Source organism: Marinobacter sp. MBR-105 (assembly GCF_053628895.1).
In genome coordinates this window covers 56,881-114,551 of record NZ_JBRJHG010000010.1, presented here as the reverse complement: position 1 = coordinate 114,551, position 57,671 = coordinate 56,881, and the positions used below count along the sequence as shown (strand labels likewise).

Genomic DNA, 57,671 nt, shown 5'->3' with positions numbered 1-57,671 from the left:
TCACACCTCCGCCAGCAACCAGCTGGCCCTGATTCAGAGTCAGCGTACGTCGATTCATTTCATTAATCAGAGCAATATCGTGGGTTGCCACAAGTACCGTTACCCCAACCTGACTGAACTGGGTAAACAATCGCATGATGTCTGCAGACAATTCGGGATCCAGGTTACCGGTCGGCTCATCCGCCAGCAGTACGGGTGGTTTGTTTACCACCGCACGGGCAATACCGACCCGCTGCTGCTCACCCCCGGACAACTGCATGGGGTTCATCTTTTCCTTTTTCAGCAAACCAACCTTGTCCAGTGCCGCCCGCACGCGCCGGCCGGTATCTTCCGGCGAGGCCCCCATCACCTCCAATGGCATGGCCACGTTGTCGAACACCGTGCGGTCGAACAACAGCTGGTGATTCTGGAACACCACACCGATATGACGCCGGATGTAAGGAATCTGGCGGCGGGGCAGGCTATTCAGTTTCTGGCCGCCCACGATCACCTCACCCGCTGTCGGGCGCTCCATCACCATGATCAGTTTCAGAAGGGTACTCTTGCCCGCGCCGGAATGACCGGTCAGAAACGCCAGCTCACCACGATCCAGGTGAAAGTTCACAGCCCTGAGTGCGGTGTGATCACTGTCGTAGCGTTTGGTTACCTGGCGGAACTCGATCATCGGGGCAGCTACTCCGTATTTACGGCGTCAGTCTTCGAACAACGCATCCACAAAAGTTTCGGCATCGAAGCTGCGCAGGTCTTCGGCCTGTTCTCCCACCCCGATATAGCGGATTGGCAACTGCAGCTGACGGGCGATCGCAAACACAATACCGCCTTTGGCCGTGCCGTCCAGTTTCGTGAGCGTAATGCCGGAGACACCCACTGCCTGCTGGAATACCTGGGCCTGGCTCAGGGCATTCTGACCGGTGCCGGCATCCAGCACCAACATCACCTCATGAGGCGCAGATTCATCCAGCTTCTTCATCACCCGAACGACCTTGGACAACTCGTTCATCAGGTTGTCCTTGTTCTGCAGGCGACCGGCGGTGTCTGCAATCACCACATCCACACCCCGGGATTGAGCAGACTGGATGGCGTCGAAAATTACCGATGCACTGTCTGCGCCGGTATGCTGGGCCACCACCGGAACGTTGTTGCGCTCGCCCCAGACCTGCAATTGCTCAACCGCCGCCGCCCGGAAGGTGTCACCAGCGGCCAGCATGACCGACTTACCCTCGCTCTGGAATTTCTTGGTGAGCTTGCCGATGGTAGTGGTTTTGCCGACACCGTTCACGCCAACCATCAGGATAACGTATGGCTGTTTACCAGCATCGATCTCCAGCGGCCGGGTCACGTCCTTGAGAAGGCCATGCAACTCATCCCGTAGCGCCTTGCGCAGGGCTTCGCCATCTTTCAGCTGATTGCGTTCGAGTTTCTCGGTCAGGGCGTCGATGATCTCAGAGGTGGCGGTCACACCCACATCGGCCATCAGCAACGTGGTTTCGATTTCTTCCAGCAGATCTTCGTCAATCTTCTTGCCCACCGAGAACAGGTCGGCCAGACCACCGGTCAGGCTGGCCCGGGTTTTCCCCAGACCCTGCTTGATGCGTTCGAAGACACTGACTCGGGTTTCCGGTTCGCGCTCAACCTCAGGCTCCGCCGCCGGAACGGGTTCCGGCGCGGGAGCCGGCTCAACAGCCGGTTGAGCCGCTTCCGGCTCAGCGGCTTCTACCGCGGGTTCAGGCGGCACTTCAGTTTCGGCCTCCGGTTCCGCTGGCACAGGAGCCGGCCCCCTGGCCACCTCCGGCTTACGCTGAGGTACCGGCTTGGGCCGGGGCGCACGCTTGCGATTGCCGGCGATATCCAGCACAAAAAACAGAACAAGAAGGGCCAACAGGCCGACTGAAATCCACTCTGCCGTCATAATCTATCCATCTGTCTGAAAAAAGGGCGGGCACAGGCCGCAGGTTCGCGAAGAGGACACAAGAACCTCAGCTCGCCAAAATAAGTGGAGCATTCTAACAGACTGGCCGGCACAAGTGATGGGGCAGGATTAACCGGTCTCGTGGATTCCGGTACCATAGCCGCAAACATCAGCCATCCATGATTTCCCCGGAGCCTCGCCCCTATGGCACGACGTCCCCCAGCCCGCAAAAAACCCGTCGTCTCACCAGTCAAAGGCTCCGGAACCGGCGAACTGAGAATCATTGGCGGCGACTGGCGCAGCCGGAAACTGCGCTTTCCGGACGCCGGCGGCGTGCGGCCCAGCCCGGCCCGCACCCGGGAAACCCTGTTCAACTGGCTGAACTTCCACCTGGCAGGCAGCCGGTGCCTGGATCTGTTCGCCGGTTCCGGGGCTCTGGGACTGGAAGCACTGTCCCGTGGAGCAGCGCAGGCAACGCTGGTGGACCACACCCCCGCCCTGGCCAAAGCGCTCCGGGACAACCTCCGGCTGCTGGGAACCAACAAAGGGGATGTCGCCTGCCAGGATGTGGAACAGTTTCTGGCAAAGGGTGACGGCCGGGGCTACGACATCGTGTTTATGGACCCGCCATTCCGGCAAGGCTGGCTTGAACGGTTGATACCGCTGCTGGACACCCAGCAATGGGTGAAGCCGGGTGGCTGGATCTATGTCGAACACGAGAGTGAAAGAGCCTTGCCGGCGGTACCGGCCAGCTGGCACCTGCACCGACAGAAATCAGCAGGCCAGGTCAGCTACTGTCTTTTCCGGGTTGAACGCGGTGAGGAACCGGAAGCCCAGTAACGGGGGGCTTCCGGCGTATCCTACAGGCAGGCCTGTCTCAGGAAGCGGGGCGCAAGGAATACGCTCGCAGGTGCGCGGCAAACTCTTCCAGGTAACGAACACCACTGGCTTCGGCGTCACGACACCACTCCATCAACGCCTGCAGCTTGTCCTGGGGCTTAAGCCCGCGCTGGCGCCAGAGTGCCTGGAGTTCATGACTCTTCTCGTAGATCAGCCTGAGCACTTCGTTGCGCTCCAGCACCGTGTCGAGATGTTCTTTTTCCCGAGGCTTGATCAGGCTGATTTCGCGAGACAGCAATTGCTTGAGCTTGCGATAACGGGGACGAATTTCGTCGTCCATCAACGCTTTCTGCTGTCGCAGCACCGGCTCCATTACTCGCTTGCGATACTGGCGCATGATCACAAAGCGGTTATTGGCGATAGCCTGAACGGTTTCCACGTCCACCGCCTGCTTGCCCGGAACATAATGAGCAATAGGCCGGTAGCCTTTCGGCGTCGCCAGACCAAACAGCTGGAACAGACGAATGTAACCCCAACCGATGTCCACTTCGTACCAGCGACGAGACAGCTTGGCCGAATTCGGATAGGTGTGGTGATTGTTGTGCAGCTCTTCACCACCAATCAGGATACCCAGCGGCGAGATGTTGCGGGCGTTATCGGCGCATTCGAAATTCCGATAGCCCAGATAATGGCCGATACCATTGACCACGCCGGCAGCCCATACCGGAATCCACATCATCTGGACCGCCCAGATCCAGATACCGTGCACCCCGAACAGCGCCAGGTTGATCACCGCCATCAAGGCAATACCCAGGGTCTTGTACCGGCTGTAGAGGTTGCGCTCGACCCAGTCTTCCGGGGTGCGCTGGCCATAGCGCTCAAGGGTTTCAGGGGTGGCAGAAGCTGCGTATAACTCGGCGCCCTCAAACAGCACCTTGCGAATACCCAGCACCACCGGGCTGTGAGGATCTTCCTCGGTTTCGCACTTGGCATGGTGTTTACGGTGGATGGCCGTCCACTCTTTGGTGTTCTGGGCCGTGGTCAGCCAGAGCCAGAAGCGGAAAAAGTGCTTGAGGACGGGATGCAGATCCAGCGCGTTATGGGCCGAATGACGATGCAGATAAAGGGTAACGCTGACGATGGTGATGTGTGTCATCACCAGAGTGACCGCGATCAGCTGCCACACAGAAAGGTCCAGAAGACCGTTAAACCACATAGATAATCCTCGAAACTCGATTAACTTCGAAAGGCGATACTGCTGAGGGATGTCGCTGGCACTCGAAGGGGGTGATCGTTAGGCCCACTCTAGCGTACAGGTGTAAGCCTGGACAACCAGGTTTGGCGGCTTTTTTGTTACCGATTACACTGTTTCGTCTCAAAATCTGTCTGTTGGTGGAGGCTCTGTGCCGGAATTACCTGAAGTTGAAACCACCCGTCAGGGCATCGCGCCTCACTGCGAAGGCCAGACCATCCAGCGGGTAATTGTCCGCAACCCCAGCCTGCGCTGGCCGGTGCCGGCGGATCTGGCCGAGCACCTGGAGGGCAAGACCATCCGTGCCGTGGAGCGCAGGGCGAAATACCTGTTCCTGCACCTGGAGACTGGTTCCGTGATTGTCCATCTGGGCATGTCGGGCAGTCTCAGAGTGATCACCGACGACAGCCCCGCCATGACTCACGATCACGTCGAGCTTGTCCTCGGCAATCATCGCCGCCTGCGCTTCAATGACCCGCGACGCTTCGGCTGTTGGCTGTGGACTACCGACTGGAACCGGCATCCACTGATCAGCGCGCTCGGGCCGGAACCCTTATCCGAAGATTTCAACGGCGCCTGGCTTTTTCGCCTGTCCCGGCAGAAACAGACGCCGGTCAAATCCTTCATTATGGACAATCATGTGGTGGTGGGCGTGGGCAATATCTACGCCAACGAAGCCCTGTTCAAGGCCGGCATTCACCCGAAACGGAAAGCCGGCCGCATCAGCCTGGACCGCTATCACAAGCTGGCCGAGGCCATCCGGGAAACCCTCAGCGCCGCCATACTGATGGGCGGCACCACTCTGCGGGACTTCGTCAACAGCGACGGCAAACCGGGGTATTTCGCCCAGTCGCTACTGGTTTATGGCAAGGCGGGAGCGCCCTGCACCGAATGCAACACCCCGCTGAAAGAGATCCGCATGAACAACCGATCGACGGTTTACTGCCCCCGATGCCAGCGCTGAGATTCCGCAACGGCTCACACTTTTCAACGAAAAACCGTTTGAAATTGAGGCAATATGATTCATAGTTAATGGAGTGCTAGTACCCGGTCGCCGCACGCAGCGCGAACATGCTGGCTCGCAATACAGAGACAGGCGAGCCCTGACCAACCGGGCTGATACGTTCAGGAGAGAATGACATGACCCGCAAGATTTCCCGCACCCTGGTAGCCACCGTCGCAGCCTGCCTGCTGGCATTCTCATCGCTCGGCCATGCCCGTGCCGTGGACGAAAGCCCGTCTGCGCTGGCCATGACCGCCGATGCGGTGTTGCTGCGCCCGGCGCTGCTGGCCACAACCATTATTGGTAGTGCTGTGTACCTGGTATCCCTGCCATTCTCGGCGCTTGGCGGCAATGCCGGTGAAGCCGGTGAAGTGCTGGTGGTTGGCCCGGCTAAGGCCACCTTCGTGCGCTGCCTGGGCTGCACCCGCACCGGTCGCAAGTCAGAAACGGTGGAGCAGTCCGACAACTGATTTGGCTTACCGATCCGTAAAATCCCGGCTTGCCACTGGCCGGGATCTGAGGCAGCCTGAAGAAAATTCTTCAGGCTGTTTTGTTTATGGTGGACTGGTCAACCCTCGATACCGTGTTCCTCGATATGGACGGGACACTGCTGGATCTGCATTTCGACAACCACTTCTGGCTGGAGCACCTGCCCAGGCGCTATGCCGAACACTTTGACCTGCACCCAACCGAGGCCCGGGACTACCTGATTCCGATGATTATGGCCGAGCGGGGCTCACTGAACTGGTACTGCACCGATTACTGGAGCGAACGCCTTGCCCTGGACATAACCGGCCTTAAGGCAGAAGTTGGCGACCGCATTGGCTACCGCCCCCATGTAACCGACTTCCTGGCCGCACTGCGCCAGGCCGGACTGCGCTCGGTCATCGTCACCAACTGCCATCCGGATCCTCTGGCCCTGAAACTTCAACGGACCGGGCTGGATCAGCATGTTGATGGCATCGTCTCCAGCCACGAACTGGGCAAGCCCAAAGAGGACCCGGTGTTCTGGCAGGACCTTGCCAGCCGCTCCCCCTATCGCCACCAATCTACCCTGATGGTCGACGACAGTTTCCCGGTGCTTGAGAGTGCCCGGGCCGCCGGTATTGGCCAGTGCCTGGCGATTCTGGCGCCCGACAGCCAGCAGCCATCCAAAGACCACCACCCGGACATTCCCGGCATTCATCACTTCGATGAAGTGCTGCCTGCCTTGCGCTCACATACAGCAGTGCCATCCACCCCATGAGGGGGTTATAATGGATTATTGCGGCATGTGCCCGACAGGTGAGGAGATATGACGGCGGCGAACGCAGACGATCAGAAAGTCCGGCTCGATAAATGGCTGTGGGCAGCGCGATTCTATAAAACCCGCTCGCTCGCCAAAGAGGCGATTGAAGGCGGTAAGGTGCACTACAACAGCCAGCGCACCAAGCCCGGCAAGATCGTTGAGACCGGCGCCAAAGTGACCCTGCGCCTGGGCTGGCAGGAAAAGATCGTGATCGTCGACGACATCAGCGACCGACGCCGGGGCGCCCCTGAAGCCCAGAAGCTCTATCACGAAACCGACGACAGCGTGAAACGGCGGGAAGACTTGGCCTGGCAACGCAAGACCATGCAGGCTGCACAGCTGCCCCCGGCTCGAAGGCCGAGCAAGAAAGATCGCCGGGATATACAGCGCTTCCGGGAACAGAATGGTCTGTAACCATTGAATCCCACGTATCTGACAACCCGTATACAACCCCGTTTCAGTAACTCCCAGTAAATCGATACATCAGCTCCAGGAGACACCATGGCATCCCGCGACCAGTTCCAACGTTTTCTCTTTGAACACAGCCAGGTGCGGGGTGCCTGGGTACAGCTGGGCGAGAGTTTCAAGGAAATCACCGGCCAGGCCCCCTACCCGGATTCAGTCCGCGAGCTGCTGGGAGAATCCCTGGTAGCCAGCGTACTGATGAGCAGCACCCTGAAATTCAAAGGCACCCTCTCGCTGCAGGCAGCGGGTGAAGGTGCCCTCAGCACACTCATGGCCGAATGCAGCCATGACCGCCATATCCGTGGCCTGGCCCGCTTTGATGCCGATGCGGTCAGCGGCGAAACCCTGCACGAGTTGCTCGGACAAAGCCGCATGGCCATCACCATCACCCCGGAACAGGGCCAGCGCTACCAGGGCGTGGTGCCACGGGAATCAGAAACCCTGGCCGGCTGCCTGGAAGAGTACTTCGAGCGCTCCGAGCAGATCGCCACCAGCCTGTTCCTGTTCGCCAACGAGGATACCGCTGCCGGCCTGTTACTCCAGCGCCTGCCCGGCCATACCGATGACGACGATGACCTGTGGAACCGGGTGAACCACCTTGCCGCGACGATCGAAGCCGAGGAGCTACTCACCCTGGACAGTGAAGCGCTGCTGCACCGGCTGTTCCACGAGGAAACGGTGCGCCTGTTCGAGCCGGATCCGGTGGCCTTCCGCTGCAGCTGTTCCCGTGAGCGCACCCTGGCCGCGCTGGAAGCCATCGGCAAGGACGAGTGCTACAGCATCCTCGACGAACAGGGCAGCATCAACATGGACTGCCAGTTCTGTCACGCAAACTATCGCTTCAATAGAAATGATATTGATCACCTTTTCACCGGCCATACGTTACACTAAGCCGTCACTGAACTTGCTCGGAAGCCGCCTCTGGCGCGGCTTTCAGGGCAGTCGTTTTTTGTGGGCGTCTCTGGCATAATAGCGCGCCTGAATTGACCCGATTGTTCAGTTTTCCGTCAATTTTCGGGGGGACGGCCTGGGCAATCACGAAGACATCCCGAGGGCGAGGTCGAAGTGAGCAACACTTATAATGATCTGAGTACAGCACGACTGGTCGAGCTGGCATTAGCAAGGAACGAAGGCCAGCTGGCATCCAACGGTTCTCTGGTGGTCACCACCGGTGAGCGTACCGGCCGGTCTCCTATGGACCGCTTTATCGTCGAGGAGCCCAGCACCGCCGACGACATTCACTGGGGTCCGATCAACCGCCCGTTCGATGCTGAAAAGTTCGATGCCCTGTGGGATCGCGTTGAAGCCTACATCGCTGAAAAAGACCGCTTCGTCTCTCACGTTCACGTTGGTTCCGACCCGGAACACTACCTGCCGGTAAAAATGACCACGGAAACCGCGTGGCAGAACCTGTTCGGCCGCAACCTGTTCATTCGCCCGGATAGCTTCAATCCGGCCGACAAGCAGGAATGGCAGATCCTCAACGCCGCCAATTTCGAGTGTGTGCCAGAGCGTGATGGCACCAACTCCAACGGCTGCGTCATCATCAACTTCGCCAAGCGCAAGGTACTGCTGGCCGGCATGCACTACGCAGGCGAAATGAAGAAGGCCATGTTCTCGGTTCAGAACTTCCTGCTGCCCGAGAAAGACGTCCTGCCCATGCACTGTTCAGCCAACGTCAGTGAAACCGGTGAGACCTGCCTGTTCTTCGGTCTGTCCGGCACCGGCAAAACCACCCTGTCTGCAGATCCGCACCGGTTCCTGATCGGTGACGATGAGCACGGCTGGGGCCCGGGTACCGTATTCAATATTGAAGGCGGTTGCTACGCCAAGTGTATCGACCTGAGCCAGAAGAACGAACCGATCATCTGGGACGCCATCCGTTTCGGCGCCATCGTTGAGAACGTGATGATTGATCCGGAGACCCGCGAGCCGGATTACAACGACGTTTCACTGACCGAAAACTCCCGCTGCGCCTATCCGCTCGAGCACGTCGAAAAGCGCGTGATCGAGAACCGTGCCGGTGAGCCCTCGCACATCATCTTCCTGACCTGCGACATGACCGGCGTTCTGCCTCCGGTATCCATCCTGAGTCGTGAAGCTGCAGCTTACCACTTCCTGAGTGGCTACACCGCGCTGGTGGGCTCCACCGAAATGGGCTCATCCTCCAAGCTGAAGTCCACCTTCTCGACCTGCTTTGGTGCGCCGTTCTTCCCGCGCCCGGCCGGCGTCTATGCCGAGCTGCTGATGAAGCGTATCGACGAATTCGGCAGCAAGGTATTTCTGGTCAACACCGGCTGGACCGGTGGCCCCTACGGTGAAGGCAAGCGTTTCAGCATTCCGACCACCCGCGCCATCATTGCCGCCATCCAGAACGGTGATCTGGACGACGTGGAAACTGAGCACCTGGATGCCCTGAACCTGGACGTGCCCAAGCATGTTCCTGGCGTAGACACCGAGCTGCTGAACCCGCGCACCACCTGGGTCAGCCCGGACTACTACGACGGCAAGGCTCAGGAGCTGATTGCCCAGTTCGTGGAAAACTTCAAGAAATTCGACGTGGCCGACGCCATTGTTGAGGCGGGCCCGAAAGCCGGCTAAAGCCGCTTTCCCACTGCCATAAAAAAAGCGCCTTGCGAAAGCTCGGCGCTTTTTTTTGTGTCTTTGGTTTGAGAACACAGACCAGACAGGCCGCCGGGGCGGCCTCGGGCAGAGAAATCAGTTGGCGTAGAACAGCAACGGCACAAAGGCAACCAGTATCAGGGAAATACCCATGGCAATCAGTGGCATGATGATGCGTTCGTGGCGCTGGTAGAAGGTTCCACCTTCCTGCTGGGCCGCCAGCACCTCAGCCTCGCCCACCACCTGGCGGGTGAGCAGATGATTCAGGGCTACAGGCGGGCTCAGGTAGCCAAGCTCGAAGGCTACCAGCGTCACCATCCAGAAATGCACCGGGTGAATACCGCTGGAGTAGGCTATGGTCGCCACCGTTGCGGTTACCAGAATCACCGCCCCGAAGGCGTCCATGATCATCCCCAGAATCACCAGGATCACTACCATCAGCAGCATGGCAGACCAGGGACTGTCGAACGCCTGAGGGAAAGTTTCCATGATGTGGGAGCGCTCGATCACACCACCAATGCTCACCGACAGCCCCAGCAGCAACAAAAGGGCGCCAATCTCAGCGGTGGTATCGTTGGTGGCCCCACGAACGCTGCGCTCCAGCCCCTGGTGATTGATCTCACCGGACGCCCGGCCCCGGCCATTTTTCAGGCTGATATGCTCATATACCAGAATGGCCAGCATGATCACCGGCAGCAACCGGGGTGCCGAAAATTCGTCCATTTTCACATCCAGGGCAAACCGGTAGAACAGCACCACGGCAGCGATCACAATCACATAGGGAATCAGTGGCCGCAAAGCCTGAATGGACGCCGGAAAGGCATCGGCCGCCGGGGCCAGATCAAACTGGCTCTGCCGGTTCACCGTCAGGGCCACCATCGCAAACATGGTGGCGGTCAGCACGAATACCCAGATGCCCCAACCAAACAACTCATCGGTGGTCACTTCCCGGTTCAGGTAGGCAATCACCACCACCAGCAGACACGGCCGCAGCACCACGCCCAGGGAGCCAGACATGGCGGTGGCCGCCAGGGCCAGATGTCGGCGGGCGCCCGCCGCTCTGAGCTCACTGTAGATAACGGCACCGGCAGCAATCACAAAAATACCGGAAGCACCGGTGTAGGCGGTAGGCACCGCCGCCACCAGAACGGCCACCACCGCCAGCATCTCCGGCGGCATACGCCAGGGCCGGAAAATATTGAAAACCAGAGTCGCCAGGCGGGTCTGTTTCAGCATCATGCCCACCCACACGTACAGACCCACATTCAGGAACATGTCGGCCAGTTCCATCATCTTGCCCAGATAGATCCCGATACCGGAGGAATGGCCGATCAGCGCGAAGTAAGTACCTGAAATCAGACACATCACGGTATAGAGCGGAACCGACAGAAACGCCTGATTCAGATTGCCCCCCGGCGCCAGATTGTCGGGCACGCGGAACAGGCGATAGAGGCTCGCCAGCGTCAGGCAGGCAAAGCCGACAATCCAGAAATTGTGTAGCAGCAGCTCCTCACCGGATACGGCGGTGCTGCTGGCCAGGCTGGATTGCCGGAAGATCACTGACGAGCCCAGCAACATGGCGTTGGCAATGGTTTGCAGGGTATAGGAGACGGTGTAGTCCAACCGGGTCTCCATGGCTCGCATGGCAATGTGATGGCGGGTGAGTGTGGCGGTCACCGCACACAGCATCACCAGAATCACCAGAACATAGCGTTGGGCTGTGAGCCCGAACGCGATCAGGTCGGCTACAAAAAGCTCTACCGCCCGATAGGCTTTCACACCGGGAGTCAGTTTGTCCTGCAGGTCTTCGTAACTGGCGTGAGCGGCCCGGCAATCCGCCACCGAGCGCTCTATGGCAAGACGGACTTCCCGGGGGTCTTTTTCATGGGCGCCAAGCAGTGCTGCCATCGGGTCGTCTGCCGGCGCTTGCTCAGCCAGCTCCCGGGCGACCTCTGCCTCAATATCCCGGTCGAGGTCGCACTCCGGTTGTACCGGGTCCATGCGCAGCTTGTAATAACCGCTCCAGAGCTGCTCACCAGCGCGCAACATCTGATTATGAATATCACTGCTGGTGGAGAACAGAACCACAGCCAGCAACAACAGACAGGCCGGCAGCGATGAAAACCACTCCAGACCACTACGACGAAAACCACCCTGGGGCATAACGGCTTACTCGGCTTGATGATGGTTACAACAGGTCGTCCAGATCCATGGTCTCGACCGGTTCACGCTGGTCATCCCAGAAGGCACCGAACTGCCCGATGGGAGTGCGGTGGCCGGTGTTTTCCACCCACAACCGATCCGAAATCGCCACCAGCATATTGGTCGCCATGGCATCCACAAACCGCCATTCCTCGTTGGCGGGATTGGCCTCAAGGGATTCAGCATGGTCCCGGATAACCGACTTCACCAGGGCTTCATCATTCTTGTTCATGGCCGCAATGGCCTGGAACACATGGCCCAGTCGGACGCCAGCTTCCTCACCCTGCTCCGCGGCAATGGCCAGGCGCTCGAAGGCATCTTCACCCTGGGGCTGGGTTCCCGGGATCATGGCCCAGACCGTGGCACGCAGGCCCATGGGGGCGCCCCACCATTTCTTGTTATCCAGACATTGGGTAGCACGGCCCACCACGGAGCCGGTATTGAACGGAACGCCCACCGAGGAAGTGGCCTGGATCTGGGCGTTAAGCGCCTGCAGCCCGGACAGCAAACCGGCCATGTACATGAACTCGTCCATGTCATCGTCGAAATCCGGGCACTCGGTTTCATCCGGGTTGCCATAGTGGCTATTGTGATGCTGCCAGCTTTTCAGATAGCGGCGAGCGGCCAGGGTATGGGCACGCTTCTGGCGAATAAAGGCGTCTTCCGCCGCGGTCGCGTCCATGGCGTACATGGCGGCCAACCCTGCCAGCTCATGCTCCCTGGCCTGCTCTTCCGCACAACTGCCCGAAGACAGGTAGAGCATCACAGCCAGTTGATCCGGCTCGCTGGTTACCCGACCAAACGACATCAACAGCGGCGCGGTAGCCTCGCTCATGGAACAGCCCATGGCCAGATCGTCCGACTCCATGAGGTAGGGGACGGTATGGTTGCGGGAGAAGCCCTTCATGACATCCCCCGTGGTCTTGTAGATCATGTTATTGACCGCCCCGCAGCCGCTCAGCAGGAGACCGGCAGTCAATGCCGCCACCATGCCGCGAAGCCCAGATGATGTTGTCGGGGATCTCCGGAAACCCTTCATACCTTTCAACCTTTTGTTCTTGTGTTTTGTCCAGAAGATGGGGGCGGACTGCACCATTTGTTACAGTCTGTAACCGACGCTCATTATGACGAACTCCGCCCCGGGTTTATGAGACCGATCCCGCAAATGACGCCTCCGGGAACATATCGTTACCGAAGAAGGTTTGCAGATTCAGCCCAAAGCCACTATAGATTGCTTCAGCCTCCGGCCTGGCCGGGGCAATAACCAACAACAATCAGAACGAATAATCAGGAGTATCCGATGCGCAAACCTGAACTTGCTGCTGCCATTGCCGACAAAACCGGGCTTACCCGGGAAAAGGCCGGAGAGGTAATCAACGCGTTTACCGACCAGGTATCGGCGGCTGCCGCGCGGGGAGAGGACGTGACACTGATCGGTTTCGGCACCTTCAATATCCGCAGCCGGGAAGCCCGCAACGGACGCAACCCGCAAACCGGCGCAAGCATCCAGATCCCTGCCAGCAAGACCGTGGGTTTCAAGGCCGGCAAGGCCCTGAAAGACGCCATCCGCTGATCACCTGCGGCCCGCTCTGTATGCGGGCCGCTCAGTGCCTCAGGAGGCGCACTCCGAACGGGAGCCATCCACCCGACAGCGAATCGCCTTCATCAACTTGATGGCGCGCTCGTCATAGACCCCGTCCTCCAACAGTGAAAGACGAACCTGGCGCAGCATCTTGTCGTACTCGGCCACATCTTCCCGGGGCGGGTGCATCCAAACCTCGGCAGGAATCCCGGACTCCGCTTCCGCAATGATCTCGTAGGCCTGATCAATCCGCTTGATGGACTCATCCCGAACCATCTGGCCGGCGTCTTCCGGGAAACGGTCGCGATGAATAATGACCTGGAAGTTCATGTACGCCAGGGCATACTTGAACACCCCACCCTTGGAATTAACACCCTTATAGAGTTCCAGAGGCTGATAGGCCACGGCTGGTGCATAGGCCAGGTCGACACTGCCATTATTGAACTTGCCGGCAAAGTTGGCGGAGTTGGAGCCAACCACCGATGCGCCGACATGACGGACCATGCGCACCGAGGCCGAGTCGTAATCCAGCGTTGCAATGCGTTTGCCCTGGAGTTTCTCGACCGAATCAATGGCCCGGTCGCGGGTATACAGGTAAATGGCCCCGGCAGGAAAGACACCGGCTACCTCATAGGGCCCGTCAACCAGGAACGGCCGGGCCTTGGGCTGGCTCAGGGTGTTGTACAACAGGCGCATTTCTTCTTCACCCGGCACTGCCCCCATGGCTTCGAGGCTACCGGTAAACTTGTTGAATTCCCGGGCACGGGTGCCGGTCAGCAACACGGCATCGCACTGACCGGCCTTGAAGTCTTCGGCCGCTACTTTTTCATCGGTGTAGGCACGCAGTTCCAGCTTGATGCCTCGCTTGAGGGCCACCGGCTGGAACTCCTTGGTAATGGCAAACAGCGGGCCATTGGCACCAACCGGGTCAAACACACAGAAACTGCGCTCAAGGATTTCATCCTGGGCCTGAACCAGGGAGGGTGCCACCACGCTGGCACACAGGACGGCCGCCATGGCGAGCCGGCGGGAAAAGCGGATTGATTTCACGGGATGACTCCTGAGTTTTTATTGTCGGGCCGGTCACATCCGGGTGACTGGCTCTCGTATTCTATGACCTGACCGTAGAGGGTCAGGTCATAGAATACGTTGGCTCAGGTGCCTGCCATCAAGGGTTTTTCAGCAAAACCGGCGAGTTCTGTGATGATGTCGACAGAGGCGGAGCCACCTCTGCCTCATTTTTCAAAGTGGCGTTCCGGGAGCCTGCCAGGCGGTGCGACCTGCCACCAGGGTGAGTTTCACCTCCCCTGGCAGGGCTCGTTCCAGAACCGGAGCGTGCCGCCCAGCCGACAGCAGCGTTGCTGCGGAAGGCTGCCAGTGGCCATCCGGGTCAAACAGACAAAGATCAGCAGCAGCCCCGGCCGTCAGAGCCACTTCCCGGCCCAGGACAGCCGCCGGGCCAGCGGTCAGTGCCCGCAGCAAATCCGGCAATTCCAACTCATGATTCTGTACCAGCTCCAGACCCAGGGACAGCACGCTTTCGATGCTCGACAGCCCGGGCTCGGTCGCGGGCAGCGGGGCCTGCTTGGCCGCGGAATCATGGGGCTGATGCTGACTCACAATTGCATCGATAACGCCGTCCCGCACACCGGCCACCAGCGCCTGACGGTCGGCTTCTCCGCGCAGGGGAGGCCGGACATGAAAACGACTGTCGAAGCCGGCCAGGGCCGACTCGGTGAAGACCAACTGGTGCATGGCAACATCGGCGGTAACCTTCACGCCGCGATCCCGGGCCTGGGCCAGCATCTCGACGCTGCGGGCGCAGGACAGCTGGCTCAGGTGCAGGCGCACCCCGGTCTCTTCCGCCAGCAGTAGCATTTCCATAACCGCGGCCGTTTCGGCCACCTCGGGAATACCCAGCAGCCCCAGACGCGTGGTGACCTGGCCATCATGGGCGTAGCCATCGGCCGCCAGTGCCGTATTTTCCGGACTGAACATCACGGTCAGTCCGAAGGTCTGGGCATAGGCCATACACCGGCGCAGAATGCGGGCATTGCGCACGCCCCGGGAACCATTGCCGACCGCCACGCAACCGGCTGCTTTCAGGCCGGCCATATCACTGAGCATATCGCCATCAAGGCCACGGGTGATGGCACCGATCGGCAGCACCCGAACCACACCTCGGGAGGCCACGCTGTCGAGAATCAGATTGGTCACGGCACCGGAATCATTGACCGGCGAGGTTTCCGGCGAGGCACAGACCGTGGTGAAACCACCATGGGCGGCGGCTCGTGTTTCCGAGGCAATATTGCCCTTCTGGCCATTGCCCGGCTCCCGGAGATTACAGCACAGGTCGATAAAACCGGGCGCGATCACCTGCCCGGCGGCGTCCAGTGTTGCGGCGCTCTCGGCTGCCTGGGCCTGCTCTCCAACCGCCTCTATGCGACCATTGCGCACCAACAAGCCCGGGTTACTGATCAACCCCTTGCCCGGCTCAAACAACTGCCCGCCGGTCAGTTTCAGGCCGCCCTCATTCCAGTTCGCTGACGCTGTCATGCCCGGCCCTCCTGCTGTCTTTGCTGACGCTCCGCCATCTGACCACCCATGGCCATGGACATCACCGCCATCCGGATAGCAATACCATTGGTGACCTGGTTAAGAATGACCGACTGGGGGCCATCGGCCACCGCTGACTCGATCTCGACCCCGCGGTTGATCGGGCCCGGATGCATAACGATGCAATCGGGCTTTGCCAGCCCCAGCTTTTCCTGATTCAGCCCGTACAGACGGTAAAACTCACGTTCACTGGGTAGCAGGGCACCTTCCATGCGCTCCTTCTGAAGCCTCAGCATGATCACCACATCCAGGTCTTTCATGCCCCGGGCCATATCGTATTCCACGGTACAGCCAAGATCCTCGACATCTCTGGGCAGCAGCGTGCCGGGAGCAATCACCCGCACCTCTTCCGCGCCCAGCACATTCAAAGCACGAATCTGCGAGCGCGCCACCCGGGAGTGCAGCACATCCCCGACAATGGCAACTTTCAGGCCTTCGAATCGGCCCTTGTGCTGACGGATGGTCAGCATGTCCAGCATCGCCTGGGTGGGATGGGCGTGGCGGCCGTCACCGGCATTGATGATGGCAACGCCCGGGGTCACACTCTCGGCTATGAAATGCGGCGCGCCGCTCTGGGAATGACGCACTACGAACATATCCGAAGCCATGGCCTCCAGATTAAGCAGGGTATCGGACAGGGATTCACCCTTGGAGGTAGCTGAGGTAGAAATATCCAGGTTCAGGACGTCGGCAGACAGGCGCTTGGCCGCGAGTTCGAACGTACTCCTGGTCCGGGTACTGGATTCAAAGAACAGGTTGACTACGGTGCGGCCTCTGAGAAGGGGCACTTTCTTGATACTTCTCTCTCCCACCTCAATAAAGGAGTCGGCGGTGTCGAGAATATCCGTGAGCAGTGGCTGGCCCAGGCCATCCAGCGTCAGGAAATGCCGCAACTGACCATCCCGGGTCAGCTGCAAGTGGTTCGGGGAAGGGTCGTTCGCGGTCATGGCTCGCCTGTTATCAGTTGGGAAGGTTTACTGCCCGGATTCCTGTACTTCAATGCGCAGTGGCTCGGGGCCACGCAGTTTCACTCGTTGATGGGCTTCCAGCGTCAGGGCCCGTCCCACCACATCCGGCTGGATTGGTAGTTCCCTGGCGCCCATATCGATCAGCGTGGCCAGTATGATACTGGCCGGACGGCCGTAGTCGAATATTTCGTTCATGGCAGCCCGGATCGTCCGGCCACTCATGATCACGTCGTCGATCAGGATGATGTCCCGGCCTTCGGTATCAAACGGCAGACTGGACGGCATCACCCGGGGGTTCAGACCAATGCGACTGAAGTCATCCCGGTAGAACGAGATGTCCAGCTCGCCGAAAGGCTGGGCAATACCCAGGCGCTTCCCCAACACATCCGCCAGCCAGACACCGCCGGTCCGGATTCCGATCAGCACCGGGTCATCTACGCCACGCGCCTGGAGAATCTGACGCAGGCCGGATTCCAAAGTGTCGAGCAGCTGGTCTATATCAAGCAATGCGGTCATTACAGCCTCGTTTATCAGATCAGCCGGCCTGCTCCCGGCACCAGGTTTCCAGTATCAGCACGGCGGCACGGTCATCGACGCCGTGGCGGCCGAAATCGCGGCTGCCACCACCGGCCATCACCTCGCCCTTGGCTTCGTAGCTGGTGAGTCGTTCGTCCACCATTTCGACCGTGACATGGTAGCGGCCGTGCAAACGCTTGCCGAACTTGCGGGCCCGCGCGCACATCTCATTTTCGGTGTCATCCATATTCAGAGGCAGGCCGACCAGGACAATATCCGGCTGCCAGTCCGCCAGCAGCGCCTCGATCTGCTGCCAGTCGGGGATCCCGTCCCTGGCCGGAAGCATGGCCAGGGGCTGGCCGGTTCCGAGCATTTCCTGCCCTGATGCCACCCCGATACGCCGGGTGCCGAAATCAAAGGCCAGTAGTCGACGGTTACCGGGATCAGGCATGACCCACCGAATCACTGAGCTGGTTCAGATCAATGCCCATCAGGCGGAGTACCGCCTGGTAACGTTGGTCTGCCGGCGTACGGAACAGAATGTCGGTGCTGGCCGGGCAGGTCAACCAGGCATTGCTGCCCAGCTCTTCCTCCAGCTGACCCTCGCCCCAGCCAGAGTAACCCAGTGCCACCAGAAACGATTCCGGCCCCTCATCCCGGCCAATGCTTTCCAGAATATCCCGGGAGGTGGTCAACAGCACTTCGTCGGTGACTCGCGCGGTATTCTGCCACTGCCGGCCCGGCGAGTGCAGAACAAAGCCGCGCTCTGGCTGAACCGGCCCGCCGGTGTATACCGGCAAGTCCAGTTCCCCGCCGTGCATGTCGAGCTGCTCGAGGATCTCACCCAGGTGGATATCCAGCGGCTGATTGATCATCAGCCCCAGCGCGCCCTCCTCCGAGTGTTCGCAAAGGTAGATCACCCCACCGTGAAAGCGGGGATCAGCCAACCAGGGCGAAGCCACCAGGAAGTGGTGCCTGAGACTGCCTGTGGTGTCGTGTTCGGCCGTCATCCTGATGTAAGCCCCCGTCTCTGAAATGACCAGGTGCGTATGATTTCCAGTTCGTCCACGTCCTGACGCATTTCCTCCGGGAAAGGCGCAAACGGAGCGGCCATACGCACAATTCGGATTGCGGCATCATCCAGCACCGTGCTGCCGGAGGACTGGAGGATTGCCACTTCCTTGATTGTGCCATCTTTCTTCAGCGAAACCAGCATGCGCAGGGTGCCGTAGATGCCTGCCTGCCTGGCTTCGGTGGGATAGTTGATGTTGCCCACCCGGGTCACCTTGCTCACCCAGTTCTGCACATACCAGGCGTTGCTGGACTTCAGGGTCGAGGCTGCCGTTACCCGCATTACCCGGGGTTTGCGGGCATAGGCCCGCTGCTGTGCGTCAAACCGCGCCTCCAGGCTGGCAATCTCCAGGCTGCGCTCCATCAGGCTCTTTTTCTCGCTCTGGGGCAAGGGCTCTTCCTGGGGCTCGGTTCGCTCCTCGGGCCTTGACGCCTGGCGCTCGGTGCGAGTCTCGGTCTGGACGACCGCCCGCTCCTGTTGAGGCTGAGGCCGGGTGGTGGTCTGTGGCTCGGGTTGCACCTGGGCCAGCTCCGGCTGACTGATCTCGGACGGATTGGGCGAGGTCATTTCCATGGCCTGCTCTTCCGAGCCACTGCCCTGTTGACTGGTCTGGGCCAGAAAATCGGCTTTCTCCGGCGCCTGCTCATCGTCGAACTGGGACAGGGTAATTTCCATGGTCTGAGCCGAAGACCGGGGCGATTCCGGGGCAAAGGTAATCCCCAACACCAACATGGCATGAACGGCCAATGCCATAAACAGGGTGAAGGAAAACCGATCGAAATCGCTAACCTGGGTTGCCATGACGGTTCCTGAGTCTCCTTGTGCGCTCAAAATCTGTGATCGGTCTTCAGTCTCTGGCCAGACGTCGCTCGATGGCGTCCATCAGCATGCCGGCAATGTCGATGCCAAACGCCGCATCCAGCTCACGAATGCAGGTGGGGCTGGTGACGTTGATTTCCGTGAGATAGTCACCAATGACATCAAGCCCCACGAACATCAGACCCTTTTCCTTGATCACCGGCGCTACCCGGGCACAGATCTGACGGTCACGCTCGGTCAGCTCCCGGCCCTCACCACGACCTCCGGCGGCCAGGTTGCCGCGATTCTCACCGTGTGACGGAATGCGTGCAAGGGCATAGGGTACCGGCTCGCCCTCAATCAGCAGAATACGCTTGTCACCTTCGGTGATTTCGGGGATGAATTTCTGGGCCATGGCCTGATGGCTGCCGTAATTGGTGAGGGTTTCGATGATGACCCCGAGATTGGCATCGTTTTCCTTGACCCGGAATATCGAGCGGCCACCCATGCCGTCCACTGGTTTCATGATGATGTCACCATGTTCGGCATAGAATTCCCGGAAACGCTGGGCAGAGCGGGTCACGATGAGCGGGGGTGTCAGATCTTCAAACTGGGTGGCAAACAGTTTTTCGTTGCAGTCCCGCAGGGTGGCCGCCGGGTTGACCACCAGAGCGCCCTGCTGCTCCGCCGATTCCAGTATATAGGTGGCCATCAGGAATTCCCGGTCCACCGGTGGGTCCTGCCGCATCAGAATCACGTCGAGGTCACCCAGCGCACGATCCTGACTGGCGCCGAAGCTGTACCAGTTGTCCGGATCCATGTGCACAGTCAGCCCACGGGTGTGAGCCCGGGCCTGGCCGCCCGCAAGATAGAGATCCGGCAGTTCCATGTACTCGATTTCCCAGCCACGTTTCTGGGCGGCATGCAGCATGGCCAGAGAACTGTCTTTCTTGAAGTGAATATCCTGAATGGGATCCATCACGATCCCCAGCCGGATTGTCATAGCGTCTCCTGGAACTGTCGGTAAGAAAACACGAACCGGTCAGCAGAGCGAACCGGTTATTAAGTGCTATGCTGAGAGGTCAGATGGTATTGTACCCGAGCCGCGAATGCATCCGGAGAAATCCGCAGATAAATCCGTGATGGCAGCGGCAGAAGTACATTTGGTCACAAACTAATACTTTTTATCCAGCCATGGATACTCTATAAATGAGCGGGGTTTATAGAACAACCTTAACGTTTGTGTTAAAACCCCCGTTCGAAAATAACGACAGTCGCTAGAGCGCAAGGCAGTTGGACAATGGATGACAACTTCGAGAACCTGAAGATCATGGTGATTGACGACAGCAAGACCATTCGTCGCACCGCGGAAACCCTTCTTAAAAAGGTTGGCTGTGAGGTTATCACTGCCACAGACGGCTTTGACGCTCTGGCCAAGATTGCCGACTCCCAGCCGGACATCATTTTTGTCGATATCATGATGCCCCGCCTGGACGGCTACCAGACCTGCGCACTGATCAAGAACAATTCCTCTTTTAAAAAGACGCCGGTTATCATGCTTTCGAGCAAGGACGGCCTGTTCGACAAGGCAAAAGGCCGAATCGTAGGCTCGGACCAGTATCTGACCAAACCGTTCAGCAAGGATGAGTTGCTTAACACCATCCGCCAATACATGCCTCAGGCGGAACAGTAACCCCTGCTGACACACAGAACCATCGAGGAAACCATGGCCCGCATTCTGATTGTTGACGACTCGCCAACTGAAGTTAAGAAGATTTCCACCATTCTGGAAAAACACAAGCACGAAGTGCTGACCGCAGATAATGGCGCCGATGGTGTGGCCAAGGCCCGCGCGGAAACTCCGGATCTGGTGCTGATGGATGTTGTCATGCCCGGCCTGAACGGCTTTCAGGCGACCCGCCAGCTGACCCGTGCGCCGGAAACCGCTTCCATCCCGGTTGTGATCGTAACCACCAAGGATCAGGAAACTGACCGGGTGTGGGGAACCCGCCAGGGTGCCAAGGGTTATCTGGTCAAGCCAGTTAACGAAGACGACCTGATCAAAACAATCAACAGCCTGATTGCCTGATCCCCAACCTTGGAGTACGCATGTCCGCCCAGGCCGCCCCTTTTGCCGTTCTGACGGATATCGCCCAGCGCAGCCGGTCCATGGCCGCCGGTCTGCCGGAACAACAGGAAGCCGTTGAACTCTGGAACGGCATCGGTTTTATTCTCTCGGGCGAGCGCTACGTTGCCCCCATGGGCGAAGTTACCGAAATCCTGCATGTACCCCGGTTCACCCATGTTCCGGGGGTTCGGTCGTTCCTGATGGGAGCGGCCAATGTTCGCGGCCGCCTGTTACCCCTGGTCGATCTCGCCACCTTTTTCGATGTGCCCCGCTCTTCCCGCAGCCTGCGTGAACGGCGGGTTCTGGTGGTTGAGCAGGGCGACGTATTCAGTGGCCTGGTCGTCGACAGCGTACTGGGCATGCAGTACTTCGCCAAAGACAGTTTCAGGGCCACCCCCGACGGGGTGCCCGACAGCGTTCGTCCGTTTGTGAGCGGCGGTTACGAGCGTAATGAGGAGGTCTGGAAAGTGTTCTCAGCCACCGATCTGGTGGAAGACGAACGCTTTCTTGATGTTGCACAGTGGTAAGGGTGATGGTACTGGCAGGAACATCACCCTGACCGTCTGAAACCCGCTACACATACTTGCCATTTCCAGAAGAAAGAGGCCGGGAGCCAGAAAATGAAAAACAGAGCCGGAAGACTCAGTATGGGACAGGGAGGCAACAAACTGGTTGCCGGCCTGATCGCAGCGCTGATTGCACTTACCGTCCTGCTCGTTGTGGTACTGTTCATCATTAACCAGGACAGTCAGCACGACCAGCAGTACATCGCCAACACCGCGGAAATGCGGGTACTCTCCCAGGAGATCGCGAAGAACGCGACCGAGGCCGCCGGTGGTACCGCCGAAGCCTTCGACCAACTCCGTCGTTCGCGGGATGAGTTCCAGCAGCTCTGGACCAACGTGACCGAGGGCAACCCGGAAACCGGCCTCCCGCCCAGTGAACTGGCCCAGCAAAGTGGCGTACAGGAACACTGGAACACCGTTCGTGAAAACGCCGACAGCATCCTCTCCACCCGTGATGCAGTACTCGGCCTGCACGAAGTAGCCCGGACCCTGAACGAAACCATTCCCCAGCTGCAGGTGGAATACGACGACATCGTTCAGATTCTGCTGGATAACGGTGCACCTGCCGAACAGATCTCTCTGGCCCAGCGTCAGTCGCTGCTGGCAGAGCGTATTGTCCGCTCCGTTAACAACGTACTGTCCGGTGACGAAGACGCCGTTATCGCGGCCGACCGTTTCGGCCGGGACGCCAGCCTGTTCGGCCGGGTTCTTGACGGCCAGCTCAACGGCAATCCCGCCATGGGCATCTCCCGCGTAGCGGACGAAGACGCCATCTATGGCCTGGAAGCGGTTGACGAGCTGTTCCAGTTCGTTTCCCAGAACGTAGACGCGATCCTTGAAGCCTCTCCCGACCTCTTCAAGGTTCGTACCGCCGCAAGTGACATCTTCCAGAACTCCGAGAACCTGCTGGCCGAACTGTCGACTCTGGCCGACAACTTCGCTACCCAGTCCAGTTCCCGTCTGATCAGCCCGACCCTGGCCTTCGCCATCCTGGCCGCCATGGTTGCGATTGTTGTCTTTATCGGTCTTGCCCTGTACCGCGACGCCCAGGAGCGTCTGGCCACCACCCAGGAGCAGAACGAACAGAACCAGAACGCGATCCTGCGACTGCTGGACGAACTGGCCGACCTGGCCGATGGTGACCTGACCACAGAGGCCACGGTAACCGAGGACTTCACCGGTGCCATCGCCGACTCCATCAACTACGCGATCGACCAGATGCGCGGCCTGGTACAGGCCATTCGTGGTACTGCGGTACGAGTAGCTTCCGCCGCCCAGGAAACTCAGGCCACGGCCATGCACCTCGCCGATGCATCCGAGCACCAGGCCCAGGAAATTGCCGGCGCCTCTGCCGCGGTTAACGAGATGGCCGTGTCCATCGACCAGGTATCCTCGAACGCCGCCGAATCCTCCGCGGTTGCGGAGCGGTCGGTTGCGATCGCGAAGAAAGGCGCAGAAGTGGTACAGAACACCATTCGCGGCATGGATAACATCCGGGAGCAGATCCAGGAAACGTCCAAGCGGATCAAGCGTCTGGGTGAATCCTCCCAGGAAATCGGTGACATCGTATCCCTGATCAACGACATTGCCGACCAGACCAACATCCTGTCCCTGAACGCGGCAATCCAGGCCTCCATGGCCGGTGACGCGGGCCGGGGCTTCGCGGTGGTTGCGGACGAAGTTCAGCGCCTGGCGGAACGTTCCTCTGCAGCAACCAAGCAGATCGAAGCCCTGGTTAAGACGATCCAGTCGGATACCAACGAAGCGGTTATCTCCATGGAACACACCACCGCCGAGGTGGTCCGTGGTGCCCGACTGGCCCAGGACGCGGGTATCGCCCTCGAGGAAATCGAGAACGTATCCATGTCCCTCGCGGAGTTGATCCAGAACATCTCCAACGCCGCCCGTCAGCAGTCGTCCTCTGCGGCGCACATTTCCAACACCATGAACGTTATCCAGGAAATCACCTCCCAGACTTCCTCCGGTACCAACGCTACCGCGAAGTCTATCGGTAACCTGGCAGAAATGGCCTCCGAGCTGCGGTCCTCCGTTGCCGGCTTCACCCTGCCGGATGAGGAAATGGCCAATCAGGAAGAAGAGGAAAACAGCGACGTACCGGTGGTCAGCTGATCACCGGCCCGGGGCAGATGACGGTCTATGGCGCATACGCATAACCAACTGTCACCCGCCGAAGGCATCTGGTCACTGCGCCGTCTTCCGGATATGGACGACGCGCAGTTCAGCCAGTGGCAGACCTTGCTGGAGCACCGCACCGGCATAACCCTGACCACCGAACGGCGCTCGTTTCTGGAAACCAATCTTGGCATCCGGATGCGCGAAATCGGTTGCAGCAGCTACCAGGCCTATTACGAGAAAATCGTATCCGGCCCGGATGCTGTCAGGGAGTGGGCCACACTGGTAGACCGGCTCACTGTTCAGGAAACCCGGTTTTTCCGGGACCCGGACGCCTTCCGGCTGGTGGCGGATTATGTGCTTACCCGTCCCCGGGAACAGTTCAGGAAGCGGGCCCTGGAGGCCTGGAGTGTTGGCTGCTCCACCGGCGAGGAGCCTTACACGCTCGCGATGATCCTGAACGAGGGCATGGCTCAGTTGGGCGTGCAACCGCTCTTCGGCGTAACCGGCTCGGACATCAGTCAGCCGGCCATCGAAAAAGCACGCCAGGGCCGGTTTAATGCCCGCAAGTTGCTGGGAATGGAAGAAGACCTGAAAGCCAGGTATTTCCGGCCCTCGGAGCGGAATACCGTAGAAATTGTGAACAGCATCCGTGACCGGGTGTGCTTTACCAGGCTCAATGTTCTGGATCTGGATAAAGCACCCATGCACGGGATGAACATTATCTTCTGCCAGAACCTGCTGATCTACTTCCGTCGCTGGCGCCGACGGGAGATCGTCAAACGGCTCGCAGAGCGTCTGGCACCGGGGGGGTTACTGGTGCTTGGCCAGGGTGAACTGACCGACTGGCAGCCACCGGGCCTGCAGAGGGTTCCCTCGGAACATGTACTGGCGTGGATCAAGCGCCAGTCCGACGAAGAATAACCGGAGTGGTTATGGGCAATCACCATGACAGCATCGCCCTCGACTGGGTTCGGGGAGAGATACAGGACACGCTGACCCAGGGCCAGCATGCACTTGAAGCGTATGTCGAGAATCGCGACGACACTGCGCGCCTGCGCTTCTGCCTGAATTACCTTCACCAGGTACACGGTACCCTGCAAATGGTGGAACTCTACGGTGCAGCATTGCTCACCGAAGAGATGGAAAAACTGACCCAGGCCATTCTCAACGAAACCGTGACCAGCGTTGACGATGCCGTCAACGTGCTGATGCAGGCCATTCTGCAGCTGCCACAGTATCTGGAGCACATTGGCAGTAGCAGCGATGACTTTCCCATGGTTCTGCTGCCGCTGCTCAACGATCTCCGGGCCGCCCGGGGCGAATCCCTGTTGTCCGACACCTCCCTGTTCAAGCCGGATCTCTCTGCGTCACAGATGAGGGTCAGCGGCAAGGTGTCTGAACGCCTGCACGATCCAAAAGTCCTGGGCCACCTGCGCAAGCTGCGCCAGATGTACCAGTTTGCCCTTGCTGGCGTGGTTCGCGAGGCGGACCTCGACGCCCATTTCGATTACATGCAGAAGGTAATCCAGCGGTTGGTGCGCCTGTGCCAGAAAACGCCCCGGGGCGAACTCTGGAAAGCGGCCAGTGCCTTTGTCGACACGCTGCAAGCCCGGGTCAACCCGGTGAACACCGCCGTCAAATCCCTGCTCAGGGAGCTGGATTCCGAGATCCGCCGGCTCACCGACGAACATGCGGATATCCTTCAGCAGCCGGTTCCGGAAGCGCTGTTCAAACACCTGTTGTATTACGTCGCCCGCGCCCGGGATCTCGATCGCCCTCAGGTTCAGGCGCTGCGTCAGGCCTATCAGCTGGATAGCGCCCTGCCCTCGGAAGACGACGTGGATGCGGCCCGCAACCGGGTATCCGGTCCAGGCCGGGACGCCATCCACTCCGTGGTCAGTGCCCTCAACGAAGAACTGGCCCGACTGAAAGATCAGCTCGACCTGTTTGTGCGGGCCGAATTTCGTCAGAACAGCGAACTGGACGAGTTACTGCCCGGCCTGCTTCAGGTTGCCAATACCCTGGCCGTTCTCGGTCTTGGCATTCCCCGGAAGGTCGTCACCGAACAGATTGAACTGGTAGAAAAACTCTGCCAGCAGGCCGAAGTGGTCGACGATGGCACCCTGATGGACATTGCCGGTGCCCTGCTTTACGTAGAGGCCAGTCTGGCTGGTCTCGACAGCGAGCGACGCCCGGAGCAGTCGTCCGGCTCGGCCGAGGAAGCCTCCGCCATCAACATGGGCTCCCGTGAACTCGGAGAGGCCAGCGAAGCGCTGATCCGCGAATCCCGTAATACCCTGGAGCAGGTTAAATCCGCCATCGTCAATTTCATTGCCTCCCAGTGGGATGCCCGTGAAATCGAACACGTACCCGGACTCCTGCACAGTATCCGTGGCGGTCTGAGCCTGGTGCCACTGGATCGCGTTGCCGATATGCTCGCCTCAGCCGAGCGTTATGTCACCGACGTATTGCTCAGCAACAAACAGGTGCCGGACTGGAAACAGCTCGACACCCTGGCCGATGCCGTCACCAGTATCGAGTATTACCTGGAGAGACTGGCAGATGGCATCAGTGATAACGACGCTATCCTGCGCGTGGCCGAAGACAGCCTCGCCAGTCTCGGCTTCCCGGTCGGACAGGAGCCCACCTGGAGCCTGACGGAAGAAGCTGAAGAGGCCCCGGCTGAAGTACCCGTTGCTGAAGAACCTGAGGCAAGCGCCGAAGAGACCACCGCACCAGAGGCCAAAACCTCTGATGCCGAGCTGCTGGATGATGAGATCCTCGGCATTTTTGTTGAGGAAGCGGAAGAAGTTCTGCAGACCATCCACGAGTTCTATCCGAGGTTGCGCCAGGATCACGACGATCGCGAAGCTCTGACGGAAGTTCGCCGGGCTTTCCATACCCTCAAAGGCAGTGGCCGCCTGGTCGGCGCCACCAGCATTGGGGAACTGGCGTGGTCGGTGGAAAATCTGCTCAATCGGGTCATCGACCAGACCATCAAAGCGACCGATGACATGTTCACCCTGGTGGACCAGGTCAACGCCCGTATTCCTTCCCTGATTGAGGACTTCCGGAACGGCGAGACCAGTGGCGACGTCAACGAGCTGATTGAACAGGCTGAAGCGCTGGCAACGACCCGACGCGCAGAAACCGGACAGGCGGCCGAAGAGACCACAGGCGAAGCAGAAACTGCAGACGAGGCCGCCGCCGAGCACGAAATCGAAATTCCCGAAACGCCCGCTACCGCGCCAACGAGCGAAGTTGAAGAAGCGGACGACAGTGACGATCTCATTGATGACGAAATCCTCGAGATCTTTATTGAGGAAGCTGGCGAGGTACTCGACACCATTCGCGAATACCTGCCCATGCTGCTACGTCAGCACGATGACCGCAGTGCCCTGGCAGAAGTTCGGCGGGCCTTTCATACCCTGAAAGGCAGTGGCCGGATGGTTGGCGCTACCGTGATCGGGGAGCTGGCGTGGTCGGTCGAGAACATGCTGAACCGGGTGATCGACGGCAGCGTGTTCATGAATGATGATATTGCCCAGCTGCTTCAGGATGTCACCGATTCGGTGCCGGCGCTGGTCACCGATTTTGAGAAACGCCAGGCGCCGAGCCTGAACACATCTGCCATGGAGGCGCGGGCCAATGCCCTGGCCAATGGCGAAATTCCCGATGCCACCGCCATGCCGCTCGTGGACACCGACACAGAGTCTGCAGAGGAAACAACGGCCGGTACCGTCACTCCGGAAGACAGCATTGAGTATGATGCCCTGCCCGGAGAAGACGAAGTGGATCCGGTGCTGCTGGATATCTTCGAGAACGAAACCGAAACCCATCTGCAGACCATCAAGGAATACCTGGAGGCTGCGGGCGACAAAGCCACCGCCGCCTACACGGACGATCTATCGCGGGCGCTGCATACCCTGAAAGGCAGTGCCAACACCGCCGGTATCGCGCCGATTGCGGAAGTCATTACGCCGCTTGAGCGCTTTATCAAAGAATCCCGGGCCCAGAACAAACGGGCAGACCGCGACGTACTGGCGCTGATCAGTGATGCGGCGGGCTTCCTGACCCAAGGGCTTGCCCAGATTCGGGAGAATCCCCAGGCACCGCTGGCAGGCACCGACGAGTACCTTGAGCGCCTGCACCAGGTGTGTGAGCAGACACTCACCAGCCATGCCCAGGCAGACGACGAACAACCCGCCAGGAAATCGTCGTCACAGCTGGTACAGCTGTTCCTGGGTGAAGGCCTGGATATCGTTCTGGATGCCGAAAGCATTCTCGATCGCTGGTCTGAAAACCCGCAGCAGGACGAGGCACTGGCAACCCTCCGTGCCGAACTGGAGCAACTGACCCAGGGTGCGACGGACGCCAATCTGCCCGATGTTGCCGAACTGACCGCCGCTTTGACCCGCACCTACACCGCGATTTCAGAGCAGGGCCTGCCGCCGGGCGATAATGTATTCCAGACCCTGCGCGCCGGCCATGAGCAGTTGATTAACATGATGGATCAGGTGGCGGCCGGGCTGGCTACTGAACCCAGCCAGGAACTGATTCAGGAACTCGAGGCGCTGGCACAGGCAACCGCAGCCGAACCCGCAGAACCGGATGAGTTCGAGCAGCAGTTCACCGACGATCTGGAAGAGATCGACCTCAGCCTGGAAATGGATGAACTGGAGCAGGCAACAGAAGAACCTGAGCTGACAGAAACGCCGCCACTGCCGGAAACGTCTGAAGACGATCAGGCCATGGACGACGAGCTGGCAGCAATCTTCCTGGAGGAAGCCCGCGACCTGATTGACAGCACCGCGGAAGCCCTGCACAGCTGGAGCGAGGACACTTCAAACCTGGACCTCCTGCGGTTGCTCCAGCGTGACCTGCACACCCTCAAGGGTGGCGCCCGACTGGCCGACATTCCGGCCGTGGGTGACCTGTCCCACGAACTGGAAAACCTGTTTGAAGGACTGACCGAGCAGAAATTCTCGATCAATGACACTCTGTCTGACCTGTTGTTCCGCTGCCATGACCGGCTTGCCGGCATGGTCGAGGCACTTGAAGCCGGTGAGCCGCCGAGGCCCGCGCCGGATCTGATCACCGAGATTCATGCCTACATCGATGGCGCCCGTGGCACTCGCCCGGTAACCGATGTACACACCGACGACTCTGCGGAGCCGGAAGACGAAGAGCTGACCCTGCCGGAGCCGGAGCTCGAGGAAAGCACCGAAGAAACTGCAGGTGCAGAGGAGGAAGAGCTCCAGGCCACCGATCTGTCCCATCTGGACCCGGAACTGGTGGGCATTTTCCTGGAAGAAGCCTACGACCTGATCAACTCCACCGGCAGTGCCCTGCATACCTGGAGCGAAGACCCCTCGAACCGGGAGGTTGCTGCCGAACTGCAGCGTGATGTGCATACCCTCAAGGGTGGCGCCCGCATGGCCGGAGTCGAGGCCATCGGCGATCTCACTCACGTGCTTGAGGATCTGTTCGAAAAAGTGGCCGAAGGCCAGCTTGAAGCCAGCGGTCAGATGACCGACTTGCTGTTTGCCTGCCACGACCGCCTGGCCCAGATGGTAGAGCAGGTGGCGACCCAGAAGCCGTGCCCGCCAGCCGAAGAACTGGTGCATCAGGTTCAGGCCATTCTGCGCGGCGAATCCCTGCCTTCGGAGGCACCGCCGCAGTCAGAGCCGGGTGAGCCCGACGTTAGCGAACTGGAAGAACTGGAAATCAGTGAACAGCCGACGGCGGAATCCGAAGAATCCGCGGCCAGCCTCAACGAGAGCCTGGAGGACGCCACCGACGACGATCTGGTTGGCATCTTCCTGGACGAAGGCCTGGAAATCCACGAGGCCATTACCGAATGCCTCGACCAGTGGCGCGAGGAGCCGGAGGAGCTGGCTGGCATTACCCGCCTGCAACAGGAACTGCACACCCTGAAGGGCGGCGCGCGACTGTCGGATGTGGACCCGATTGCGGATCTGGCCGAAGCCTGGGCCGACGCCCTGGACCAGCTGATTGCCGGCGACCGGGACCAGTCGGCCATGCTTGGCCTGAGTGACCGCGCCGCGGCCAGCCTGAAATCCATGCTTGATGCGCTGGAAGACAGTCGCAAGCCCGACGCCGATGCGGCCCTGATCAACGCGTTGCGTACTGCCGCGCCAGCAGAAGATACGTCCGGAACCGAATCACCGCAGGCTGAAACGGCGGAAGCGGACTCCGTAGACCCTGAAGTGCTCGAGATCTTCCTGGAAGAAGCTGGCGAAATCATGGACCAGCTGGAGCAGCTACTGGATGACTGGCGTCGTGAGCCGGCCAATGAGCACTTCAACCGGGAAGCACAACGGGCATTGCATACCCTCAAAGGCGGCGCCCGTCTGTCCCAGCTCTCCGAGCTTGGCGACAAGGCTCATGCTTTCGAGACCCGCCTGATCGATCTGGGCGGTAACGCGCCAACCGAGGAGCAATGGCAGGCCATCACCGGCGATCACGATGCCATCATCGCGCTGGTCGCGGATATCCGCAAACGCTTTGAATCCGGCGCACAGGCACCTGCCCCGCAGCCGGAGAAAGCACCCGAACCGGTTCGCGAAGAGCCCGCGCCGGTGCCAAAGGCCACCACTGCGGAGCCAGCCCCGACCAAACCGGTTCCGGCACCTGCTAAACCGGAGAAGTCCGCGGCCCAGGCACGCAAGAAAGCGGTCGATGCGCAAAGAGCCGCCCAGGAAACCATTCGGGTATCGGCACCGCTGCTGGATGAGCTGGTTAACCTGGCCGGTGAAACCAGTATTACCCGGGGTCGCCTGGAGCAACAGAGCAGTGATTTCAGTTACACCCTGGACGAAATGGCCGCCACCATCGAACGTCTGCGGGAACAGCTGCGGCGCATGGATATCGAAACCGAAGCGCAGATCCTGTTCCGGGCCGAGCAGGAGCATGGGCCGGATTACGGCGACGATTTCGATCCGCTGGAAATGGACCGCTACTCCTCTATCCAGCAGCTGTCACGGGCCCTGAGCGAATCCACTTCGGACCTTGCTGATTTGCGTGAAACCCTGTCCGAGCGGGTTCGGGACACCGAAACCCTGCTGGTTCAGCAATCACGGATCAATACGGAACTCCAGGAAGGTCTGATGAAGACCCGGATGATTCCGTTCTCCTCCATGGTGCCCCGTCTGCGCCGCATCGTGCGCCAGATCAGTGGCGAACTCGGCAAGAAAGTCGATTTCGACGTACGCAATGCTGAAGGGGAAATGGACCGGAACATTCTGGAGCGGATGGTCGCGCCGCTGGAGCACATGCTCCGCAACGCGCTGGACCACGGCATCGAAACGCCGGAAGACCGCACCAAGGCAGGCAAACCGGCCACAGGTGAAGTGGTGCTGTCCCTGACCCGGGAAGGCGGTGATGTGGTGTTGCGGATGATGGACGACGGTAAAGGCATTCCGTCCGACGTTATCCGCGACAAGGCCGTTCGCCAGGGCCTGATGCGCGCCGACGAAGACCTCTCGGAAAGGGAAATCCTGCAGTTCATTCTGCAGCCGGGCTTCTCCACCGCCCAGCAGGTTACCCAGATTTCCGGTCGTGGCGTGGGCATGGACGTGGTTGCCAGCGAAATCAAACAGCTCGGCGGCAGCCTCGACATCGATTCCGCCCTGGGCCGTGGCACCACCTTCACCGTACGCCTGCCGTTCACCGTGTCGGTCAACCGGGCCTTGATGGTGTCCACCGGGGAAGATTTCTACGCCATCCCGCTCAACACCATCGAAGGTATTGTCCGGGTCAGCACCTACGAGCTGGAAGAGTACTACAAGCCAGATGCCCCCATGTACGAGTATGCCGGCCAGCAGTATCGCCTGCAGTACCTGGGCAGCCTGCTCAACAGTGACCACCAGCCCAAGCTTCAGGGCCAGGCCCTGCCGCTGCCGGTCATTCTGGTGCGCGGCGCGGAGCAGCCCATGGCTCTGCAGGTGGACCAGTTGATGGGCAGCCGTGAAATCGTGGTTAAATCCCTCGGGCCGCAGTTCAGTTCCGTCCGGGGCGTTTCCGGTGCCACCATTCTCGGTGACGGCAACGTGGTTGTGATCCTCGACTTGCCGGCGATGATCCGCTCCGACATCCTGTCCGAACGTCAGCGCCTGGCGAATCTGGAAAAGGCACGGGACAGCGCCCGCTACGAGGAAAAAGCCACGACGGTTATGGTGGTGGACGACTCCGTTACGGTGCGCAAGGTGACCTCCCGTCTGCTGGAACGCAATGGCATGGAAGTGGTGACCGCGAAAGATGGTCTCGACGCCGTTGCCCAGCTTCAGGACCACCGGCCGGACATCATCCTGCTCGATATCGAAATGCCCCGTATGGATGGTTTCGAAGTGGCCAGCTTTGTGCGCCACGACGACAACCTGAAAGATACGCCGATCTGCATGATCACCTCGCGGACGGGCGAGAAGCACCGGGAACGTGCTCTGGCCATCGGGGTCAACGAGTACCTTGGCAAGCCGTTCCAGGAAACCGAGCTGCTTGACACCATCAAGCGGCTGACCGGGAACCGGTGATGGCCGGCCCTAACGGCCGGCCTGGCGTCGGGATTGTGTCCGATGTGGTGCTGCAACGGCATCGGCTACAGGCGGCGACCGGAAAATTTGGCCTGGACGTCAGCTTCTCGGGAGATCCCGAGCGGCTGATGGACTACCCGGCGTTTCCGGACGCGGCGCTCTGGCTGGTGACCCTGGAAGACGAAGCGGATCATCCGGCACTGTTCGAGCATCTGCTGGAAAATACGGAAGCACCGGTCTTATTCGGCCTGGACCAGGCTCCCAAGCCCGGCACCACGGAATACTTCCGCTGGGAACGCCGGCTGCTCGACAAGCTGGAAAAACAGCTCGGGCATCTGGAGCAGCTGGATACCGCCAACGACATTGAAGAGCTGGCCGAGACCACGCCAGATGCGGTGGACGCGCCTACGCTGCCACACTGGATAACTCCGGCGCCGCCGGGTTCGGTGGCTGAGGAAGTCTGGATTCTCGGAGCCTCGCTGGGTGGTCCTGCAGCGGTGAAGACCTTTCTCGATCACCTGCCGCCAAGGCTACCGGTCGGGTTTATCTACGCCCAACATATTGATGGCAATTTTACCGATGTTCTCACCCGGGTTCTGGGCCGGCATGCCCACTATTCGCTGAAGCGGGCCGAGGAGGGCTATCGGGTACGCAATGGCGATGTGGTGCTGATGCCGGTTGAAAGAGAGTGGTCCTTTGATCGCCAGGGCCAGCTGACGGAACTGAATCATCCCTGGCCGGGCCCTTATGGCCCATCGATAGATCAGGTGTTGCTGAACGTGGCGGATCACTATGGCAAACACTGTCATGCCATCCTGTTTTCCGGCATGGGCAACGACGGCGCTATCGCTGCACCCATGCTGAAGGCCTATGGCAGCCGCATCTGGGTTCAGGAAAGCACCAGTTGTGGCAACAGCTCCATGCCCGATTCGGTGGCCGCCACCGGCTGCGCCAGTTTCTGTGGCACTCCGGAGCAACTGGCCAGGGAACTGGTAAAAGTCATTGAGAACAACTGCCTGCTCAAGGGCCGGCAAAAACGGGATTCCGCCTGAGGTAACAAGCAATGAGTGAAAACAGCCAATCCCTGTCCTGCGTCATGATACCGGTCTCGGACCGCCAGCTCCTGCTGCCCAACGTCTCCATTGCCGAGGTGGTGGATTTCAACAGCAACGATGCCGGCGCCAATACACCGGACTGGCTGGCCGGGTTCCTGGACTGGCGCGGGCTCACACTGCCGGTCATTTCCTACGACGCCGCCAACGGCAACAAGCTCACCATCCCTGGTGACAACCGTGGCCGCATCATTATCCTCAATACCATCGGCCCGAATCACCAGAGCACCCCGTTCATGGCCCTGGTCACCCAGGGCATTCCCAGCCAGGCGCGCCTGATGGAAGACCAGATCCGACAACTGGACGGCGACCCCGGCCCTGCGGATCTGATGCAGGTGGAAGTAGACGGCGAGCCAGCCTGGATCCCGAATCTGGAATACCTGGAATCCCTGGCCGTCGACGCACATCACTGAGCCTCCGGTCGGCATGGCGTGGCCGCCTGCAAATGTTATAATGTTGCAAATTTTGCAGGATCCACGCCATGCCGGAACGCGCACTTCCCTACCGTCCCCATAACCATCAGGCCTGTGTCGCCCAGGCATTATCCGATGCCCATGCCATCTGCCGCGATGAAAACGCCCGCCTGACTCCGATCCGTGAACGGGTACTGGAGTTGATCTGGCAATCCCACAAGCCGCTGGGCGCCTACGATATTCTGGCCAAACTGTCTTCGGATGGACATAACGCCGCCCCCCCCACGGTCTACCGGGCCCTGGACTTTCTGCTTCAACATGGACTGGTTCACCGGATTGCCTCGCTCAACGCTTTCGTCGGCTGTTCCCATGCCGGTGAACATCATCGCGGTACTTTTCTGATCTGCCGACAGTGCGGCACGGTGCTGGAACTGGCCATGCCGGAACTCAATCAGGCCATCGAATCCGCGGCGCGCGCGGAAGCCTTCCTTCCTGACGACGTTACCCTCGAAGTGGCTGGCCTCTGCCCCCGCTGTCAGGGGGAGCAAACGAATGACTGACCCTCTGGTCCGGCTAGAACAGCTTACGGTGGCATTTGACGACCGGCCGGTGGTTGATCGGGTCAACCTGACCGTGAGCCGGGGCGATATCGTCACCATCATCGGCCCGAACGGTGCCGGCAAAACCACGCTGATCAAAACCGTACTGGGGATTCAGCGGGCGACCAGCGGTCAATTATCGGTGGCGCCCGGCCTGGTGATCGGTTACGTACCCCAACACCTGACTCTGGAGCCCACTCTGCCACTGAGTGTCCGGCGCTTCATGCTGCTCAGCGGACGTGCACTGTCAGACTGCAAGGCAGCGCTGGAAAGGACCGGGGTCGCGCATCTACTGGATGCGTCCGTCCACCACCTGTCCGGCGGCGAAAAACAACGACTGCTGCTCGCCCGGGCACTGGCCCGGAAACCCGATCTGCTGGTACTGGACGAACCCGCCCAGGGGGTCGATATCAATGGCCAGGCCACACTCTACGATCTGATTCGCCAGCTTCGGGATGAGCTGCACTGCGGTATCATCATGATCTCCCATGATCTGCATCTGGTGATGGCGGCCACAGACCGGGTTATCTGCCTTAATCAGCACGTATGTTGCAGCGGATATCCGGAGGATATTTCCCAGGACCCGGCCTTTGTGGAAACCTTCGGTCATCAGGTTGCCGAGTCTCTGGCGGTCTATCACCACCATCACAACCATCGCCATAACCTCCATGGCGATGTGGTCTCTTCCGCGGACGCCCACGAAGGTTGCAGCCATGACCATCATTGATGCGGTGCTGGGCGACTTCTTCTGGCGGGCGCTGCTCGGCGGCCTGGGCGTGGCTTTGGTGGCCGGTCCCCTTGGCTGTTTCGTAGTCTGGCGTCGCATGGCCTATTTTGGAGATACGCTGGCCCATTCGGCCCTGCTGGGCATCGCGCTTAGTTTTCTGATCAGCGTGCCTTTGAATCTGGGTGTGGTGATTACCTGTGTGCTCATTGCGCTGGCCCTGGTGCTGCTGTCCCGGACCCGCACCCTGGCTACCGATACCCTGCTCGGCATCCTGGCGCACAGCGCGCTGGCCATTGGCCTGGTAACACTGAGCTTCATGCCGGATGTCAGGGTGGACCTGACCGGCCTGCTGTTTGGCGATCTGCTGGCCATGACCCGACAGGATCTGGTCTGGATCTACGGTGGCGCCGCCTTTGTCCTGTCTCTGCTGGCGCTGCTCTGGCGCGGCCTGCTGATGAGCACCATTCATGAGGAACTGGCACGGGTAGAAGGGATTCCGGTGGAACGCCTGCGGCTGGCGTTGATGCTGATGTTTTCGCTGGTGATTGCGGTGGCCATGAAGATTGTCGGCGTCCTGCTGATTACCGCCCTGCTGATTATTCCGGCCGCAACCGCACGCCGACTGGCCCACAATCCCGAACACATGACCGCCCTGGCAGTGGTCTTCGGGGTGGTGGCGGTGTCCGGCGGACTGACCCTGTCCTGGTACCTGGACACGCCGGCCGGACCATCGGTGGTGGTCACTGCATTTCTGGTGTTCCTGATGGTGTATGCAGGTGCCCGCCAGAGCCGGCACTGACCATCCGCGCCACCAGTCAGCACAGGCCGGCGCCCGAATTGCCGGGCCGGTATTGCTGGTCTAAAGTTAGGCGGTATCCGAGCAGCAAAGGCCTCGCGGGAGCACACCAGCATGGACAGCGACCTTCGTAACACACCCGGCACCCGATTCTGGCTCTGGCCGGGTCTCTGGATGCCCGGGGTTATCCTGGGTATCGGCATACTGGTGTCAGTGGCACTGGCCAACACCCTGGCGCGAACTATCGCTGACCTTGGTCTTGAGGCCTACCATGCCAGGCATCAGGCTCTGGTTGCGACGATCGCAGCCCGTCTACAACACACGCCGGGGCAGCAATTGCCTGCATCGCTGACCTCAGCTTTGGCGACAGATCTGCCCGAGGGCCTGCAGCTTCGAATCGATACGCTCGCCAGACACACCAAACAGGCTGTGCTGGAGCTCGGCAACGTAGATGAGCCCCGGGATTCCGAGGCCCTTCGGACCGAGCTGACACTGCCCGGCAGGCACTGGATGGTCACCACCACGCCCAGCGCAGGGTGGATAGACCGGGCCTCGAACCAGGCGCGCTGGCAGATTCTTACTGCAGGTGCCGGTATCTCGGTACTCGCAGCCTTACTGATGCTGGTCGCCTGCCGTCGACTGACCATCCGCAATGCCAGAATCCGGCAGCAACAGGCACAACTCGATCGCGATCAACAACAGATTACCAATCTGCAGGTGGAGAAGTCTGTGCTCCGGCATGCGCTGAACGACAGCGAAGCAAGAAGCCGGGATCTGGTCCGGCTGGGCGGAGCGGTAATCGCCGAACTGGATCACCAGGGACGCATCGGATTTGTGTCCGCCCAGATTGCCGACGTGCTCGGTCGCGCGCCCTCCGACCTGACCGATCAGCCGTTTGAACAACTGGTATCCGAACAAGACCGCAGCCGGTTTCGGGAAAGCCTGGACAGCGCCCGCAGCGAGGAAGACCTGACCCGAACCGACCTGGTACTGATCGGGGCCGAGGATACCCGGCCAGTGCGGGTCTGTCTGCGCCTGAAACCCATCAAGGATCCCGTCCACGGCATTACCGGCTTTCGGCTCAGTGCTACCCCGGACTAGGGCCCGCATAGACGGCCAGCGCGATCTACCAGCGACTCACAAGGGCTGAATCCGGTCCAGCAGCCGCCCACTCTCAACCAGCTCAAGAAACTCATCACCCAACCTGTCACTCTCCAAGATCGCTCGACGCCAGGCTCGTTCGCGACCGGCATCATCGCCGACGTACTTCTCGAAGTCCTTTCGATCCGGCAGTTTGCGATCCGGCAGGGTTGCCAGGTAATCCGGTGACGGCGATACCAGCACGACATCCTGCAGTCGACTGGCATCGCCCCGACGCCAGGGCAAGGTTTTATCGAACCAGCCGGGAACCACACGATCCGTAAAATGCGGATAGAGGATAATGCCAGGCTGCTGGTAAGGCAGGTCGAGGTGATAATCGAGCAGTCCGCCATCCCGGTATACACCCTCTGGCGCGCCCGGAATATTGCGGACTCCGGACATCACCAGAGGAATGGAAGCGGACGCCAGCAGGGCCGGCAACAGGTTATCCCGGCTCAGGGGCACTTCATGACTGGGGAAATCCACCAGGCTTGAGACCGGCGCGCGGCCCCGGGCATCGTGCACAATGCCACGTTCCATAAAACGACCCAGGTGCCGGCGGCTGACCATGTTGGCGCTGATAGCCCGCATCAACCCGAGGCTCAGCCTGCCACGGGTATCGTGTTGCAACAGGCCAAGACTACGCACTACTACAATGCTCAACCGGTACCAGGGATGGCTGAGCAGAAAGTCTTCCCGGCCCCCCAGCAGCTCCTCCAGAAACAGTATGCTTTTGCGGGAGATTTCCGCAGCGCTGACGCCTTTGGCAAATCGCTGACTGGTGTACAGCTCGGCCAGGCGGGCCAACTGGGCCTTGGGATCATCTGAAGAGGCAATGGCGGCAAACCGCCAGCTGCCGATGGAAGATCCGATCAGGGCCCTTTCCTGGGGAGCCTGCGGCAACCAGTCACCAAAAATGGCCTTGTCCAGGCCACTGATTCCCAGCGCCTTCGGGCCACCGGCTGCCCCCGGAATCACGTGAACATCTTCGGGCCCCAGCGGTTTTTGCTGCAGGCGCTGCAAAGCCCGGCGTCCTGCTCGGATGGTCAGTGCCGGCATCCGGCTGTGAATGGCAGTCATTCCTTTCTCCCCTGAAGTGTGCGGCGAGTGTATCCGACCGGCTGGAGACGGCCAACTGAACAGAATTCATGACAGCTATGTATATTCTGAATAACAGGTGTCTCCGGCATAGTTTTTTACGAATAACGTCGATCCGTGGTTTTTGCTTTCGCCCATCACACTCCGTGCTAGACTGGAGCCATCGATTACAAACGGAAACATGCCGGTTATGAACAGCGGGAGTAGGCTGTGAATCTTTTTGCCTCGCCAAATACCCTGGCAACCAACCCGACCCTGGCTATTCTCGGGTTCAAGCGGCAGCTGGTCTACCATCTGCACATCTGGGCCTTTATTGCGGTCGCCCCCCTGGTCATGGTGCAGTGGCAGCATGGCAACGTGCTGCTGTCATCCCTGTTGATTCTGTTCTGCGCCAACGCGGCCCTGGTGATCGCATTCCTGCGTTTTCGAAGCACCTATTTCTTCAAAGGCCGCCTGTTCCCCATACTGGCCGTGGTGTGCGCCGCCTATTCCACTCTCATCAATGGCCATGCCGGGCTCTACTGGGCTTATCCTGCGGCCATTGCCCTGTTTTTTCTGCTTCCCCTGCGTGAAGCCATTTTCTGCAATGTCGTGTTTGTCTCGGTCATGGCGGTGGTGTCTTTCCTCAAGTTTCCGGAGGCAGACTTCTGGCGCATTACCTTTTCACTCGGTCTCAGCTGCCTGTTTGCCATGATCTTTGCCTGGCTGGTGGGGCGCCTGCAGGCCGAGCTTACCCGCCTGGCGACAACCGATCCACTGACCGGCTGCCTGAATCGCTCCCAGCTGGCCGATATCCTGAACAGCCAGATTCAGATGCGGGAACGCTATGAACGGGTGTCCAGCCTGGTACTGATTGATCTGGATTATTTCAAGACCATCAATGACCGCTGGGGCCACCTGGCCGGTGACAAGGTGCTCAAGGAAATGGCGCTGCGGGTACGCAAGCGGTTGCGGGAAAGCGATCAGCTGTTCCGTATCGGCGGCGAAGAATTCATGGTCGTACTCCCGGAAACCCGGCAGAAAGACGCCGACACCCTGGCGCACCAGTTGCTGACCAGCATCAGCGCCCGGCCGTTCCTGGACGACATCCGGGTAACCGCCAGTGCCAGTGTGGCGGAAGTTACCCAGGGCGAGACCTGGTCGGTTTGGCTCAACCGGGCAGACCAGGCCCTGTATGAAGCAAAATCCCGTGGCCGTAATCAGGTGGTGAACGCTCCCAGGCTCGCCAGCCAGGAGGACATCCTGGATCCGGAAACGCTGGCAGACCCGGCCACTGGCGGCACCACACCGGCCTGAGCTGGCTACTGCGCCTTGCGAAACTCCCGATACGCACTGTAGACGTCCCAGGGTTGCTCAAAGTGGGGGTAATGCCCAACATTGCGCAACATCACCACATCGGCCTGAGGGATCAGCTCCCGATAGCGCCGGGCCATGGCGGCGCCGGACACCGGGTCGGCACCACCGGAAATCAGTCGCATGGGCTGCTCCGCCTTTTGCAGCGCTCCGACCCAGCGGTTGCGGTGACAACGACGCTCCTCCATGAACTGGATCAGGCGGTGCAACACGCCCCGGCCGTTGTTGTAGTTCAGCAAATGCCAGAAGTCGTCCATGTCCTGCCTGCCCGGCGGATTACGTGACCCGAACAGACGTCGGAAGTTGCGTTCGAAGAGCGATCGGCTGAGCCCCCGGCCAATGAGGCCACCCAGGGGGCTGCGCAGAATCTTCTGGATAAACAGGGGATGGTGAACTTCCGGAAACAGGCCACCGTTTAGCAGGCAGACACTGCTGATGGCAAACGACAGCTCGCCCTCCTGCTCCCGGGCCAGCAGTTCCTGGACGACGGTGGTGCCGTAATCATGTCCAAACAGGTGCACCCGCTCCAGACCCAGCCCCTCTATCCAGCCCTGAATCAAATCCGCCTGATCTTCGATGCTGTAGGAATAATGCAGCGGTTTATCGGAAAAGCCGAAACCGAGCATGTCCAGAGTCAGCAGGTTATGCTCGCGCACCAGCATGGGCCAGATCCGGCTCCAGTCCCAGCTCGCGGTCGGGAAACCGTGCAGCAGAACGAGCGGCTCACCCTGCCCACCCATGCGGCTGAAGATGGCATGCCCCTCGTAACTGAACCATTTGCCAGCCTGTTGCCAGGCTTCCAGCGTAAATGTCTCCTGGCGACCAGATGTCGCCACTTCTGAACCCGGTATCACCTGTTCCATGTGCAATCCATGACCGTACCCGCAACTCCTCATACTTTAGTGCATAGCTGCGGCCGGGGCCATATCGCCATCGGCGGCCTGTGCGGTGGTCCTTTTCTACGCCACAGACGTAAACCATGGAGATACCCGGCGAATTGCCTTAAGCTTTGGCCTTTTTCAGACACCCCAAACCGGAATCGATTATGTCTCTACCCCTTGATGATCTGGCCGATCACTACCGCACTATTATCCAGGGCCTGGGCGAAGACCCGGATCGAGAAGGCCTCCAGAACACGCCCATGCGTGCCGCCAAGGCAATGCAGTTCCTCACACGAGGCTACCAGCAGGACCTCGAAGAGCTGGTTAATAACGCCGTGTTCGAATCCGCCATGGACGAAATGGTGGTGATTCAGGACATCGAACTGTACAGCATGTGTGAGCATCATATGCTGCCCTTCATCGGCAAGTGCCACATCGCCTATTTGCCCCAGGGCAAGGTGCTGGGCTTGTCCAAGTTTGCCCGCATCGTCGACATGTATGCCCGCCGGTTACAGATTCAGGAAAACCTGACCCGTCAGATCGCCGAAGCCATCGAGAGCGTTACCCAGGCCAAGGGCGTCGCGGTGGTCATTGAAGCCCAGCACATGTGCATGATGATGCGCGGCGTAGAGAAGCAGAACTCGCGTATGAAAACCTCCATGATGCTCGGGCAGTTCCGCAAATCCCAGGCAACCCGGACCGAGTTCCTGAATCTGATTTCAAGCAACCGCTAACATCCGACTGACCCCAGGGAGTTGTTATGGCAAACGCCCAGAAACCACTGGCCCGTGTCCAGATCAAGAATCTTCTGCTGCGTGCCTATATCGGCATCAAGGAAGAAGAGATCAACAACCAGCAGGATGTGGTGATTAACGTTTGCCTGACCTACGATGCCTCGGAGGCTATCGAGCGCAATGAAATCTCTGCTGCGCTCAACTACCGGACCATTACCAAGCAGATTATCGCCCATGTGGACGGCCAGCGGTTCGCCTTGCTGGAGCGCCTGACCCACGAAGTATTGACCATCGTCATGGAACATGGCGCCGTGCGTTGGGCCGAGGTAGAAATCGACAAGCCCCATGCGCTACGTTATGCAGAATCGGTTTCCGTGACTCTGGAAGCCAGTCGCGACTAGGAGAATCTGCATTATGCCCAGCAACAGCCCCGAACAGATCCGGGAGATTCTGGAATCGGTTAATACCATCGCCCTGGTGGGTGCCAGCGAGAAGACCAACCGGCCTTCCCATGAAGTGATGGAATACCTGCAGCACCAGGGCTATCGGGTGATTCCGGTTAACCCGCGCCTGGCCGGTCAGCAGGTTCTGGGCGAAACCGTCTATGCAGACCTCGCCACACTTCCAGAGCCAGTGGATATGGTGGAACTTTTCCTGGCTCCTGAGCGTACCGATGCCGTGATCGATCAGGCCATTGAGCAGAAGGTTCCGGTGCTCTGGCTGCAGATTGGTGTGATCAATGAAACCGGCGCCCAGCGTGCCGAAGCCGCCGGCCTGACGGTGGTGATGGATCGCTGCCCCAAGCAGGAAATACCGCGGCACGGCCTACGCACCCCGGCCAAACGCTGACCTGTCTTACTGTCCCTGGTGCATGACTGATATCGGTAGCCGGCATGAAAACCGGCTGCCGAAGCTGAGCTGGATCAAGAGCCAGATCACAGTTTCAGATCGTAACTGTTACCAATTGCGACAGTCTGACATACTCTCTGAACAATAATTCGAAGACTGGCAGGACCATGTGGTTCCGAAGTAAACCAGGCAAGTCCAGAGCCGCCGCTAAAGGCCGCGATGTTCAGAGCACTCCCAAGGCGTCTGCAGACGTTGTACTGGAACGGGTGCGTCTGCCCGTGGACCTGCTTCAGTCCGGCATGAAAGTGGTCAAGCTTGACCGCCCCTGGACCGAAGTGCCGGTTCTGTTCCAGGGTTTCACCCTGCAGACAGAGGCCGAAGCCCGGGTACTGCGCCAGTATTGCGCCTGGGTCGTGGTCGAAGATGAGGCTGAAAAGCTGGCCCCGATTCTGGATCAGATTCCCCACCTGAAACAACGTACCACCGAACCCCTGCAGGAAACCCGCACGCTCGAACAGGAACTGCCCCGGGCTGCCGACGCCTGGAGCCGGACCCAGCAATTTGTGGAAAAGGTGATCCGGGACATCGAGCAGCATAACGATCTGGAGCTGGCCTCCGCCCGCCCCCTGATTCGTTCCTGCGTAGACAGTGTCAAAGCCAACGCCAGTGCCATGTTCTGGATGGCCCGAATCAAGAACCGCGACGCCTACACCGCCGAACACTGTCTGCGCGTCGCCATTTTTACTGTGGCCTTTGCCCGATTTCTGGGCCTGCCTGAAGATGATCTGGAAGTGGCCGGCATGTGCGGGCTCTTACACGATATCGGCAAATTGCGGGTACCGGACGAAATCCTCAACAAACCCGGGCCGCTGTCCCCCCAGGAATATGAGGTGATGAGGAAACACACCACTCTTGGCCATGAACTCCTGAAACAGGACCCAAGCCTGGACCCGATCATCAGCGATGTGACCCTGCATCACCATGAACGTATCGACGGCCGGGGTTATCCGCAGCAATTGCCCGAATGGCAGATCAGCCGGTTTGCTCGCCTGATTTCCATTGTCGACGCCTACGATGCCATGACCAGCGACCGCTGTTACCGTGACGGCATGTCACCGGCCGACGCCGTTCGCATCCTGTATAAAAATCGTGCTCAGCAGTTTGATGCCGACATGGTGGAGGCCTTTATCCGGATGATCGGGATTTATCCCCCCGGCAGTCTGGTGGAACTGAATACCGGTGAAGTGGCTCTGGTGGTCAGCACCCACCCAGGACGCAAGTTAAAACCAAAAGTGGAAATCCTGCTGGATGATAACAAACATCCGGTTACACCGCGGATTATGGACCTGGGCAGCCAGACCACCGCGGACAGCCCCACCAGAGAAATCAAAGCGGCGTTGCCGGATGGGGCTTTCGGTCTCGCTCTAGAGGGCCGAATCAAACAGCTAATGGCAAAGAGCGTTGCAAATCATTCATAATCAGCGCGAGCCTGCCGTTAACCCAGGTATCCAGAACCCACTCACTCCGGAGCATGATGTGGAGAAACCCGAGACATCCATCAGACTGGTCGTTCGTGCGCTGATGAGCCCGGTTTTCCCGGTTCTGATCTTCCTGGTGTTTCTGGGTATTGCCTCCGGGCTCCGGGTTGGCCTGATCCAGCAGAATACCCACCAGATCCAGACCAATCTCAGCAATGAAGCCAGAGCACTCGCCAACAACCTTGAGCGAGAATTCATGGTGCACCTCGATGCCATCGGGCGTATGGCCATGCGCATGCAGGCCAATCCATCCCAGACCGAGGCGCTCTGGCGTGAGGATGCGCGCAATTATCTGAGAGACTTCGGGGTTTACCAGGCCATTGAATGGATTGACCGCAACTACATCATCCGCTGGCTGGAACCCCTGAGCGGCAACAACGATGTCATCGGTTTCAATGTCGCCTTCAATGAACAGCGGCGAGCGGCGCTATCGCGGGCTGCAGCCTCCGGACAGTACGATATTTCCGGCATCATTGACCTTCGACAGGGCGGAGAGGGTCTGGTGATCTATCATCCTGTCGGGCGGGGTGATGCCAATAACGGTTTCATGGCTGGCGTTTTCAGAATGAATACGCTGGCAGAGCAAATGTTGACCCGGCGGGTCCTTGAACAGTTCCAGGTCACCATCACCCAGAGTGACCAGACCAGTTATCTGCTGAACACCTCGTCCGACCTTGATAACTCGCTGAACCACACCGTACCGATCAACCTGCCTTCGCTGGACTGGTCACTGACACTCACACCTTCGAGACAATGGGTCGAAGGCCAGCGCAGCAGCTGGCCTACCATGACCTTTACCAGCCTGCTGCTGATGGGCCTGCTCACCAGCCTTACTACCCTGCTGGTGCAACTCATCCTGAAACGCAACCAGGCTCTGCTCAAAACCCGTAAAGAGCTGGAACAGGAAATCGATCAGCGAGTAGCCATGCAGGTGGACCTGGAACGGCTGGAGTCGACCGACACCCTCACGGGTCTGGCCAATCGCCGCTTCTTCATGGAAGACCTTGCGCATACCATCAACATTGCCGATCGACAGCTGCGCCAGATCGCCCTGGTGATGCTGGATCTTGACCGCTTCCAGATGCTTAACGATTCCCTCGGGCATCAGTTCGGGGATGAGCTTCTGATCAAGGTGTCTGAACGCCTGAACGGGTTGAGCAATGAGCGGGTACTGGTCGCCTACTCCGGTGGTGACGAGTTTATGGTGTGTCAGCAGCAGGTCGATGACATTGACGATGTGATTCACCTGCTGGGCCAGATCAAGCAGTGTTTCGCCGCGCCGTTCGAGGTGCAGGGCGAGGCTCACAGTATTACCGCGACAATGGGTGTGGCGGTTTACCCCCAGAGTGGTCTGGACGCGGATACGCTGTTACGCAATGCCGATATTGCCCTGTACCGGGCCAAGGAGCAGGGCCGTAATACGTACCAGTTCTATACCGAGGGCATGCAGGACCGCGAAGTGCTGCGTCTTGAGCTGGACCGTGACCTGAGCCAGGCGCTGGCCAACGATGAATTTGTGCTTTATTTCCAGCCCCAGCTCAATCTCGACACCGGCCAGATCAACAGTGTCGAGGCGCTGATTCGCTGGCAACACCCGGTTCGCGGGCTCCTGCCTCCGGTGGAGTTTATTCCGCTGGCTGAGGAAAGCGGCCGGATTACCGAGATCGGCCGCTGGGTGGTACTGGCCGCCTGCCGTCAACTGGCGCGCTGGAAAGGTACGCCCTGTGAGCACCTGAGAGTCGCGGTGAATCTGTCTGGCCGCGAACTGGATGACGATTCCCTGATTGACCATATCCGTTCAACCCTGGCATCGGAGGCGGTGGATCCGTCCCGGCTGGAGGTGGAACTGACTGAGGAAATCTTTATCCAGAACATCGAGCACAACCTCAATCAGTTATCCCAGCTGCACCAGTTGGGTGTGCATCTGGCGATTGATGACTTCGGGGTTGGTTACTCGTCGCTGGGCTATCTGAGAGATTTCCCGGTCGACCTGCTGAAGATTGACCGGTCGTTCATTACCGATGTCACCGAGCGTCACGATGATGCGGTGATTACCCGGGCGGTGATCAATCTGGCCCACAACCTGGGCATTCAGGTGGTGGCTGAAGGCGTCGAGACGGAGGAACAGCTGAATTTCCTGAAGGCGCACCGATGCAATCTGGCTCAGGGTTATCTGATCAGCCGGCCGATTCCGGCGGCCGATCTTGAGCGCGCACTGGCCGAGGGTATTCTGATTCCGGGCCTGCCCGTCGGTTCCGGTTTGTAATTGCCGAGCCAGAACTCCACACTTCACCTTCAACGGTTTGTCACGAGAGCGTTATGTCGGCCAGATATCTGACTTCGGAGCAGGATGCACAGCTTCGCCGCTGGGAGCGGTGGAACCGGAATTATTTTGTGTTTGCGTTTGTGGCGCTGGTTGTGGTGCTGGTGTTCAGCAGTCAGTTGGGGCTGTCGTCCGGCGATGACTGGGGGTCGCTGGGGGTTATTCTAGCGTTGCTGGTGGCGCCGATTGTGGTTCTGCAGTTGCGGCTGAGGTGCCCTGCCTGTGGCGTGAAAATTGGCTGGCAGGCGAAGCTGATGGCGCCGGATCAGTGCAAGTCCTGTGGTGTGTTTCTGCGTTCGAAAAACGCTTCTTCCTGAATTTCTCTCCGAAAACCTTTGACCTGTGAGTTGGTCACAGGTTTTAGTCTAATCTTCAACGTAGTGAGTTTGCCGTGCCGGCACGGGGGTAGCCCTTCCGAAAACCGCTGCGAGTACATCCTTGTACGCTTGTCTCCGCCATCCATGGCTCCGAACATTTTCGGAAGGGCTACCCCCGCACCAGCACTCCGCTGACTTGATCCGTGGTTTCCCGGTATCTGGTCTTCGTTTTTTGCTGGACATTGCTTATGAAAGTCAAAGAAATCGCCACCGCCGCCGGGGTTAACCCGGATACCGTCCGGTTCTACACCCGGGAGGGCTTGTTGCGCCCGACACGGAACCCGGACAACAACTATCAGCAATACGATGCCGAGGATCTGCGCCGGTTGCGGTTTGCCCGCAAGGCACGGCAGCTGGGGTTTTCTCTGCCGGAGATACGGCAGATTCTGGAGCAGGCGGACGATCATCATTCGCCCTGCCCGATGGTTCGGGATGTGTTCCAGCAGCGGCTGGCGGAGGTTGAGCGGGAGATTTCGGAGTTGCAGAAGTTGCGGGCGCGGATGGTGTCGGCATTGTCCACCTGGCAGGACATGCCCGATGGTACGCCGGATGGACATACGATTTGTCGGTTAATCGAACATTGGGATGATCCTTCGTCATCATCCTGCTGTGAGGAGTCTTGAGTAATGAGTGAAGCATCGGTTCTGAAAACAGCGCTGAGTATTTCCGGCGCCTCTTGTCAGGGTTGTGCGAAGAAGATTCGTCATGCTCTGGAACCGCTGACCGGGAGCACCGAGCGGGTGGAGGTGAATCTCGAAGACCAGACCGTGGCCCTGCCTGAGAATGTGGATAGCGCCGAGGCGGCACGGATAGTAACGGAGGCTGGCTACCCGGCGGAGCCGTTGGTTCATAACGAACCCATCGGCAGTTGTTGCGCATCCAAAAAGGATAATTCTGCCGCTGATAAGGCGCCGGACTTGGATACACCAGCTCCCTCGGCCGACGTCGAGCCATCGGATGCCGGCGACGGGCAGATCGCGCTGGCGGTCAGCGGGGCCACCTGTGCATCCTGTGTGAATACCATTGAGAAGGCGCTGATGTCGGTCCCCGGTGTCACTCACGCTCATATGAATCTGGCGGACAGCACCGCGACCGCCAGCGGTGATGCCGATCCGCAGGCGCTGGTGCAGGCGGTGGAGAGTGCGGGTTATGGTGCCCGGGTGATTGAAGACGCGGATGCCGCCGACGACCGCAAGCAGGAAGAGGACAAGAAGCAGTACAAGGTGCTGCTGGTGAAGATGGCCATCAGTCTGGGGCTGGGCCTTGGGTTGATGATCTGGGGCATGGGCTTCGGGTCGATGATGGTGACCGAGGCCAATCAGCTTACCTGGATCAATCTGGGCATTCTCACTCTGGGGGTGATGATTGCCACCGGCGGGCATTTCTACACCGGGGCCTGGAAGGCGTTCAAACATCATAACGCCAATATGGACACGCTGATTGCTCTGGGTACCGGCACCGCCTGGCTATATTCGATCGTGGTGGCCAGTGCGCCGGAGGCGCTGCCGGAGATGGCGCGCCATGTGTATTTCGAGGCTTCGGCGATGATCATTGGCCTGATCAATCTGGGCCAGGCCCTGGAGTTGCGGGCCAAGGGCAAGACCTCGGAAGCGGTGCGCCGGCTGCTGGATTTGCGGGCGAAAACGGCCCGGGTGATCCGCGATGGCCAGGAACAGGATATTCCCGTTGAAGAGGTTCAGAAAGGCGACCGCATCCGGGTGCGCCCGGGCGAGAAGCTGCCGGTGGACGGGGTGATTACCGAAGGCTCCACCCGCATTGATGAAAGCATGCTGACCGGTGAGCCCATGCCGGTGGGCAAGGGAGAAGGCGATGAGGTCTCGGCCGGTACTCTGAACACCCACGGCTCGATTATCTATGAAGCTACCCGGGTGGGCAGCGAGACCGCGCTGGCCCAGATCATCAAGCTGGTGAAGAAGGCCCAGGGCTCGAAACCCGCCATTGGCCGGCTGGCAGACAAGATCTCTTCGGTGTTCGTGCCCACGGTGATGCTGATTGCCGTGGTGTCGGCGCTGGTCTGGTACAACGTCGGGCCGGAGCCGGCGGTGGTGCACATGATGGTGGCCGCCACCACGGTACTGATCATTGCCTGCCCCTGCGCGTTGGGGCTGGCCACGCCCATGTCGGTGATGGTGGGTGTTGGCAAGGCAGCAGAGTACGGTGCGCTGATTCGCCAGGGCGATGCCTTGCAGACTGCCGGAAAAATCGATCTGGTGATTCTGGATAAAACCGGCACCATTACCGAGGGCCATCCCGCGGTAACCCGGGTGCACGCGGCAAACGGCGATGAGACGCGCCTGCTGGCATTAGCCGCCGGGCTGGAGCAGCATTCCGAGCATCCGCTGGCAGAAGCCATTCTGGACAGGGCCCGCGAGAACGATATTGAGCCAGAACCGGTCTCCGGCTTCGAAGCGCTCAATGGCAAAGGTGTGCAAGGCAAGCTTGATAGCGAACCGGTACGCCTGGGCAATCGGCGCTGGCTGGAAGCCGAAGGGCTGTCTGTCGAGGCTCTGGATGATGCCGCCGCAACCATCACCCGGGAGGCCGGCACGCCGCTGTTCCTGGCGGTGGGCCAGGAAGTGCTGGGTGTCATCGGCGTGGCAGATGCGATCAAACCGGATTCCGAGGCTGCCATCCGGCGCCTGCACGACGCTGGCATCAAGGTGATGATGGTCACCGGCGATGTCGATGCCACCGCCAAGGCCATTGCGGCCAAGGCCGGCATCGATGACTACCGGGCCGAGGTGTTGCCGGAGGACAAAGCCGAAGTGGTCAGCGAAATGCGAGGTAAAGGCCACACGGTGGCCATGGTGGGGGATGGCATCAACGATGCCCCGGCGCTGGCGGCTGCGGACGTGGGCTTTGCCATCGGTACCGGCACCGACGTGGCCATTGAAAGTGCGTCCATCACCCTGATGCGAGGTTCCCTGCACGGGGTGCCGGACGCCATCGAGATCTCCCGGGCGACCGTGAAGAACATTCACCAGAACCTGTTCGGAGCCTTTATCTATAACTCCCTGGGTATTCCGGTGGCCGCCGGCCTGCTCTACCCTGTGTGGGGCATCCTGATGAGTCCGATCCTGGCCGGCGCCGCCATGTCGCTGTCTTCAGTGACGGTGGTTTCCAACGCCAACCGGCTGCGGCTGTTCAAGACCAGCCATACCAAGGTATCAGCAGAGGAGCGGAACTGATGACAACATTTCTGGTCAATGCCGGTGGTCTCGCCCTGATGGCTGCCATTGTCTGGTGGTTCTGGCTCTCCGGCTCTAACTCGGATAACTCCGATCAACATCACTGAGGTAATCACCATGAGAAAACACACCCTTGCCCTCGGCCTGATGGCTGCCCTGGGATTCAGCACCACCGCCCTTGCCGGCGGTGCGGCCCAAAGCATTCACGTGTATAAATCCCCCACGTGCGGTTGCTGCGGCGACTGGATCGACCATCTGGAAGAAAACGGTTTTGATGTCACCGCCACCAACAGCGACGACATGGGCAGGATCAAAGCCGAAGCCGGGCTGATTCCGGGTCTGGGCAGTTGCCATACCGCCTTTGTCGACGGCTATGTGATTGAAGGCCATGTGCCGGCGGACGACATCAAGCGCTTGCTGGCGGAAGCCCCCAAGGCCACCGGCCTGAGCGTACCGGGTATGCCGGCGGGCTCTCCGGGTATGGAGATGGGCGACCGGAAAGATCACTACAAGGTTATTCTGTTCAACGACCAGGGACAGACGCGGGTGTTCAACCAACACAACTGATGGTTCTGCCTATTTTTTCTACACGATAGCCCCGCTCTGTTCTATGATGGAGTATAGATTCAGAACACGATTGGCAAGGACAAATTTTGAGCCTCAAAACCCGCATTCTCGGGCTGGCCGCGCTGTTGATCATAGCGGCAGGAACCGCTTCCTGGCTGGCCTATCGGGCGTTATCGGAAGATATTATTGAACGCTGGGGCCAGCAGGTCGCCGAGATCCAGGTACGCTATGACAGCGCCCGACTGTTGCAGTCCCTGGAGCGGGAAATCGGGCTGGCCCGGCAAATGGCCCGCTCCTCCACACTGATTCAGTGGGCCCAGTCACCGGAAGACCCCGCGCTGGAAAACCAGGCCATCCGCCAGATGGAGAGTTTCCGCAGCAACTTCCGGGATAACAGCTATTTTGTGGCCCTCCGCTCCAATGGTCATTACTACTACAACAACGCCTCCAACGATTACGCCGGCGATCAGTTCCGCTATGTGCTGAGCCCGGACAAACCCGACGATGCCTGGTTCTTCCAGCTCATTGACGAAGGCCGCGACTTTCACCTGAACGTCAATCCCGATACCGAACTTGGCGTTACCAAGCTGTGGATAGACGTGCTCATGCGCGATGCCGACAACAACATCGTCGGCATGGTGGGTACCGGCCTGAATCTGGACGACTTTCTGCAGGACATTGTCGACATCGGCCAGGACGGCATTACCACCCTGTTCGTGGACTATAACGGCGCCATCCAGCTGTACCGCGATCGCAACTACATCGACTTTGCCACCATCATCAAACCCGAAGGCCAGAAAAACACCGTGGATCTGCTGTTCGACGATCCCCAGGACAAACAGCAGATTCTGGGCATGCTGCAGATGCTCAAACAGCGTAATGGCGAAGATGGCGCGGTGGAAAGCGGGTTTGTGTCGGTGGATGGCCGCAAGCATCTGGCCGGCGTGGCCTTTCTGCCCGCCATTGGCTGGTTTGAGATTACCCTGCTGGACCTGAACACACTGATCCCCCGGAGCTATCTCTGGCCTCTGGTAGCGGTGTTTCTGGTCAGCCTGCTGGTCACCCTGGTGCTGTTCCACCAGATCATACAGTCCCGCATTCTGCGCCCGGTCATCAGCCTCGAGGAAGCCGTGCACCGGTTACGGGACGGTCGCTTTGATCTTCCCTACCTGCCCAAACCGGACAACGAGATCGGCCGCCTGGTGGATCATTTCGAAAAAATGTCCCACTCCCTGCAAGATACCACCCGTGAGCTGGAACAGAAGGTGGCCCACCGCACCGAAGAACTGCAGCGTCTGGCCCGGGTCGATGCCCTGACCGGCCTGAAGAACCGGCGGGGCCTGGACGAGGTGATGAATGAGGAAATCCAGCGCGCGGAAAGGGAGCAGAAGGGCTTCGGGCTTCTGTGGCTGGACATAGACCACTTCAAAGCCATCAACGACAGCCAGGGCCATCAGGCCGGCGACGAGATTCTGTGCCGGGTTGCGCTCTGGCTGAAAGCGGCGGTTCGGCCCTACGACCACCCCGGTCGCTGGGGCGGCGACGAGTTTGTAGTCCTGCTATCACCCTGCGATGCCGCCACGCTGGAGCAGATCGCCTGTCGTATTCGCGCCAGCGTCGAGCAGGAAAGCCAGCGCACCGGAACACCGGTAACCATCAGTGTTGGCGGCTATTTTTGCCAGCCCGGTGAAGATCTCGATGTCCTGCTGCGCAACGCCGACCAGGCTCTGTACGAGGCCAAGCGAAACGGCCGGAATCGGGTCTGCATCCGCACGGGTACCGGCGAGGCCATTCATCCGGCCTGACAGATCTGACTCGCACTGGCAGAACCGTTATACTCCGCTGCAACACACTTTTTTATTCAGGTTATCTCTTCATGCTCAACGCCGACGCTCTCAATCAGTTGCGCCAGCTGAAAACCGACATCAAACAGAACAAGGTGGTCTTCCCCGGTACCGTCAAGTCCACCAACGGTCGTTTCGGCTTTGTGGCCCTGGATGAAGGGCGGGATGTGTTTCTGCCTCCCGAGGAAATGCAGAAAGTCCTGCCCGGTGATCGGGTCAATGTCACCGAACACGAAGTGGAAAAAGGCAAAACCCAGGGCGTTGTCGACGAGCTGCTGGAATCGCACCTGACCACCTTCGTGGGCCGCTATCTGATCAAGGGCAAAGGCCACTTTGTGGCACCGGAAACCCCGGGCATCAACCGCTGGATTTTTATTCCGCCGAAAGAACGCAAGGGCGCCCAGCCCGATGATTTCATCTACTGCCAGATTCACCGCCATCCGATCAAGGACGGCAAGGGCCAGGCGAAGGTGCTGCGGGTGATCGGCAAGGCCGGTGAGCCGGGCATCGAACGGGCCTTCACCCTCGCCAACTTTGATTTGGCCGATGCCTGGCCGGAAGAAGTGCAGAAGCAGGCCGACACCCTTACTGAGGAATCCGTTACCTCACACCGCGAGGGCCGGGAAGACCGTACCGAACAGCCCTACGTGACCATCGACAGTCCGGGCACCCAGGATATGGACGATGCCCTGATGGCAACCCCGAATGCCACCGGCTGGACCCTGTCCATCGCCATCGCCGACCCGACCGCGATGATCGAGCCGGGCAGCCCGGCCGAAGAAGAAGCCTTTAACCGCGCCACCGCCATCTATTTCCCGGGTGAGCCACTGCCGATGTTACCGGACGCCATCAGCACCCGCCTGTGCTCGCTGATGCCAGAGGTACCCCGGTTAGCCCTGGTGTGCGACCTGCAGGTGAACAACGATGGCAGCCTGGGCGACTACAGCTTTCGCCAGGCCGTCATCCGCTCCCAGGGCAAGCTGAGCTATGAGCTGGTGTCACACCTGATTGAAGGTCGGGAAGACGATGACATCAAGGCCTTGCCCGAAGCCGTCGCCAACAGCCTGGACCAGCTGCATCAGGCCGCCACCGCCCTGCGCAAATGGCGCTCGGAGCACGCGTTACTGAGCAATGATCGCCCCGAATTCCGGTTGCGTCTGGACGAAAACAAGCGGATCCGGGTGATTGAACCGGCAGTGCAGAACGAAGCCCACCGGCTGGTGGAAGAATGCATGGTTGCGGCCAATCGTTGTGCGGCCGATTTCCTGCAAAAGCAGGGGCAAGGCCTGTTCATCCAGCATCCGGGGCTGCGGGACGACCGCGCCGACAATATCCGTAAACTGCTGGAAGGTTACGCCCCACATCTGGCCGAACTGGATGCCACCAGTGCCGAAGGCTTCAAGGCGTTGATGAAACACACCGATGGCCTGCAGGCCGATGTGCCGGTCAAGTCCATTCTCTCGCGCCAACTGGCCCGGGCCGAACTGGGCTTCGAGCCTGCTCCGCATCAGGGTATGGGACTGGCGGCCTACACCACCTTTACTTCACCGCTGCGCAAGTTCTCGGACTTCTACGTGCACCGTCTGATCAAGGCCGCACTCTGGGATCAACCCATCAAGGCCCTGAACCCGCAGCAGCTGGAGAGTCTTCAAACCACCCAGTTCCGCGCCCGCATGGCTGCCAACACCCTGGAGGCCTGGCTCAAGAGCGATTACGCCAAAGGCCTGCCGGCAGATCCGATGGAAGGCACCATTACCCGCACCATGTCGTCGGGGTTTTTCGTCCGCCTGGATTGCAACGGCCTGGAAGGCTTTGTCAGTTCCAAGGATCTGGAGGGCAAGTTCAGCTTTGATCCGGTTACGCTGCGCCTGGTTCACAACAAGAACGGCCGGATCTTCCAGCTGGACCAGCGGGTAACCGTGAGTTTTTCCGGTGTGGACGAAGAGCGTCGGCAGATCAACTTCAAACTGCTCGAGGCCGAGGACATTAATCCCGGAACCGACGACAAGGGTTGAAAACCAGCCGGGCAGACACACCGTATCTGTTCATAGGTCTTCTGTTTTCAGGAGGTGTGTTATGCCCATCAGTCCTCAGGAATTTCTGCGAAAGTACGGCTTCGACAAGGAAGAAGAAGAGCCCGACCACAGCCTGCGCCACAATGCCATGGAGCATGCCAGGCATTTGAAACGCCCCCATGCCGGCACTCCCCATGACTGGGAAGAGTGGGAAAGGTTCAAGAAGGAACACCCGGATCAGGTCGAAGACGACGACTGACCCGGGACGGCATCAGCTAGGGTTCTGGTCCTGCCGGGCCAGCACTCGTCCCAGCCGCTCGTCTTTGGCACGCCACAGATCGCCCAACCAGTCCTTGACGTTGCGGCGGTGCTCGGCGTCCTCAGAGTAATCCCTGCCCTTGAGGTGTTCCGGAATGGCCTGGGTATCAATGGTCATCCGGATCTCCGGCACCCGCCCGCAAATGAAGTCCCAGAACGTTGGAGCGCCATCGGGATAGGCAATCGTGACATCCACCAGGGTATCAATGGAATCCCCCATGGCATCCAGCACAAAGGCCACTCCACCGGCCTTCGGCACCAGCAAATGCTGGTATGGTGACTTCTGCCGGTCGTGCTTGGCCGGGGTAAAACGGGTGCCTTCCACAAAGTTCATCACGCTCACCGGCGTGTAGCGGAATTTCTCACAGGCCTTGCGGGTCGCCTTCAGGTCATCGCCCCGTTTTTCCGGGTGCTTGATCAGATACTCCCGGGTGTAGCGTTTCATAAACGGGAAATCCAGCCCCCACCAGGCCAGGCCGATCACCGGCACCCAGATCAGCTGTTGTTTCAGGAAGAACTTCAGAAACGGCGCCTGGCGATTGAACACCCGCTGCATGGCGAGGATATCCACCCAGCTCTGATGATTGCTGAGCACCAGATACCAGCTCTCGCGCTTGAGCTTGTCGGCGCCTTCCACGTGCCAGCGGGTATTGTGGGTGAGCTTCATCCAGCCTGTATTACAGGCCACCCACGACTCCGAAATCCAGATGATCACGCGGGTGCACAACACCCGGAAACCCTTATGCGGAATCACCAGCTTGAACACCGCGGGGATATAGAGCAGCAGGCACCAGAACACGGTGTTCAGGCCTAGTAGCAGCGAATTAAGCACGCCAATAACGGGGGCAGGCAGGAAACTGAGCATGGGCATCCTGTTGTGGTTGTTGTTTCCGAAGCCCGCAATCATAGCAACCTGGCAGCCGCTTGGGCAGTGGCCCGAAGTGACCAAAACGCCGACCGGATGTGACAGTCTTGCCATGGCTGGGGGAATGAATCCACTCTATTATCTGACTCCACACGCACCGCAGCTACACCGGATACCCTATGCGCAACCCCCTGAAATCCGCCATCAAGACCTCCTCCGGCCTCGCCCGCCAGAGCGCACTCTACGCTGGCAATGCCTTCGACCGGATTTTCCGGGCGGCCAGCCTGGTACAGGCAGGCCAGACCCCGTTCGAAACCCTGCACAGCAATGGGCTGGTGAGCCTGCGATACTATCCGCCGCTGGAGGAGGATTTCATTGAACTGGATGGCATGGTGATCCCGGTAGAACGCAAGACCCACCGCACGCCGATCGTCATCATTCCTCCTCTGGCCGTAAATATGCTGATCTATGATCTGTTTCCCCAGCGAAGTCTGGTGCGTTTCCTTCGAGCCAGAGGATTTGAGGTCTATCTGATCGACTGGGGTATGCCGGGCCGGGAACATACCCACTACAACATGCATACCTATGTTGCCGAATTCCTGCCGGAGTATCTGAATCGAGTCCGGGAACACAGTGGGGAACAGGAACTGTCACTGCATGGCTGGAGCATGGGCGGCATGTTCACGCTGTTCTACTCTGCCCTCAGCAAGGACCAGCACATCCGCAACGCCATCGTCCTGGGCCTGCCCATCGACAGCCATGCTTCCGGCCTGATTGGCTGGATGTATCAACGGATTGCCGATGTCGCCGAACTGGTTCGCAAGCGCACCGGCTTCCGGCTCCACGACATGAAACCGCACTGGTTCCACACCCCGGGCTGGGCCAACACCATCGGCTTCAAGTTGACCAACCCGGTTGGCAGTGTGATGGGTTACTGGGAGTTGATCGTGCGCCTGGGCGACCGCGAATTCGTCACCAACCATGCCACCACCTCGGCCTTTCTGGACCGGATGGTAGCCTACCCCGGCGGCGTCATCCAGGACACCGTGGTCCGGGTCTGGATTGATAACCAGTTGGCCAAAGGCCAGATCCAGATTGGCGACGACTTCGCGCGACTGGAGAATGTAAACGCCAACTTACTGGCCATCGCCGGCCAGGAGGACACCCTGGCTACACCCGGTGCCGCCAAGCGAGTGATGGACCACGTCAGCTCCACGGATAAGACCTTCCGGGTGGCCCCCGGCGGGCACATGGGGATACTGGCCGGAAGCAAAGCGCCCCGGGCGTCCTGGCTTGAGCTGGCCGACTGGTTGGCTGCAAGGTCTGACTGATACTACTTTCACAGGCGGCAGGTGGCAGGGAGCGCTTTCCACCGCTGACTTTCCGTCTTCCCTGCTTTAAACTGCCACCCATGAAACCTGTTGATATGTTGAGCCTGGATCTGCGATCCCTGGCAACGTTTGTGGCGGTTCTGGATGAGGGCAGCGTGTCCCGGGCTGCGATTCGCCTGGGCGTTACCCAATCGGCGGTGAGCCACACCCTTGAGCGCCTCAGACAGGCCTTCGGCGACCCCTTGTTTGTGAAATCCGGGCGCGGCATTGTGCCCACCGACTACGCCCTGCGCACCGGCCCCCACATCCGCCAGTTGCTGGATGATCTGCGCACCCTGCCCTCCGGGCCTCCCTTCGAACCGGCGTCGGCGGAATTCACCTTCACCATTGCCGCCAACGACTACCAGAGGGATCTGCTTCTGCCCGGGCTGCTCCGAATCCTGCGGCAGAAGGCCCCGGGCATCCGGCTACAGGTGATTCCCTCCGGCATCCCCAACGCCGACATGCTGCGCAAAGAAGCCTGCGACCTGATCATCAGCCCGCACGCACCAGAAACCACCGACATCATGCAACGGGGCCTGATGGCGGACCGCATGGTGGTGTTCTACGACCCAAACCAACGCAACGCGCCCACAGATCTGGCCGAATACCTGAAAGCCGATCACATCGCCCTGATGTTCGCCACCGGCGAACGGCCCGGCTTTGAAAACACCCTGCACGCCAAGGGCCTGGACCGCCGCAACGTGGTCACCGTCTCCAACTTCTCCGGCCTGCCCGAATTCCTCCGCGGCACCGACATGCTGGCCACCGCCCCGGAACGCATGAGCGCACAACTGATGCGGGACTTCGCCTGGGTTCCACTTCCCTTCGACTACAAGCCCTTTACCCTGCTGATGCTATGGCACCGAAGGCACCAGAATGACCCCGCCCACCGCTGGGTGCGCAACCAGGTGAATTCGGTTGCAGCGACCATGAACGGGCTGAACGATTAATCAATCAATTTTGTTCATGTATTGCATGAGACCAGCAGGCATTATCCCCAACGTTGCTTCCGCCTAGACTTCCCC

Annotated in this window: 51 protein-coding genes (1 of these 51 running past the window's edge); 35 read left to right on the top strand and 16 right to left on the bottom strand. The window is 59.7% G+C overall.

The annotated features are described in order from the left end of the window. Together ftsE and ftsY are read right to left on the bottom strand one after the other, a co-directional pair. Positions 1 to 664: the 5' portion of a cell division ATP-binding protein FtsE gene (gene ftsE / locus ACSSVV_RS13060; RefSeq protein WP_014422980.1), read on the bottom strand. The gene continues 11 nt to the left of window position 1, outside the view; 664 of the gene's 675 nt are visible here — the first part of the coding sequence; its start codon is at positions 662 to 664; its stop codon lies off the left edge, out of view. Positions 665 to 691: 27 nt separating this feature from the next. Continuing rightward, on the bottom strand, positions 692 to 1,909 hold the full coding sequence (ftsY, locus tag ACSSVV_RS13055) for a signal recognition particle-docking protein FtsY (protein ID WP_153741727.1): 1,218 nt from the start codon (positions 1,907 to 1,909) through the stop codon (positions 692 to 694). A gap of 204 nt (positions 1,910 to 2,113) precedes the next feature. Between ftsY and rsmD the strand changes: the two genes are divergently transcribed. Further along, positions 2,114 to 2,749 (top strand): 16S rRNA (guanine(966)-N(2))-methyltransferase RsmD, encoded by a 636-nt coding sequence (gene rsmD, locus ACSSVV_RS13050; protein ID WP_011787151.1) that lies wholly within the window; start codon positions 2,114 to 2,116, stop codon positions 2,747 to 2,749. Positions 2,750 to 2,786: 37 nt separating this feature from the next. Here the strand turns inward: rsmD and ACSSVV_RS13045 are convergent, their stop codons facing one another. Next, on the bottom strand, positions 2,787 to 3,965 hold the full coding sequence (locus ACSSVV_RS13045) for a DesA family fatty acid desaturase (RefSeq protein ID WP_011787152.1): 1,179 nt from the start codon (positions 3,963 to 3,965) through the stop codon (positions 2,787 to 2,789). A 187-nt stretch (positions 3,966 to 4,152) separates the two neighbouring features. On the opposite strand from ACSSVV_RS13045, the gene mutM reads away from it, so the two are divergent. The 6 genes from mutM (at position 4,153) to ACSSVV_RS13015 (ending at position 9,358) form a co-directional block, all read left to right on the top strand. After that, on the top strand, positions 4,153 to 4,965 hold the full coding sequence (gene mutM / locus ACSSVV_RS13040; protein ID WP_011787153.1) for a bifunctional DNA-formamidopyrimidine glycosylase/DNA-(apurinic or apyrimidinic site) lyase: 813 nt from the start codon (positions 4,153 to 4,155) through the stop codon (positions 4,963 to 4,965). Between the two features lie 176 nt (positions 4,966 to 5,141). Beyond that, positions 5,142 to 5,474, top strand: coding sequence for a hypothetical protein (locus ACSSVV_RS13035; protein WP_011787154.1), 333 nt, complete (start codon positions 5,142 to 5,144; stop codon positions 5,472 to 5,474). Positions 5,475 to 5,560: 86 nt separating this feature from the next. Continuing rightward, a complete protein-coding gene (yrfG, locus tag ACSSVV_RS13030) occupies positions 5,561 to 6,250 on the top strand; it encodes a GMP/IMP nucleotidase (RefSeq protein ID WP_011787155.1) in 690 nt (229 codons plus the stop codon). Between the two features lie 48 nt (positions 6,251 to 6,298). Then, entirely contained in the window at positions 6,299 to 6,706 is a 408-nt protein-coding gene (gene hslR, locus ACSSVV_RS13025) for a ribosome-associated heat shock protein Hsp15 (protein WP_011787156.1), read from the top strand. Positions 6,707 to 6,793: 87 nt separating this feature from the next. Beyond that, the gene (hslO, locus tag ACSSVV_RS13020) at positions 6,794 to 7,648 is read left to right on the top strand and encodes an Hsp33 family molecular chaperone HslO (protein ID WP_011787157.1); all 855 of its coding nucleotides are present in this window, start codon (positions 6,794 to 6,796) and stop codon (positions 7,646 to 7,648) included. A 174-nt stretch (positions 7,649 to 7,822) separates the two neighbouring features. After that, a complete protein-coding gene (locus ACSSVV_RS13015; protein ID WP_011787158.1) occupies positions 7,823 to 9,358 on the top strand; it encodes a phosphoenolpyruvate carboxykinase in 1,536 nt (511 codons plus the stop codon). A gap of 117 nt (positions 9,359 to 9,475) precedes the next feature. Here ACSSVV_RS13015 and ACSSVV_RS13010 read toward each other — a convergent pair whose 3' ends face one another. Together ACSSVV_RS13010 and ACSSVV_RS13005 are read right to left on the bottom strand one after the other, a co-directional pair. After that, a complete protein-coding gene (locus ACSSVV_RS13010; RefSeq protein ID WP_454106359.1) occupies positions 9,476 to 11,542 on the bottom strand; it encodes a TRAP transporter large permease subunit in 2,067 nt (688 codons plus the stop codon). A gap of 25 nt (positions 11,543 to 11,567) precedes the next feature. Next, positions 11,568 to 12,620, bottom strand: coding sequence for a hypothetical protein (locus tag ACSSVV_RS13005; RefSeq protein ID WP_011787160.1), 1,053 nt, complete (start codon positions 12,618 to 12,620; stop codon positions 11,568 to 11,570). Positions 12,621 to 12,881: 261 nt separating this feature from the next. Here ACSSVV_RS13005 and ACSSVV_RS13000 point away from each other — a divergent pair, with 261 nt between their 5' ends. Then, on the top strand, positions 12,882 to 13,154 hold the full coding sequence (locus ACSSVV_RS13000; RefSeq protein ID WP_011787161.1) for an HU family DNA-binding protein: 273 nt from the start codon (positions 12,882 to 12,884) through the stop codon (positions 13,152 to 13,154). A 39-nt stretch (positions 13,155 to 13,193) separates the two neighbouring features. Here ACSSVV_RS13000 and ACSSVV_RS12995 read toward each other — a convergent pair whose 3' ends face one another. From ACSSVV_RS12995 to gshB, 8 genes are all read right to left on the bottom strand, one after another. After that, positions 13,194 to 14,213 (bottom strand): putative solute-binding protein, encoded by a 1,020-nt coding sequence (locus tag ACSSVV_RS12995; RefSeq protein WP_011787162.1) that lies wholly within the window; start codon positions 14,211 to 14,213, stop codon positions 13,194 to 13,196. Between the two features lie 192 nt (positions 14,214 to 14,405). Beyond that, on the bottom strand, positions 14,406 to 15,719 hold the full coding sequence (locus tag ACSSVV_RS12990; RefSeq protein WP_011787163.1) for a dihydroorotase: 1,314 nt from the start codon (positions 15,717 to 15,719) through the stop codon (positions 14,406 to 14,408). After that, positions 15,716 to 16,726, bottom strand: coding sequence for an aspartate carbamoyltransferase catalytic subunit (locus tag ACSSVV_RS12985; protein ID WP_011787164.1), 1,011 nt, complete (start codon positions 16,724 to 16,726; stop codon positions 15,716 to 15,718). The genes ACSSVV_RS12990 and ACSSVV_RS12985 overlap by 4 nt, the downstream gene beginning before the upstream one ends. Positions 16,727 to 16,753: 27 nt before the next feature. Beyond that, complete coding sequence (gene pyrR, locus ACSSVV_RS12980; RefSeq protein ID WP_011787165.1) at positions 16,754 to 17,263, bottom strand: bifunctional pyr operon transcriptional regulator/uracil phosphoribosyltransferase PyrR; 510 nt, start codon at positions 17,261 to 17,263, stop codon at positions 16,754 to 16,756. A 19-nt stretch (positions 17,264 to 17,282) separates the two neighbouring features. Next, positions 17,283 to 17,714, bottom strand: coding sequence for a Holliday junction resolvase RuvX (gene ruvX, locus ACSSVV_RS12975; protein ID WP_011787166.1), 432 nt, complete (start codon positions 17,712 to 17,714; stop codon positions 17,283 to 17,285). Beyond that, positions 17,707 to 18,273 carry a YqgE/AlgH family protein gene (locus tag ACSSVV_RS12970; protein ID WP_011787167.1) on the bottom strand — a complete coding sequence of 189 codons (567 nt, stop codon included), beginning with the start codon at positions 18,271 to 18,273 and terminating at the stop codon, positions 17,707 to 17,709. Before ACSSVV_RS12970 ends, ruvX begins: the two co-directional genes overlap by 8 nt. Further along, positions 18,270 to 19,136: an energy transducer TonB gene (locus tag ACSSVV_RS12965; RefSeq protein WP_222198114.1), complete on the bottom strand. Its 867-nt coding sequence runs from the start codon at positions 19,134 to 19,136 to the stop codon at positions 18,270 to 18,272. The genes ACSSVV_RS12970 and ACSSVV_RS12965 overlap by 4 nt, the downstream gene beginning before the upstream one ends. A 46-nt stretch (positions 19,137 to 19,182) precedes the next feature. Continuing rightward, on the bottom strand, positions 19,183 to 20,136 hold the full coding sequence (gshB, locus tag ACSSVV_RS12960) for a glutathione synthase (protein WP_011787169.1): 954 nt from the start codon (positions 20,134 to 20,136) through the stop codon (positions 19,183 to 19,185). 297 nt (positions 20,137 to 20,433) lie between these two features. Between gshB and pilG the strand changes: the two genes are divergently transcribed. The 12 genes from pilG to ACSSVV_RS12900 all read left to right on the top strand — a co-directional run bounded on the left by pilG (position 20,434) and on the right by ACSSVV_RS12900 (position 37,263). After that, entirely contained in the window at positions 20,434 to 20,826 is a 393-nt protein-coding gene (gene pilG / locus ACSSVV_RS12955) for a twitching motility response regulator PilG (RefSeq protein ID WP_011787170.1), read from the top strand. 33 nt (positions 20,827 to 20,859) lie between these two features. Next, positions 20,860 to 21,222, top strand: coding sequence for a twitching motility response regulator PilH (gene pilH / locus ACSSVV_RS12950; protein ID WP_011787171.1), 363 nt, complete (start codon positions 20,860 to 20,862; stop codon positions 21,220 to 21,222). A 20-nt stretch (positions 21,223 to 21,242) separates the two neighbouring features. Further along, entirely contained in the window at positions 21,243 to 21,788 is a 546-nt protein-coding gene (locus tag ACSSVV_RS12945) for a chemotaxis protein CheW (RefSeq protein ID WP_011787172.1), read from the top strand. Between the two features lie 93 nt (positions 21,789 to 21,881). Then, positions 21,882 to 23,957, top strand: coding sequence for a methyl-accepting chemotaxis protein (locus tag ACSSVV_RS12940; protein WP_011787173.1), 2,076 nt, complete (start codon positions 21,882 to 21,884; stop codon positions 23,955 to 23,957). Between the two features lie 27 nt (positions 23,958 to 23,984). Next, the gene (locus ACSSVV_RS12935; RefSeq protein ID WP_011787174.1) at positions 23,985 to 24,884 is read left to right on the top strand and encodes a CheR family methyltransferase; all 900 of its coding nucleotides are present in this window, start codon (positions 23,985 to 23,987) and stop codon (positions 24,882 to 24,884) included. An 11-nt stretch (positions 24,885 to 24,895) separates the two neighbouring features. After that, a complete protein-coding gene (locus tag ACSSVV_RS12930) occupies positions 24,896 to 32,515 on the top strand; it encodes an Hpt domain-containing protein (protein WP_454106358.1) in 7,620 nt (2,539 codons plus the stop codon). Continuing rightward, positions 32,515 to 33,567 (top strand): chemotaxis protein CheB, encoded by a 1,053-nt coding sequence (locus ACSSVV_RS12925; RefSeq protein WP_454106357.1) that lies wholly within the window; start codon positions 32,515 to 32,517, stop codon positions 33,565 to 33,567. Before ACSSVV_RS12930 ends, ACSSVV_RS12925 begins: the two co-directional genes overlap by 1 nt. 11 nt (positions 33,568 to 33,578) lie before the next feature. Next, positions 33,579 to 34,040 (top strand): chemotaxis protein CheW, encoded by a 462-nt coding sequence (locus ACSSVV_RS12920; RefSeq protein ID WP_113879316.1) that lies wholly within the window; start codon positions 33,579 to 33,581, stop codon positions 34,038 to 34,040. A gap of 68 nt (positions 34,041 to 34,108) precedes the next feature. After that, the gene (locus ACSSVV_RS12915; protein WP_153739622.1) at positions 34,109 to 34,600 is read left to right on the top strand and encodes a Fur family transcriptional regulator; all 492 of its coding nucleotides are present in this window, start codon (positions 34,109 to 34,111) and stop codon (positions 34,598 to 34,600) included. Next, entirely contained in the window at positions 34,593 to 35,366 is a 774-nt protein-coding gene (gene znuC / locus ACSSVV_RS12910; protein ID WP_113879317.1) for a zinc ABC transporter ATP-binding protein ZnuC, read from the top strand. Before ACSSVV_RS12915 ends, znuC begins: the two co-directional genes overlap by 8 nt. Further along, positions 35,353 to 36,165 carry a zinc ABC transporter permease subunit ZnuB gene (znuB, locus tag ACSSVV_RS12905; protein ID WP_041655189.1) on the top strand — a complete coding sequence of 271 codons (813 nt, stop codon included), beginning with the start codon at positions 35,353 to 35,355 and terminating at the stop codon, positions 36,163 to 36,165. Before znuC ends, znuB begins: the two co-directional genes overlap by 14 nt. Positions 36,166 to 36,276: 111 nt before the next feature. Further along, positions 36,277 to 37,263, top strand: a complete 987-nt coding sequence (locus ACSSVV_RS12900; RefSeq protein ID WP_454106356.1) for a PAS domain-containing protein — start codon at positions 36,277 to 36,279, stop codon at positions 37,261 to 37,263. Between the two features lie 36 nt (positions 37,264 to 37,299). Here the strand turns inward: ACSSVV_RS12900 and ACSSVV_RS12895 are convergent, their stop codons facing one another. Next, positions 37,300 to 38,382: a patatin-like phospholipase family protein gene (locus tag ACSSVV_RS12895; protein ID WP_022991338.1), complete on the bottom strand. Its 1,083-nt coding sequence runs from the start codon at positions 38,380 to 38,382 to the stop codon at positions 37,300 to 37,302. Between the two features lie 228 nt (positions 38,383 to 38,610). On the opposite strand from ACSSVV_RS12895, the gene ACSSVV_RS12890 reads away from it, so the two are divergent. Beyond that, complete coding sequence (locus tag ACSSVV_RS12890) at positions 38,611 to 39,696, top strand: diguanylate cyclase (protein WP_454106355.1); 1,086 nt, start codon at positions 38,611 to 38,613, stop codon at positions 39,694 to 39,696. A gap of 5 nt (positions 39,697 to 39,701) precedes the next feature. Here the strand turns inward: ACSSVV_RS12890 and ACSSVV_RS12885 are convergent, their stop codons facing one another. Next, positions 39,702 to 40,616, bottom strand: a complete 915-nt coding sequence (locus ACSSVV_RS12885) for an alpha/beta fold hydrolase (protein ID WP_454106354.1) — start codon at positions 40,614 to 40,616, stop codon at positions 39,702 to 39,704. A 182-nt stretch (positions 40,617 to 40,798) separates the two neighbouring features. Here ACSSVV_RS12885 and folE point away from each other — a divergent pair, with 182 nt between their 5' ends. The 12 genes from folE (at position 40,799) to ACSSVV_RS12825 (ending at position 54,349) form a co-directional block, all read left to right on the top strand. Continuing rightward, on the top strand, positions 40,799 to 41,368 hold the full coding sequence (gene folE / locus ACSSVV_RS12880) for a GTP cyclohydrolase I FolE (protein WP_011787185.1): 570 nt from the start codon (positions 40,799 to 40,801) through the stop codon (positions 41,366 to 41,368). A gap of 26 nt (positions 41,369 to 41,394) precedes the next feature. Further along, positions 41,395 to 41,769 carry a dihydroneopterin triphosphate 2'-epimerase gene (gene folX, locus ACSSVV_RS12875; protein WP_014423006.1) on the top strand — a complete coding sequence of 125 codons (375 nt, stop codon included), beginning with the start codon at positions 41,395 to 41,397 and terminating at the stop codon, positions 41,767 to 41,769. A gap of 13 nt (positions 41,770 to 41,782) precedes the next feature. Then, positions 41,783 to 42,217 (top strand): CoA-binding protein, encoded by a 435-nt coding sequence (locus ACSSVV_RS12870; protein ID WP_014423007.1) that lies wholly within the window; start codon positions 41,783 to 41,785, stop codon positions 42,215 to 42,217. A gap of 167 nt (positions 42,218 to 42,384) precedes the next feature. Then, the gene (locus ACSSVV_RS12865) at positions 42,385 to 43,695 is read left to right on the top strand and encodes an HD-GYP domain-containing protein (protein WP_022991340.1); all 1,311 of its coding nucleotides are present in this window, start codon (positions 42,385 to 42,387) and stop codon (positions 43,693 to 43,695) included. Positions 43,696 to 43,753: 58 nt separating this feature from the next. Further along, on the top strand, positions 43,754 to 46,021 hold the full coding sequence (locus ACSSVV_RS12860) for a putative bifunctional diguanylate cyclase/phosphodiesterase (RefSeq protein ID WP_041655194.1): 2,268 nt from the start codon (positions 43,754 to 43,756) through the stop codon (positions 46,019 to 46,021). Between the two features lie 53 nt (positions 46,022 to 46,074). Further along, positions 46,075 to 46,395 (top strand): hypothetical protein, encoded by a 321-nt coding sequence (locus ACSSVV_RS12855; RefSeq protein ID WP_454106353.1) that lies wholly within the window; start codon positions 46,075 to 46,077, stop codon positions 46,393 to 46,395. Positions 46,396 to 46,643: 248 nt separating this feature from the next. After that, positions 46,644 to 47,078 carry a MerR family transcriptional regulator gene (locus ACSSVV_RS12850; RefSeq protein ID WP_014423036.1) on the top strand — a complete coding sequence of 145 codons (435 nt, stop codon included), beginning with the start codon at positions 46,644 to 46,646 and terminating at the stop codon, positions 47,076 to 47,078. A gap of 3 nt (positions 47,079 to 47,081) precedes the next feature. Beyond that, on the top strand, positions 47,082 to 49,664 hold the full coding sequence (locus ACSSVV_RS12845; protein WP_370258826.1) for a heavy metal translocating P-type ATPase: 2,583 nt from the start codon (positions 47,082 to 47,084) through the stop codon (positions 49,662 to 49,664). Positions 49,665 to 49,781: 117 nt separating this feature from the next. Beyond that, positions 49,782 to 50,231, top strand: coding sequence for a DUF411 domain-containing protein (locus ACSSVV_RS12840; RefSeq protein WP_014423038.1), 450 nt, complete (start codon positions 49,782 to 49,784; stop codon positions 50,229 to 50,231). A gap of 86 nt (positions 50,232 to 50,317) precedes the next feature. Next, the gene (locus ACSSVV_RS12835) at positions 50,318 to 52,036 is read left to right on the top strand and encodes a GGDEF domain-containing protein (RefSeq protein WP_023011553.1); all 1,719 of its coding nucleotides are present in this window, start codon (positions 50,318 to 50,320) and stop codon (positions 52,034 to 52,036) included. Positions 52,037 to 52,107: 71 nt separating this feature from the next. Further along, positions 52,108 to 54,090, top strand: coding sequence for a ribonuclease R family protein (locus ACSSVV_RS12830; protein ID WP_454106352.1), 1,983 nt, complete (start codon positions 52,108 to 52,110; stop codon positions 54,088 to 54,090). Positions 54,091 to 54,151: 61 nt separating this feature from the next. Further along, positions 54,152 to 54,349: a hypothetical protein gene (locus ACSSVV_RS12825; protein WP_011787196.1), complete on the top strand. Its 198-nt coding sequence runs from the start codon at positions 54,152 to 54,154 to the stop codon at positions 54,347 to 54,349. Between the two features lie 12 nt (positions 54,350 to 54,361). Here the strand turns inward: ACSSVV_RS12825 and ACSSVV_RS12820 are convergent, their stop codons facing one another. Beyond that, positions 54,362 to 55,273 carry an acyltransferase gene (locus tag ACSSVV_RS12820; RefSeq protein ID WP_454106351.1) on the bottom strand — a complete coding sequence of 304 codons (912 nt, stop codon included), beginning with the start codon at positions 55,271 to 55,273 and terminating at the stop codon, positions 54,362 to 54,364. 179 nt (positions 55,274 to 55,452) lie between these two features. Here ACSSVV_RS12820 and ACSSVV_RS12815 point away from each other — a divergent pair, with 179 nt between their 5' ends. Together ACSSVV_RS12815 and ACSSVV_RS12810 are read left to right on the top strand one after the other, a co-directional pair. Next, positions 55,453 to 56,604 carry an alpha/beta fold hydrolase gene (locus ACSSVV_RS12815; RefSeq protein ID WP_011787198.1) on the top strand — a complete coding sequence of 384 codons (1,152 nt, stop codon included), beginning with the start codon at positions 55,453 to 55,455 and terminating at the stop codon, positions 56,602 to 56,604. Between the two features lie 80 nt (positions 56,605 to 56,684). Beyond that, the gene (locus ACSSVV_RS12810; RefSeq protein WP_454106350.1) at positions 56,685 to 57,596 is read left to right on the top strand and encodes a LysR family transcriptional regulator; all 912 of its coding nucleotides are present in this window, start codon (positions 56,685 to 56,687) and stop codon (positions 57,594 to 57,596) included. Positions 57,597 to 57,671 lie beyond the last annotated feature (75 nt).

Excerpts from the sequence above, each read along its gene's own strand:
- ftsY (WP_153741727.1), bottom strand. The coding sequence starts at position 1,909 with ATGACGGCAGAGTGGATTTCAGTCGGCCTGTTGGCCCTTCTTGTTCTG.
- rsmD (WP_011787151.1), top strand. The coding sequence starts at position 2,114 with ATGGCACGACGTCCCCCAGCCCGCAAAAAACCCGTCGTCTCACCAGTC.
- ACSSVV_RS13045 (WP_011787152.1), bottom strand. The coding sequence starts at position 3,965 with ATGTGGTTTAACGGTCTTCTGGACCTTTCTGTGTGGCAGCTGATCGCG.
- ACSSVV_RS13035 (WP_011787154.1), top strand. The coding sequence starts at position 5,142 with ATGACCCGCAAGATTTCCCGCACCCTGGTAGCCACCGTCGCAGCCTGC.
- yrfG (WP_011787155.1), top strand. The coding sequence starts at position 5,561 with ATGGTGGACTGGTCAACCCTCGATACCGTGTTCCTCGATATGGACGGG.
- hslR (WP_011787156.1), top strand. The coding sequence starts at position 6,299 with ATGACGGCGGCGAACGCAGACGATCAGAAAGTCCGGCTCGATAAATGG.
- hslO (WP_011787157.1), top strand. The coding sequence starts at position 6,794 with ATGGCATCCCGCGACCAGTTCCAACGTTTTCTCTTTGAACACAGCCAG.
- ACSSVV_RS13010 (WP_454106359.1), bottom strand. The coding sequence starts at position 11,542 with ATGCCCCAGGGTGGTTTTCGTCGTAGTGGTCTGGAGTGGTTTTCATCG.
- ACSSVV_RS13005 (WP_011787160.1), bottom strand. The coding sequence starts at position 12,620 with ATGAAGGGTTTCCGGAGATCCCCGACAACATCATCTGGGCTTCGCGGC.
- ACSSVV_RS13000 (WP_011787161.1), top strand. The coding sequence starts at position 12,882 with ATGCGCAAACCTGAACTTGCTGCTGCCATTGCCGACAAAACCGGGCTT.
- ACSSVV_RS12990 (WP_011787163.1), bottom strand. The coding sequence starts at position 15,719 with ATGACAGCGTCAGCGAACTGGAATGAGGGCGGCCTGAAACTGACCGGC.
- ACSSVV_RS12985 (WP_011787164.1), bottom strand. The coding sequence starts at position 16,726 with ATGACCGCGAACGACCCTTCCCCGAACCACTTGCAGCTGACCCGGGAT.
- pyrR (WP_011787165.1), bottom strand. The coding sequence starts at position 17,263 with ATGACCGCATTGCTTGATATAGACCAGCTGCTCGACACTTTGGAATCC.
- ruvX (WP_011787166.1), bottom strand. The coding sequence starts at position 17,714 with ATGCCTGATCCCGGTAACCGTCGACTACTGGCCTTTGATTTCGGCACC.
- ACSSVV_RS12970 (WP_011787167.1), bottom strand. The coding sequence starts at position 18,273 with ATGACGGCCGAACACGACACCACAGGCAGTCTCAGGCACCACTTCCTG.
- ACSSVV_RS12965 (WP_222198114.1), bottom strand. The coding sequence starts at position 19,136 with ATGGCAACCCAGGTTAGCGATTTCGATCGGTTTTCCTTCACCCTGTTT.
- gshB (WP_011787169.1), bottom strand. The coding sequence starts at position 20,136 with ATGACAATCCGGCTGGGGATCGTGATGGATCCCATTCAGGATATTCAC.
- pilG (WP_011787170.1), top strand. The coding sequence starts at position 20,434 with ATGGATGACAACTTCGAGAACCTGAAGATCATGGTGATTGACGACAGC.
- pilH (WP_011787171.1), top strand. The coding sequence starts at position 20,860 with ATGGCCCGCATTCTGATTGTTGACGACTCGCCAACTGAAGTTAAGAAG.
- ACSSVV_RS12945 (WP_011787172.1), top strand. The coding sequence starts at position 21,243 with ATGTCCGCCCAGGCCGCCCCTTTTGCCGTTCTGACGGATATCGCCCAG.
- ACSSVV_RS12940 (WP_011787173.1), top strand. The coding sequence starts at position 21,882 with ATGAAAAACAGAGCCGGAAGACTCAGTATGGGACAGGGAGGCAACAAA.
- ACSSVV_RS12935 (WP_011787174.1), top strand. The coding sequence starts at position 23,985 with ATGGCGCATACGCATAACCAACTGTCACCCGCCGAAGGCATCTGGTCA.
- ACSSVV_RS12930 (WP_454106358.1), top strand. The coding sequence starts at position 24,896 with ATGGGCAATCACCATGACAGCATCGCCCTCGACTGGGTTCGGGGAGAG.
- ACSSVV_RS12925 (WP_454106357.1), top strand. The coding sequence starts at position 32,515 with ATGGCCGGCCCTAACGGCCGGCCTGGCGTCGGGATTGTGTCCGATGTG.
- ACSSVV_RS12920 (WP_113879316.1), top strand. The coding sequence starts at position 33,579 with ATGAGTGAAAACAGCCAATCCCTGTCCTGCGTCATGATACCGGTCTCG.
- ACSSVV_RS12915 (WP_153739622.1), top strand. The coding sequence starts at position 34,109 with ATGCCGGAACGCGCACTTCCCTACCGTCCCCATAACCATCAGGCCTGT.
- znuC (WP_113879317.1), top strand. The coding sequence starts at position 34,593 with ATGACTGACCCTCTGGTCCGGCTAGAACAGCTTACGGTGGCATTTGAC.
- znuB (WP_041655189.1), top strand. The coding sequence starts at position 35,353 with ATGACCATCATTGATGCGGTGCTGGGCGACTTCTTCTGGCGGGCGCTG.
- ACSSVV_RS12900 (WP_454106356.1), top strand. The coding sequence starts at position 36,277 with ATGGACAGCGACCTTCGTAACACACCCGGCACCCGATTCTGGCTCTGG.
- ACSSVV_RS12895 (WP_022991338.1), bottom strand. The coding sequence starts at position 38,382 with ATGACTGCCATTCACAGCCGGATGCCGGCACTGACCATCCGAGCAGGA.
- ACSSVV_RS12885 (WP_454106354.1), bottom strand. The coding sequence starts at position 40,616 with ATGGAACAGGTGATACCGGGTTCAGAAGTGGCGACATCTGGTCGCCAG.
- folE (WP_011787185.1), top strand. The coding sequence starts at position 40,799 with ATGTCTCTACCCCTTGATGATCTGGCCGATCACTACCGCACTATTATC.
- folX (WP_014423006.1), top strand. The coding sequence starts at position 41,395 with ATGGCAAACGCCCAGAAACCACTGGCCCGTGTCCAGATCAAGAATCTT.
- ACSSVV_RS12870 (WP_014423007.1), top strand. The coding sequence starts at position 41,783 with ATGCCCAGCAACAGCCCCGAACAGATCCGGGAGATTCTGGAATCGGTT.
- ACSSVV_RS12865 (WP_022991340.1), top strand. The coding sequence starts at position 42,385 with ATGTGGTTCCGAAGTAAACCAGGCAAGTCCAGAGCCGCCGCTAAAGGC.
- ACSSVV_RS12855 (WP_454106353.1), top strand. The coding sequence starts at position 46,075 with ATGTCGGCCAGATATCTGACTTCGGAGCAGGATGCACAGCTTCGCCGC.
- ACSSVV_RS12850 (WP_014423036.1), top strand. The coding sequence starts at position 46,644 with ATGAAAGTCAAAGAAATCGCCACCGCCGCCGGGGTTAACCCGGATACC.
- ACSSVV_RS12845 (WP_370258826.1), top strand. The coding sequence starts at position 47,082 with ATGAGTGAAGCATCGGTTCTGAAAACAGCGCTGAGTATTTCCGGCGCC.
- ACSSVV_RS12840 (WP_014423038.1), top strand. The coding sequence starts at position 49,782 with ATGAGAAAACACACCCTTGCCCTCGGCCTGATGGCTGCCCTGGGATTC.
- ACSSVV_RS12830 (WP_454106352.1), top strand. The coding sequence starts at position 52,108 with ATGCTCAACGCCGACGCTCTCAATCAGTTGCGCCAGCTGAAAACCGAC.
- ACSSVV_RS12825 (WP_011787196.1), top strand. The coding sequence starts at position 54,152 with ATGCCCATCAGTCCTCAGGAATTTCTGCGAAAGTACGGCTTCGACAAG.
- ACSSVV_RS12820 (WP_454106351.1), bottom strand. The coding sequence starts at position 55,273 with ATGCTCAGTTTCCTGCCTGCCCCCGTTATTGGCGTGCTTAATTCGCTG.
- ACSSVV_RS12815 (WP_011787198.1), top strand. The coding sequence starts at position 55,453 with ATGCGCAACCCCCTGAAATCCGCCATCAAGACCTCCTCCGGCCTCGCC.
- ACSSVV_RS12810 (WP_454106350.1), top strand. The coding sequence starts at position 56,685 with ATGAAACCTGTTGATATGTTGAGCCTGGATCTGCGATCCCTGGCAACG.